We start from the raw sequence: 57,671 nt of genomic DNA on the forward strand, positions 1-57,671 counted from the left end.
AAGATGAATGCCGCTGTATTCTCAGTGATCGCCTGTTTTAATGCCTCAAGATCGCCGTATGGAATTGTCTTGATTCCAGGAAGAAGCGGTCCAAATCCCCGTTGGTATTCTGCTTCCGTTGACATTGAGACGGCTGTCATCGTCCGACCATGGAAGTTTCCTTCACAAACGATGATTTCAGCATCACCTGGGATTTGTTTGACTTCATATGCCCAGCGTCGTGCTGCTTTTACTGCTGTCTCAACAGCTTCCGCACCTGTATTCATCGGTAATACCATGTCTTTACCCGTCAGTTGTGCTACTTTTTCATAGAAAAAGCCCAGTTGATCATTGTGGAAGGCGCGTGACGTCAACGTGATCTTATCCGCCTGTCGTTTTAGAGCCTCGATGATTTTCGGATGACGATGCCCTTGGTTGACAGCTGAGTAAGCGCTCAACATATCCATATAACGACGTCCTTCCGGATCCGTTACGAAGACACCCTCTGCTTCTGAAATGACGATCGGGAGTGGATGGTAGTTATGTGCTCCGAACTGTTCTGTCTGTTGAATGATTTTCTCTGTTTGATTCATCGAGATTCCCCCTTATAGCTCTTTAGAAAACGCTTTCAAAATCATTATAGCAGATTTTCTTGTATAATCTTCATCTAAAAAATGTATAACCTAGAGGATTACGATGCGTAAGAATTGAATATATTGGGAAAAGACAAGACAAGTGAACCGTCATCTCTTTTCATCATAAAGGAGCGTGCGCACGTAATGGATCGTTCGACCATTGATTCCTATGAAGTCGTCATTCAAGAATTCCCTTTACCCGCTTTCATCCTGAATACTGATTTGACCATCCGTTCTTGGAATGAACTAGCCGAAAGCCAGTGGGGCTGGACACAACAAGAAGTCGTGGATCAGACTGTTCCACTTCTTGAACAGGAAGACATGGCATTCAGTCATCAGATTTGGCGTGCCTTCTTGGAACGCCGTCAATCGGTCCAATTACCGAATGCCTCCTTATTGCATAAGACGGGCACTTCTGTAACATCAACTCTCCTTCTGTCTCCTTTACTTGATGATACAGGAACCGTTATTGCCGCTTTTGCTTGCTGTATCCCTTCAGCTGAGCAACAAACGAACATGAAACCACTCTTCCAAGGATTGATGGATTTGCGCTATGCATTCGATCAGATTGCTTCTGTCGCTGTCTTCGATGCACGAGGAACGATCACGTACGCGAATGATCAACTCATCGATGTGACAGGATATTGTTCTGAGATGCTTCTCAACCAACCATGGTCGCTCATCTTAGACCCATCCAGTCCCGTCGTTTCGGAGATTCGTGCACAACTTCGTGAACGAAAAGCCTGGTCTGGTCGCCTTAGCCTCACTTCGCAAACGGGCGAACGAAAACATCTCCAAGCGACATTGATTCCAATTTATGATGCGAACGGCGTTCGTTTTCAGCACCTGTTCATCGGCAACGACATCACGGAAACAACTGCGCTTGAAGAAGAACTTGATTTTTTAGTGCATCATCATGAGATGACGCATTTATTGAATAAACGTGGATTTTTACGCGAAGGAGAATCCTTATTCCGCTCTGCTGGATCACATGATCCCGTTGCACTCATTTTGTTCGATATCGATCGTTTCAAAGTCATCAACGATTCGTTTGGAACACATGTCGGCGATCAACTTCTTCAAGCAATGGCAACGCGTCTTTTGCAACATACGACAGATGTACTTGCTTTTCATCCGACGAGTGATCTGTTTGGTGTCTTGTTACCTGCACCGTCGAGCAATCTACTTTTTCAGTATGCTCGAAAGTTACAACAAGCACTGCAGCGTCCTTATTACATTAACGGTCATTCACTCATCGTTTCTTGTACATTCGGGATCACCGTCTATCCGTCGGAAGCAAAAACACTGGAAGATTTATACCGCCGCTCTGAAACTGCTCTATATGCAGGAAAATCAATTGGTACCGGAACGATTCAGTACTTAACACACGAGATGGACACACAGTTCACACGGAAAATCCAACTCGAACGTTCCCTCTTCACGGCACTCGAAGATCAATCCCTATATCTTGCTTATCAACCAGTCATTGAAATTCAGACACAAGCCGTTAAAGGCTTCGAAGCGTTATTACGCTGGAATCACACGGCACTCGGGAGTATTCCACCAGATGAATTCATCCCACTCGCTGAAGAAGCTTCACTGATCACACCAATCAACAACTGGGTCATCATTGAAGCATGTGAACAGCTCGCGAAGTGGCAACAGACGATTAATCCTGAACTGACGATGGCAATCAATATTTCACCGCATCAGTTCCAAAGTGACTCTTTTATTCGAACGTTGCAACATATCGTAACGGAGCGACTCGTTTCACCATCTTCCGTTACGCTGGAGATGACAGAGAATATTGCGATTTTACAGACGCAACGAACGGTCGAACGTATGCACCTCATCAAGTCGTTCGGCTTCCGTTTATCGATCGATGATTTCGGTACCGGTTATTCTTCTTTACAGTATCTCAGTGCTTTTCCAATCGACGAATTAAAAATTGATAAAGTATTCATTGATGGTCTGGCGAAAAATGACCATGCCTTGCTGGATTCCATCATTCAACTTGGTCACAACTTAGAGTTGAATCTTGTCGCTGAAGGTGTTGAGACAGAACACGCGTTAGATTATCTAAAAACAACATCGTGTCAGCATATGCAAGGGTTTATTTTCTCTGAACCTCTATCTGTACAGGATATCGAAAAACGATTCTTAGCACCTTAATCAAAAAAGAAGTCACGGTGGATAACAATCACCGTGACTTCTTTTGCATATCATTTCTTACAACTGAATTTCTCCTACAACCATTCCGTAAACGGCTACTCCTGCTAAGACAACGAGGATCATACTAGCAATCCACTCATAACGTGACATGCCCGTCCGTTGCTGTTCTCGCTCTGCTAACGCGTACGCGAGAATCCCTGGAGCATAGACTAATGCCGCGATGACGATGTACCAGATACCCGACGCATAGACGAGCCAAATCGAATACGCTGATGCGATGACAGAGAAAAGTAACATTTTCTGATTGCGTTCTTCGCGCGATGTCCGAATGCTATACAACGCTGATAATAGGTACGGTAATAACGCACAAATCCCGGCGATACTCGATAAGACAAGATAGGTTTGCGCTGAGAAAAGCGCGATTCCTGCGACGACTTGTGTCGCGATCTGTGTAATCAACAGCGCACCGACTGGAGCTCCTTTTCGATTCGTTTTTGCGAATGCTTTCGGAAACGCACCGTCTTTCGCCACAAGATACGATATTTCTGATGCGAGAATCGTCCATCCGAGAAGTGCGCCAGATAGTGAAATAATCAAACCGATCATGATGATCGTCGCACCGATTGGTCCAATCGCTGCTTCTAATACATACGCCATCGTCGGTTCTTTTAATCCAGCTAGTTGTTCTTGACTAAGCACTCCGAGTGATAGAACAGAAATCAAGATATAGATGACTAACACTCCAACGAGTCCTGTTACCGTCGCTTTTCCGACATCACTTCGATTTTTAGCACGACTCGACAAGACGACTGCCCCTTCAATACCAACGAACGCCCAAAGCGTGACGAGCATCGTTCCTTTTACCTGATCGAAGATCGAACCGAGTTCTGTTCCCTTTCCCCAAATATCTAAATTAAACGTTTTGATATTAAAGGCAATTCCTACTAAAAGGATGAAAATCAAAATCGGAACGAGCTTTGCAATCGTCGTAATCAAATTGACGAGTGTCGCTTCCTTGATTCCGCTTGAGACGAGCCAGAACAATCCCCAAATGACGACCACACTCATCAAAAGGAGGAATATTCGATTTTCTGCTGCGAAAATCGGGAAGAAATAACTAATCGCATTAAACACGAGCGTGATATTCGCAACCGTTCCAATCCACGCCGATACCCAGTATCCCCACGCACTGTTAAAGCCGACAAAACGTCCAAATCCTTCACGCGCATAGGCATAAATGCCGCCTTCGAGCTCTGGTTTACTATTGGCGAGATGCTGGAATACTAACGCGAGCATGATCATTCCGATCCCCGTTATACTCCATCCGATGAGGATAGGTCCTGCACTTGCACTTTGGGCCATTGCACCAGGGAGGTTAAAAGCTCCTCCACCGACCATGGACCCGATGACCATTGCCGCGAGCGCAAAGAAGCCGATTTTTTGCTGATTCATGATGAGACACTTCCTTTTTCCGTATATCTATTACATCTTACGTATATTCATTCGAAAGACACAAAAGTCATTATAACAAATCACCTTCTAAAGTAAAGAAAGGATTTGAGACGAATGAACTGGATTCATGTATTTCAGCTCGAAGACCTTCTAAAACTCCTATTGGCTGCTACACTTGGAATTTTCATCGGATTCGAGCGTGAAATTAAAAATAAACCGGTCGGTATACGCACTAGCCTCGTAATTACCCTCATCAGCTGTCTTTTAACCATTGTCTCTATAAAATCCGTCCTGCTCTATCACGATATGGCGACTCATGTCCAGATGGATCCGATGCGCCTTGTCGCGCAAATCATTACCGGAATCGGATTCATCGGAGCTGGTGTCATCTTACGACGACCACATGATATCGTCAGCGGACTAACAACTGCCGCCATTATATGGAGTGCAAGTGGGATTGGGATTGCTGTCGGTGCCGGATTCATTTGGGAATCGATTTTTCTCGTTCTCTTTCTCTTTTTCCTATTAGAAGGTCTGACTTGGGTGATGCGTCACATCAACAATAGTCGATTTGAAGCGAACGTCCTCGTCGCACATTTACTTCTTCCCGCCGATCTTGATCCATCCGACATCATCTTCGCCCTTGAACAAAAAGGTGTTCGGATTACGAATATACGCATGCGAGGAAATCCAATTCGATTAACATTACGGATGTATTCCCCTCATTCGCTGACCCTATTCCTACTTTATGACTATTTAAAATCACTTGGAATTAAGGATATAGACCTTGATCAGTAAGAATTATCTGAAAATTTATGTTGCATTTTTAATCACTTTCACTTAAATTAACAATATGTTCACATTTTTCTGAAATATTTAAAACTAACTCTCGGGGGGTCATCGTTCCATGAATAAACCATCGAAAATTGCTTTTGCTGGACTATCCAGCATTGCACTACTTGCTGTCGCTGCATGCGGGCAAGGAAATGATGAGAATGCAAGCGGCTCGGATTCGAAAAATAAGAAAAAGGAAGTCACGCTCGTTTCGACGACAGATGTACCTCAGCTCGATCCGACGAAAACGACGGACTCGACTTCCATCATTGTTACGAACAACGTCTTTGAAGGACTCTATCGTCTTGACGGCGATAATAAGCCAACACCTGGAATCGCAGAAAGTGTCGAAGTATCAGACGATAAAAAAACATACACGTTCAAATTGCGTAAAGATGCGAAATGGTCAGATGGATCAGCTGTCACAGCAGATGATTTCATTTATGCTTGGAAACGTGCACTTGATCCAAAGACAGCAGCAGAATACGCGTACATTTTACAAGATTTGAAAAACGCCAATAAAATCATGGCTGGAGACGCTGAACTCGATGAACTCGGTGTCAAGAAAGTCGATGACCAAACACTTGAAGTACAACTCGAAGCTCCTGCTCCTTACTTCCTTGGCTTAACGAGTTTCCCAACGTACTTACCATTAAAGCAATCATTCGTCGAAGATAAAGGCGATAAGTTTGCGACAAGTGTTGATACAATGGTCTTCAACGGACCTTTCGTACTCGATAAGTGGCAAGCGAACGCTGGGTGGACATATAAGAAAAATCCGGATTACTGGGATAAAGCAAGCGTCAAGATGGATCAAATTAACGTTAAAGTCGTCAAAGAGATTTCGACTGGCGTCAACCTCTTTGAATCAAAAGAAGTCGATTTTGCACCGATTACATCGGAGTTCGTCTCACAGTACGAAAAATCAGAGGATTACAAGACTCGTCCAGATGCTCGGATCAACTTCCTTCGCTTTAACCAAAAGAATAAAGCATTGAAAAACAAAAACATTCGTAAAGCACTTGCACTCGGTTTTGAGAAGCAAGGGATTACCGATGTCATCCTAAACGATGGATCAAAACCAGCGAACTTTATCGTTGCGAAGGATTTCACATTTACACCAGATGGCGAAGACTTCCGTACGAAGTATCCGGATCTTCAAAGCTACGATGCAGATGCAGCGAAAAAAGCTTGGGATGCTGGTTTGAAGGAACTTGGTGTCAAAACAGTTGAACTCAGCATGCTCTCACGGGATGAAGATGCTTTCAAGAAAGTCTCTGAGTACTTAAAAGGTGACCTAGAGAAACATCTTCCTGGTTTGACGATCAATATCAAACAACAACCATTCAAAAACTTCCTCGATCTCGAATCGAAGGGTGATTATGACATCTCTGCAGCTGGATGGGGACCTGACTATCAGGATCCAATGACGTTCCTCGACATGTGGTTGACAGGCGGAAGCTTCAACCGGATGGAATACTCGAACAAAAAGTTCGATGATCTCATCAAAGGAGCGAAACAACAAGCCGATGAAGCGAAGCGTTGGTCTGATATGCAAGAAGCTGAAAAAATCTTGCTAACAGATGACTACGCGATTGCGCCGATCTACCAAAAAGGTGAAGCTTACTTGCAACGGACAAACATTGATAAATTATACCGTCACCCATTCGGTGCCGATATGAGCTTTAAATGGATGGAATTAAAATAACCCTTTAGAATATTGATGAACAAGTAGCGGATCTCGTTCCCTACTTGTTTTTTTATTTTCCAACGCGGTTCTCAGAAAACAACAAAGACCCCTTCTGACGGAGCCATCGGGGGTCTTTACTGTGCGATTTGTTTATAAAAAGCAATCTCTTCATCCTGTCCTTCCTCAACTGCTCGGAAGAATTCAGCGAAGTAAGCATAAAGAACGGTGCGTTCCTCATACGTTGGTCGAGCTTGACGAATGACGGAGAATGCAAGATTTCGCAACTGACGTTTTGTTCGTCGATGTGTTGGTAACGCATGGAACTGACGCGTAAATGAACGATAGACATCCGCAATCAAAGCTTCGTGCCCTTCAAAATATGTCTTATCCATAATGATGATCTCCTTTCTAACCTTGTTGTCCTACTGTTTTCTACGAACCTTTTAGATAAAAGTTTCATAGAAAGTGAGATTTCTCACAAATGATATAGACCTTACTATAACAAGCTTTCCAAAATGATTCAACATCCAAACTATTAAGTTTCATCAAGGAATTTTAGCCGTTTTGTAAAGTTCCTTTCTTTGATTTTAGATCATCTATTCCTAACACAAAACGGTCTGAGTCCCGGAAAGAGACTCAGACTCGCGACGGACATCAGTCTGCTTGTACTGAAATATGCTGGAAGTGTTTCACATCGAATAATCCACTGTCGGTCAGCTTTAATTCCGGAATGACCGGTAAGCAAAGGAATGACATCGTCAAATAGGGATTAAAGGAACGATCCGCCTCTAATACATCGAGGGCATCATTCAATGCTTCGAGTGTATCTCCAACTTCTTGGAAGGGACGATTCGTCATCAGTCCAGCGATTTCAAGCGGTAACTCAGCAAGTACCTCTTGCCCATTGACGGCAATGACTCCCCCACCCGCTTGGACGAGACGTTCCGCAGCGAGTTGCATCTCTTCGTCTGATGCGCCAACGATGACGAGGTTGTGCGAATCATGGGCAACAGTCGCCGCAATCGCTCCGCGTTTCATCTTGAAACCTTTGACGATCCCGGCTGCCGAGAAGGATGTGCCGTGATGCCGTTCAATGACAGCAATCTTTAAGAGATCCTGCTCCGGTACAGGCACGAAATGTCCGTCTTGAAGCGGAACGTCGAGAACCAGATGTTCCGTGACGATGCTTTTCGGAATGACTCCGATCACATGCGCCCGTGATGATTCAAGTGGAAGGGCAAATACTTCTGGTGTAATCGGTTTTGTATTCAATGCACCTCGTAACGATTCTGGAACATGCGCGCGTCGTACTGTTCGGGTCGTTTTTCCTGCTCGTGCGACACACTCACCTTTAATATAAACCTCGTCAATCACGACGTTATCAGCATCGGATAACAAGACGAAGTCCGCCCGGCGTCCCGGCACGATAGCTCCACGATCGTCCAGACGATAGGCATTCGTCGCATGCAACGATGCCATCGCATACGCTGTTTCGCGTTTAATTCCATGACGAATCGCATAGCGGATATTATAGTCGATCGTACCTTCGCGTAATGTATCATCCAAATGTTTATCGTCCGTACAGAAGAGGAAACGGCTCGCGTTGCTTTCCGTCACAGCATCGAGTACTTCCTTCAAGTTTCGGGCAGCTGATCCTTCCCGCACTTCGACATACAGACCACGACGCGCTCGGGCAAGCGCATCTTCTTTACTGACAGATTCATGATCCGTTCGAATTCCGGCGACACCATAAATGTTAATTTCGCGTGGTCCAAGTCCCGCAGCATGACCATCGACCAGTTTTCCTGCGTCTTCGATCTGTTTAATTTTTTGGAGCATATCGCGATCGGCTCGTTCGACCGCTGGATAATCCATGACTTCTCCCAAACCATGGACACCAGGATGATTGACGAATGGTGCAAGTGCCGCCGCATCAAGTGATGCTCCCGCGTGTTCAAACGAAGTCGCCGGTACGCAGCTCGGTAACATCATACGGACATCAAGCGCGAGACCTTCAGCATCGTCTAGCATAAAGGATAATCCTTCTGCTCCTTTGACATTCGCAATCTCATGCGGATCGGCGATAATCGTCGTGACACCTAACGGTAGAATCGCTTGCTCATACTCACTTGGCGGCACCATCGATGATTCAATATGGACATGGGCATCGACGAAACTTGGTGCGATGAAAAGTCTTTCTCCCGAACGATTCTCGATTCCGTCATACCCCTCTCCGACAGCAGCAATATAACCTGAATCAATCGCTACATCTGCTGTATATGTCTCACGTGTCATGACATCAATGACTGAAATATTCTGATAGACGACGGCTGCTTTCTCTTTTTTGGCAGCAATCGCGATCAATCGTTCACGCACTGTTTGTTCCATCCTGTCTCCTCCTGTTGTAAGCGTATTTTTACCATCTTACAATTAGTTTGGAAGCTGTTGCAATTTATTTTTTGTAACGTCAAGATGAAAGAGTATCGATTTAATGTCTGAGGGGGAAAAACGCATGAAATATCGTGTCGGTTCACTTGTTCCAAACATCGATCCATCCGTTTATTTAGCGGACGGATCTAAAGTCATCGGAGAGGTCACGATCGGAAAAGACTCATCTGTCTGGTTCAATACGGTCATACGCGGAGATGAAGGTCCGATTCACATCGGGGAACGCGTCAACATCCAAGACGGTTCGATGATTCATCAGTATGAAGGGTATCCGACTATCATTGAAGATGAAGTGACGATTGGTCATATGGCGATGATTCACGGCGGAATCATTCGAAAAGGAGCGTTAATCGGAATGTCGGCGACGATCCTCGATGAAGCCGAAATCGGAGAAGGAGCATTCGTTGCTGCCGGAAGCCTTGTTCCGCCAAAAATGAAGGTACCTGCCGGCGCGATGGTCATGGGTGTTCCTGCAAAAATCGTCCGGGATATCAGTGACCATGATCGATTCATCATGGAACGAACAGTCCGAAAATACGTGAAACGAGGTCAGCAGTATGCTGACAGTTTTGAAGCTATCACAGAGGATATGACAAGTTTGTGAGAACGTTTACAAAGTTCACAGGTTCTTAATACCTCCCCTCTTCCGTCTTTACAATTCTTTCGTACACTAGAGGTGTAAGAGATGAATCAAGACACAGAGAGGGGATTTTATATGATTCCAGTATACGAAGAACGCATCATGTCTGATTTGTTTTCATCTACGAATAACCCAAGTTACGGTTTGCCGACGTTACCCGAATCGGAAACGGATTGGTTGACAGTCGAGATTCAAACACGTATCGTTAAAGATGCCGAGCACCGCCTTGGAACATTAAACCGAGAGGAAGAACGTGTATGATTCAGCAACGCACTGTTCGCGCTTGGCTCGCTAGTCGCATCAAAAAATAATTTAATCACTTGATTACGTATTTTCCAAAACGATATAGCGCGTCAGCGCGCATACCAAAAGAGCCGAAGCGGATTCCCGCCTCGGCTCTATCTGTTTATTTTGAAATTAATCCTTCTTCGATCAAGAAATCACGCGCGACTTTTTCAGGGCGCTGTTTCTCGACATCTGCTTTGTAATTCAATTCTTGCATCTTCTCATCCGTAATTTTATCTTTTAACGTGTTGAGGACTTTTTTCAGCTCCGGATGTTCTTCAAGTGTTTCTTGACGAACAAGCGGTACCGCATAGTATGGTGGGAAGAACTTTTTATCGTCTTCTAGCACTGTTAAATCGAATTTTTGTAACAAACCATCTGTTGAGAAGCTATCGATGACGTTCGTTCGACCATTTGTCAGTGCTGTATAACGGAGTCCTCCATCGACTGGTTGTACATCTTGGAATTTCATATCTGGATACTTTTTCTTCAAACCAAGATAACCATCTTCCCGGTTCGCGAATTCGATTGTTGATCCGAGAATCAAACGATCACTGACTTTTGACATATCTGATACCGTCTTCAAGTCATATTTTTCGATATCTTCTTTCGTCATGGCAAGGGCATACGTATTGTTGAAACCGATTGGATCCAGGACGTCGACCTGACTTTTTTCCGGAATCATCTTCCCGACTTTTGCATAGACCGTTTCCGGATCCGTCTCGACGTCTTGCTTGAGCACGTCGATCAACAAAGTACCTGTGTACTCGACATACGCGTCGATTTCCCCTTTTTCAAGCGCCCCGTAAGCGACTTTCGTCCCTCCGAGGTTTAATTGACGTTCGACTTCTAAATCCGTTTTATCTTCGATTAAATCCGCTAACATATTTCCGAGAATCAATTGTTCTGTAAAGTTCTTCGATCCGATGACGATCTTATCGTCCTTAAGGAAAGAGTAAGCGACCGATCCACCAATTAATATGAAAACGATACTTGCGATCGCGATCTTGCGTCCAGCTGGCATCGCCTTGCGACGCTTCCGTGCCTTATTCTTGATTCGACCATCTGCAAGAGGAATCCCATTTGGCGCCACGGAGTATTCAATCCGACTGACGACGAAGTCGATGACAAGAGCTAAAATACCGGCTGGAATTGCTCCGGCGAGAATCTGGTTATTATCAACTGTTTGAATACCCGAGAAGACGAGGTAACCAAGACCACCGGCACCGATGAATGCTGAGATCGTCATCAAACCAACAGCTGTAACGGCTGAAATTCGAATCCCTGCCATCATGATCGGCAAGGCAAGTGGAATCTGAACCTTACTGAGGATTTGTCGATCCGTTAAACCAATTCCTTTAGCTGCTTCGAGCGTGTCCCCTGGAATGCTCGACAGACCCGTGTACGTATTTTTAACGATTGGCAAGAGTGAATAAAGCACGACCATGATGATCGCTGGTGTCGACCCGATACCAATGAACGGAATCAAGAAACCGAGTAAAGCAAGACTCGGAACAGCTTGCACGACGCTCGTCAGCGCAAGGACAGGCTTCGCGAACTTTTGGTAACGGGTGATCAGAATCCCGATCGGAATCCCGAGAACGACCGCGATGACGACGGCAAAGACCGTCAGCTGTAAGTGCTCTAGCAATAAATCACCGATCTGATCGGTATTATTTTTTACATAATCAAAGAATCCGCTCATTGGACTTCCTCCTCATGAATGAATTGCTCACTCAAGACGGAAAGTAAGCTACTACGTGTGATCAACCCTCTGAGTTTTCCTGTTACATCCGTTACTGGTAGATAACCAGTCTCTTCCTGATTCATGACTTCAAGAACATCGAGTAATGAATCGTGTTCATTGACAGCGATGATTTCGCCCTCCATCACTTCTTCGATCCGTTGGCTCTTATCCGGAATCGTCTGGATGTTCTTCAACTTAATCAGCCCTTGTAAGACACGGTCACGATCGGTGATCAACAGGCTGTCGACTTTGCGTCCACGCATGATTTCAATTCCCTGCAACAACGTCCGTTTGCCACTGATTGAAACTGGGTCCTCGATCATGATATCTTCTGCCTTGATGAATTCTGGACTACTCCAGATTTTATTTTTTCCGATGAACGATTCGACATATTCATCTTTTGGATGACGCAAGATTTCTTCTGGAGTATCGAACTGGACGATTTCCCCATCACGCATGATACATATCCGATCCGCTAACTTGATCGCTTCATCCATATCATGGGTGACGAAAACGATCGTCTTCTTCACTTCTTCTTGCAAGTTAAAAAGTTCTTCCTGTAGATCGTTACGGGTAACGGGATCGAGTGCACTGAACGGCTCATCCATCAAAATGACATCAGGATCATTCATTAAAGCTCGTGCGAAACCGACACGCTGTTGTTGTCCACCACTGAGTTCGCTCGGATAACGATCGATGAATTGCTTTGGATCAAGCCCGACCATCGTCAACAATTGTTCTGTCCGTTGATCCATTTCATCGTGATCTTTCCCCTCAAGCCCCGCAATCAATTGAATGTTTTCCCGGACCGTCATGTGGGGGAACAAGCCGGTTTGCTGGATGACATATCCCATATGACGTCTTAATTCAATCGTATCCGTCTTCATGATGTCCTTCCCGTTGACTAAAATCGTACCTGAAGAAGGTTCAATCAATCGATTGATCATCTTAAGTGATGTCGTCTTCCCACAACCACTTGGTCCGATGAAGACAACGAGTTCACCCTTTTGAATCTCGAGCGATAAGCCTTTCAAGACGACATTGTCCTTAAACTGCTTACCGACGTTTTTGAATTCGATCATTCCTTCTCACTCCTTTTTACTATTTCCATATATTATGGTTTCCCAAAAAGATTACGGTTTAAACAAATTTTCTGTAATTTAGTTTTATTTCTTTGCAAAACGGGAATTTCTTAGTTCTTTTTTTAAAATAAAGGGAATACCTTAATAAAGAGTACTTGTAAAGCATGTTTTTGATGAAGGAGGTACTAGACGATGAACATCAAGAAACCTACCATCATGATGATCGGATTACTTCTCCTTAGTCCACTTTCGATTCCTTCACAGGTTAATGCAGCGAGCTCTACGTTCGTTACGAAAGGAACGACGACGCAAAAAGTCGTCGCATTGACGTTTGATGACGGTTCAGATGGAACGAACATTGCCAAAATCTTAAGTATCTTAAAAAGTAACCAAGTGAAAGCGACTTTCTTTTTGACAGGCAGTGGTGCAACCAACCATCCCCAATCGATCAAAAACATCACAACCGCTTCTCCGACACATCAAATCGGCAATCACTCATATTCGCATCCGGATTTTACGACCTTAACAGCAAGCCAGATGACGAGTGAATTATCCCGAACAGAATCTCTCATCCGGTCCTTGACCGGAAAAACGACGAAACCAATTTTCCGAGCGCCGTTTGGTGCAAGTAATAGCAACGTGTTGAGTGCCGTTGGGGCGGCAGGTTACACGAAAACGATTCAATGGAATATTGATACGACGGATTGGAAAGGCATCTCTTCAACAGCCATCTTGGATCGTGTATTACCAAAAGTCGTTCCCGGATCGATTATTCTGATGCATACCGGTGCTGGTGCGAAAGGAACACCGACCGCCTTGCCGACGATGATTTCGAAACTCAAAGCCAAAGGCTATTCGTTCGTCACGATTTCAGAACTCCTCCGCTCACCAACTCCAACCGGTACGACGTATACCGTCAAAGCTGGCGATACACTCTATTCGATCGCCCGTAAATACAATGTCTCGGTCTCTGCCCTCGCGAGTGCGAATAACATCACGAACTGGAATCTGTTGAACGTCGGTCAAGTCTTGAAAATTCCAACAACGACTTATACGGTTAAAGCCGGTGATACACTTTACTCGATTGCGACACGATATGGTGTCACCGTCACAGCATTGATGCAGGCAAACAACATTACGAATCCGAACCTCTTGCTCGTTGGACAAGTCTTAAAAATTCCAAAATGAATATGCTGATCGCAACACAAAAAAACGATCCCTCTCTATTCAAGAGAAGAATCGCTTTAGATCGTATGCATGAAACCGGCGCGATAGCGTCGGTTTTTTTGTACTCTAGTTTGACCCCGCACCTCTTACGACTCTGATCGGACCCCATTGATTCCAAGATCACACTGAATCAAATCCGCATACGTTTGTCGACGGACGACTTCACGGGATTCCCCGTCCCGGACGAAGACAAGTGCCGGACGTAAGAACTGGTTGTAGTTGCTTGCCATCGAAAAGTTATACGCTCCTGTCCCAAAGACAGCAAGTGTATCGCCACCGTTCGGTGTAACCAACTGTGCTTTTTCAGCGACAAGATCCCCTGATTCACAAGCTGCTCCAACGACCGTCACTTCGGTCGTTTCGCCACTCATCCGGTTAGCGATGACCGTTTCATACACCGCACCGTAAAGTGCTGGGCGAATGTTATCTGTCATTCCGCCATCGACCGAAAGATATGTTCGGACGCCTTCGATTTCTTTGATTGCCCCGACCGTATACAGTGTCGTTCCTGCATTCGCAACGACCCAGCGCCCTGGCTCGATCCCGATGCGCGGACGTTCGATGCCGAGTCGCTCCGTTTCCGTCTCGATGACATCCATGACGCGTGCAATCGTCGCTTCAAAATCAAGCGGATGATCGTCCTGTGTATAGGCAATACCGAAGCCACCACCAACATTAACTTCGCTGACTGTAAAGCCATGATGCGCACGAATCGTTTCGACGAAGCCCATCATCGTCCGAGCCGTCTGTTCGAACAGTGACGGATCTTGGATTTGCGAACCGACATGACAATGGATGCCGAGTAACGACAGATGTTCCGATGCTAAAATCGCTTCGATTGCGTCCAAGTAATCTGACGCATGCGTCGAGAAACCGAATTTCGTATCGACACCACCTGTCTGAATTTTCGCATGCGCTCCCCCGATGACTTGTGGCACGATCCGGATCAGGACATGAACCGTTTGACCGGCTTGTGCCGCAATCGATTCCAGTTGTGCAATCTCTGCAAAGTGATCGATGACAATCCGTCCGACTCCTTCCTCAACGGCATACTGAAGATCAGCCGTTGATTTATTCGAACCATGGAAATAGATTCGTTCTGCCGGAACCCCGGATTGACGGGCGATGAAGAGTTCCCCGCCTGTGACGACATCGATTCCAAGACCATGACGAACGACTTGTTCATATACGGCACTGACCGTCAGTGCTTTAGAAGCGAAGGAAGCATACGTGTTCGGATACTTATCAAGGAAGTGTTCCCGGACGGTCGCTAATCGATCCGTCAGCTCCCGCTCTGCCATCACATACAACGGTGTTCCGTACTGTGTTGCAAGATCGGTCGCTGCGACACCATCGATGTGCAACGTATTGTTTTCTTCTGTCAGGTATTGACTTCCATACATAATAAGTTCCTCCTTATAGATACTGATGCGTCAAACGCCACGACCGGGCACACATCTGCTCTGAATTGTTCGCTGCTCCTGTCCGAGTAATATCGTCAATTTCAACGCCATCCCCGTATAGCACGACCTCATCTCCGACCTCAACCGTCCCATCGACAGCGACGAACGTATGACTCATGAATAATTTATTGATGACCGGATAAGGTTTTTCTTTAATATGAACAGGCAACGCGGCACGCCCACGGACGACACCGTCTCCATAGCCGACGGGTAAAATAGCAATCCGCATCGGTTCTGTACTCGTAAAGTTCGTCCCGTACCCAACGTGTTCACCCGGTCCGATTTCGCGAATTTCAACGACCTCCGTCGTCATCCGTAGCGAAGGAACGAGCCAGTCCATCTTTTCAATCGGTGAATAGCCGAATAAGAAGATGCCAGGGCGGACATAATTACAAAATGCGAGACGCGGATCGTGTTTGACGATCGTCGCACTGTTTTCCGAGTGCATATACGTAAACGTATGGCGCTTTCGTAACACATCGGCAATAGCGATGAAACGTTCGACTTGTCCATCGTGATCCGCATCCGGCTCATCGGCAAGCGGAAAGTGTGTATATAAACCTGTTAAAGCGAGCGAATCTGCTTGCGCAAGCGCAAGAACAGCTTCCGCCTCTTGAAGCGAACTGACACCAAAACGATTCATCCCGACGTTGATCTTCAAATGTAACTCGATTCCTTGCAGCTGTTTACTGTTTAGGGCGAGCCATTCTAGCGATGAGACACCGAGTGCAATTCCGAAACGTCGTGCTGTTTCAAAATCCTCCGTCGGATTCATCACCAGTACATAACTGTCTGGAAAATTCGTTTTGATTTCAATGGCTTCATACAACTCGGCGACAGCAAAGTGATGCACATCAGATGCCATCAGCGTCTCGACCATCTCGAGCATACCTAAGTTATACGCATTGTTCTTGACCACGGCAAAAATACGTTTACGTGACCGAGCGAAGACCGATGCGACGTTCTGTCGCACCGCCTTCCGATCGATCGTGACGAGTGTACGCGTCGTCATTCTGCGACAGCGGGTGTCACATACGTCAACCAATCCGCATATTGCGGCAATTGACCTGTGACGGCTTGACGGTAAAGATCGAGCAACTCATCTGCGACGTTCCGTGTTCCGCCGTTGATCGAGATATGATCGATTTCACCGACACTCGTGATTTCAGCAGCTGTTCCTGTTAAGAAGATCTCATCTGCGACATATAACTCATCGCGTCCGATGTGACGTTCGATGACAGGATAGCCTTGATCTTGTGCCAAACGGATGATGACTTGGCGTGTGATACCGTCGAGTACTGAACAATCAAGTGACGGTGTATGAATCGTTCCGTTTTTAAGAAGGAAAAGATTCGCAACACTCGCTTCACTGACGTTTCCGTTCATGTCGAGCGCGATGGCTTCATCAAATCCATCACGGATCGCTTCACCTTTTAAGAGTTGTGAGTTCATATAGTTCGCAGCCGCTTTCGCTTGCATCGGCATCATCGTTGATGAGACGCGGCGGTATGATGCGACTTTGGCACGGATGCCAGCACCTTTATCGAAGTATTCCCCAAGCTCCCAGCAAGAGATGCCGACATGAACCGTCGTATCTTTCGCCATCAATGCTTGCCATGGCGTACCGAGGAACACGAATGGACGGATATAACACGATTCAAATCCGTTTTTCGCAACTAAATCGATCGTTGCTTGAACAAGTTCGTCGACAGTATACGGAATCGTGACGTGGTAATACGCACAACTGCGGAAGAGACGCTCGATATGTTCCTTCAATTGGAAAATCGCCGGTCCGTCCGGTGTCGCGTATGCACGAATTCCTTCAAAGAATCCACTACCATAGTGAATCGCATGTGACATGACGCTTGTGTTCGCATCTTTCGGATCATGAAAGACTCCATCTAACCAAATTGCTTCTCCATACTGTGTATCCACTGCCATGTGTTTTCCTCCTCTTCGACGTCAATCAGAGTGAACGTAAATCATCCACCAATTGCGTCTTCTCTTCTGTTTTCGCATCTTTCTGTTTGATGACACGTGCAGGTGTTCCGGCAACGACGCTTCCAGCAGGTACGTCTTCTGTGACGACACTACCAGCAGCGACGACGGCATCTTTGCCGACTTTGACGCCTTCAAGGATGACTGCATTTGCACCGATCAAGACACCGTCTTCAATGATGACAGGTGTTTTTGAAGGTGGTTCGAGGACACCCGCGACCACGGCACCTGCGCCGACATGAACGTTCTTCCCGATCGTCCCACGTGCACCGACGACAGCGTTCATATCAATCATTGTACCATCTCCGATTGATGCACCGATATTGATGATCGCACCCATCATGACGACTGCGTTATCGCCGATGACGACATGATCACGAATCCATGAACCTGGCTCGATACGCGCATTCAAGTGACGTGTATCAAGCATTGGTACTGCACTGTTGCGACGGTCATACTCCACGTGAACATCCGTGATGCGATCTGAATACTTTTCTAAGAAAGTAGCCGCAAGTCCTGCATCCGCGAAGAAAATCTTTGATTCATCTGATCCGAACGCTGTAGCGCCTTCGATCGTCAAGCCCGCCAAATCGCCGTTGACGTAAAGTTTTACCGGTGTTTGTTTTTTAGCATCTTTAATGAATTTAGCAATTTCGTAAGCATCAGTGAGTAACATGTGAATCCTCCTGTGTGTAGAGCGTCTCTAATGTATAGAGTCCCGCTGTTTTTTGAATGAGTGCCTCAGCTGCTTTGATCGCACCAGAAGCAAATACTTTTTTCGATAGCGCTGTATGTTTGATTTCAATCAATTCGTCGACACCTGCGAATAAGACTTCGTGTTCTCCGAAGATTGTTCCACCGCGCATCGCGTGCATCCCGATCTCGTTCGTCTCTCGCTTTTGCCGCGTCTGTGACCGGTCATATACCGGTGTGACGTCACGTGCCGTCTGAATCGTTTGCAATAACAACTCAGCCGTTCCGCTTGGCGCATCGACTTTTTGGTTATGATGTTTCTCGAGCAATTCGATGTCATACGCTCCTGCTAGTGGCACAAGTGTCTTCAGCAGTTGCTGCACCATCGCGATGCCGTACGACATATTGTACGACTGGAAAATTGGAATTTCTTTTGCGGCGTCCTTGATCGATGCCAGTTCCGCCTCCGAAAAACCAGTCGTCGCGATGACAAGTGGTGTTTTTGTCGCCAGTCCATATGCGAGCAGATCCGGTAGCAAACTCGGATGCGAGAAGTCGATGATCGCATCGACCGTTTCTGACATCTCCGTTAGCTCGGCATATGAAGCGATCGTATCGGATGACTTCGTCCGGTCAACGATCGCTACGACACTTTGTGGTGCGAGTTCGACGACGTATTGTCCTGTCGCCCCATAACCGTGTAACGCGAGTTTCATCGAACCACCCCTTTGTAAGCCCGCATCGTTTCGAGTAAGTGGGCGTGCCCCGCTTCCGATTGACGGACGAGCGGCAAGCGTGGCGCACCGACAGCAAAGCCGAGTTCTTCAAGCGATGCTTTAACTGGAATCGGATTGACATCACTGAACAAGGCACCGATGACCGGTAACAAGTCTGCCTGAATCCGGCGTGCCGTGACGAGATCTTGCGCTAGTAACGCCTCAGCAAGTGCTTGTGTCTCTGCTGGGTACGGGTTCGAAAGAACTGAGATGACGCCTTGTGCGCCCCATGCCATGTACGGCAGGATTTGATCATCATTTCCACAGAAGACCGCGAAGTCTTCCGGAATCGCCGCCATCAGTTCACCCATGAAGCTGACATCTCCACTCGCTTCCTTAAAGGCTTGGATTCGTGGATGACGTGCTAACGTCACTGCTGTTTCGACTGCGATCGCAACTCCTGTCCGCGACGGAACGTTGTACAGCATGATTGGTAATTCGGTTGCATCAGCGACCGCCGTGAAATGTGCGACGAGACCCGCTTGCGATGTTTTATTGTAGTACGGTGTGACGAGCATCGCTGCGTCCGCACCGAGGCGCTCTGCGAGTAACGTCTTCTCGATTGTTGCTGCCGTGTTGTTCGAACCCGTTCCGGCAATGACTGGTACTCGTCCTGCCGTGATTTGAACGGCAGTCGTCAGTAGTTGTTCGAATTCCGTGTTCGTCAGTGTCGATCCTTCTCCTGTCGTTCCTCCGACGACAAGCGCCTGAATTCCTGCTGCGAGTTGTTGCTCGATCAAGCGTTCGAATACGTGTAGATCCAACTCGCCTGCTTCATTAAATGGTGTGACGAGCGCTGTACCTGCTCCTTTGAACATGAAGAACTCCTCCTTTTTTATGAATGAATCGACTGTTCGATGGCTTGGCGTGCGACTTGTACGGCATTCGAGGCGGCACCTTTTCGAATGTTGTCGGCTACACACCAGAGATGGAACGTATTCGCGAGACTATCATCTTGTCGAATTCGTCCGACATAGACATCGTCCGTCCCACTCGCGTCAAGTGGCATCGGATAACGCGTATTCGCGACATCATCGATGAGGACGACGCCCGGTGCGTTTTCAAGTGCTTCACGGATCGCTGCAACCGTCGTCGGTTGTGTAAACGTGACGTTGATTGCAACCGAGTGAGAATTCGTGACTGGAACCCGGACACATGTAGCACTGACAGGTAATGCTGGAAGATTGAAGATTTTCCGTGTTTCATCAATCATCTTCTGCTCTTCTTTCGTATAGCCGTTCTCAAGGAATACATCGATATGCGGCAAGATGTTATCGTGAATCGGATGCGGATAATTGACGGGCTCTTCTCCGCGTGCTCCACGTGCCAGATCCTCGATTCCTTTTTGACCAGAACCAGATACGGCCTGATACGTCGTATAGTTGATCCGTTCGAATCCCAGTGACTGGAGCGGTGCTAAAGCGACGACGGATTGAATGGTCGAACAGTTCGGATTTGCGATCAAGCGGTCCGTCGCTTGAATCGCTTGCGGATTGACTTCTGGCACGACGAGCGGAATCGTCTCCTGCATCCGGAAAGCACTTGAATTATCAACGACGAGTGTTCCGTTTTCAGCTAGTAACGGGGCATATTGCTCACTGATCGTTCCGCCTGCTGCGAACAACGCGACATCGATCCCGTCTTCTGTGATATTTGGCGTCAGCGCTTGGATCGTAATATCTTCTCCCTTGAACTGTACCGTGTTCCCTGCTGAACGAGCAGAAGCGTAAGCGGACAGGCGGCTGACCGGGAAGTCCAGTTCTGCTAGGACTTGTAACATTTTTTGACCGACGGCGCCGGTTGCTCCAATGACGGCTACATGATACATCCTGTTTTCCTCCTTATAACTCGAACGCGTTTGCAATCGCTGCAACCGTCCGTTCAATGTCTGCTTGTGCAATCGTGTACGAGATGCTGATTTCTGATGTCGTGACTTGATAGAACGGGATGTTCTCTGCTCGGAAGATTGCGAACAACTTCGAAGCGACACCTGTTGCATCCCGCATCCCGATTCCGACGACAGATAATTTTGCGTGTTGATTGTGGCGGTCGACCTTGACTGTCGTGAAGCGATCCATGATGTCTTTCAATGCTTCATCGAGGAACTCTTCCTCATCGAGTGGACATGAGAACGATAAGAAAATGTCACTGTCGAACGTCGTTTGACTGATCATGTCGATGTTGACGTGGCGATTGGATAACAGTTCGAAGATATCGGCTACTGCTGCATTCGTTTGCGGTACGTGTTTGATTGATACCGTCAAGACGTTCTTCGTCACACTGACACTCGTCACCGCTTTTTGTTCCATTGTTTCCGTCGCTTCCATGATCCATGTTCCCCTTTTCGATTCAAGTGTTTTCCCGACGAAGATGTGTACGCCGTATTTTTTTCCTAGTTCGACACTCCGCATTTCCATGACCTTCGACCCGAGGGCGCTCATCTCCATCATCTCATCATATGAGATGTGCGGAATCGGTTGAGCAGCAGCATGGATTCGTGGATCAGCCGTATAGACACCGTCGACATCCGTGTAGATTTCACACCGTTTATCAAGGACTGCCGCAAGGGCAACAGCCGTTGTATCCGATCCACCACGTCCGAGCGTCGTGACATCACCGAGTTCGTTGACACCTTGGAATCCAGCGACGATGACGACATCGTATGTTTCGAGTTTTTGTCGTAATAGATTTCCATCAATCTGTTTGATCTTACTTTTCGTATGCAATCCCATCGTACTGATTCCCGCTTGAGCGCCTGTTTGCGATAACGCTTTGACGCCGAGTGAGTTGAGGGCGATGCTGAGTAATGAAATCGTCTGTTCTTCTCCGATGGCAAGCAGACGATCGAGTTCTCGGCGCTCGGGGCGATCTGTGATGGCTTGCGCCTGAGCAATCAAAGAATCTGTCATCTTGCCCATCGCTGAAACGACGACGACAAGTTTTTCACCTTCGGCTGCGCGACTCTTCAAATAATTCGCAATAGACTGAATCTGTTCGACAGTCGCAACCGAGCTTCCACCAAATTTAAGTACAGTTGTCACAATCCTATCTCCTTTGTCCCGATACAGAAAAAAAACGACGGGCCGGTAGGAGCGTTCCTACGGCCCGTCGTTATCACGATCGGACAAACGAAGACAAAGTCATTCGTTCTTTTACGTAAGATAGCGCTCCGAAACATCGGTTTCGGCAGTACAACGGATCTTAACCGTTGTACCAGCAAATGAGAAGAAGCATCTTCTCGTTCACTTCGGCGGACTTCCCCTTTCACATCATTCGGCATGCTTGCCTTCAAGAATGATACTACTCATGTCATCCGCGCCTCTATCTGTCGGTTGTTAGTTACAGTTATAGCAGACATCTTTTGTTAAATCCAGTCATTTGACTGATTTTTTTCAAAATCCGTCAATTCGCAAGATGCTGTTTCGCGAGTTCGAGTTGCTCCGACACGGCAGCAAACCCTGTTCCGCCGTAGCTTGTCCGGCGTGCCACTGCTTGAACCGGATCGAGGAGCGGATAGACGTCTTCCGTGATATCCGGATGGAAGGTTTGATACGTCTCGAGATTCAAATCCTTCAGGAAACAACCGTTCTGCACACAGTAAAGGACGGCTTTGCCGACGATTTCGTGCGCTTCCCGGAATGGTATGCCTTTCGTCACAAGGTAGTCGGCGAGTTCCGTTGCATTCGAGAAGTCTTGCATTGTCGCCTTCTTGAGCGCTTCGGTCTTAAACGTCGCAGATTCAATCATTCCAGTGAAGATTTGAACGGATTGGAGAACGGTATCTACTGTATCGAAGACCCCTTCCTTATCCTCTTGCATGTCTTTATTGTAAGCGAGTGGTAATGCCTTCATCGTCGTCAAGAAGCCCATCAGGTTACCGTAGACGCGCCCCGTTTTTCCACGAATCAACTCAGCGAAATCAGGATTTTTCTTTTGTGGCATCATGCTCGATCCTGTTGAGAAGGCATCGGATAACTCGATAAAGCTAAATTCTTGCGACGCCCAGATGATGATTTCTTCACAAAAGCGCGAGAGATGCATCATGACGGTCGAAGCGATCCCGAGGTATTCGATGACGAAATCACGGTCCGAGACAGCATCAAGACTGTTTGGATAGACCGACTCAAAACCGAGCAACTCAGCAGACCGGAAACGATTGATCGGGAATGTCGTCCCCGCGAGCGCACCTGCCCCGAGCGGTGATTTCCGAATTCGTTTTTGATTATCCGTCAACCGTTCGACATCACGTTCGAACATCCAGAAATAAGCGAGCAAGTGATGCGCAAGCGAGATCGGTTGTGCCCGTTGCAAATGCGTATACCCTGGCATGACCGTCTCGATATGTTGCTCCGCTTGTTCCGTGATGACCAACTGGAGCTCGCGTAATGCTGTCGTCAACGCCTCAACATGTTGTTCCATCCATAGATGTAAATCCGTTGCGACCTGGTCATTTCGACTCCGTGCCGTATGCAGTTTTCCTGCAACCGGACCAATCTGTTCTGTCAATAAACGCTCGAGGTTCATATGAATGTCCTCATCCGCTAACGTATAGGAATGGTCTGCTAACGTCGTTTCCAGTTGCTTCAGTCCTTGCTCGATTTGTGTCCACTCGTCTTGAGCAAGAATCCCTTGTTCAAATAGCATCTGCGCGTGTGCGAGACTGCCTTTTAAATCGACGCTCGCTAATTTTTGATCGAACGTGATCGATGCTCCGAAGGCTTCCGCTTGAGCGGAAGCACTTTCCGTAAAACGTCCACCCCAGAGTTTGGTCATTTCGTGACACCCGCCTGACGATGTACGCTCGCATGCGTCGAAACGGCAAGTCCGTGTAATTTGATGAAGCCTTTTGCTGCTTCATGATCGAATGCGTCTTCTTTCGTGTACGTCGCAAGTTTCTCATCGTAGAGCGAGACAGCGGACTGACGACCTGTCACAGTTGCATTTCCTTTGAACAGTTTAACGCGAACTTCTCCTGTGACGTCCTGTTGTGTCGCTGTCAAGAATGCTTTCAAGCCTTTCGTCAATGGTGCATGGAAGAGACCGTTATAGATCGTTTCTGCGTATTGTTTGCTGAGTAGTGGTTTGAAATGCGCGACGTCCTTCGTCAATGTAATCGTCTCGAGTGCAGCGTGCGCTTTGAGTAACACCGTTGCGCCTGGGCACTCATAGACTTCCCGCGATTTGATACCGACGAGACGGTTCTCGACGTGGTCAATCCGTCCGACCCCATGTGCACCAGCGATGATGTTCAGTTCCGTGATCAGTTTCGCCAGTGGATACGTCGTTCCGTTGATCGAGACCGGAACACCTGCTTCAAAGCCAATGATGACTTCTTCTGCCTGATCCGGAGCGTCTTCTGGCGCTACTGTCAACGCATAAGCGTCTTGCGGTGGCTCTGTCCAAGGGTTTTCTAGGACGCCACATTCGTTACTCCGTCCCCAAAGGTTCATGTCGATTGAGTATGGGCTGTCGAGGTTGATCGGAATCGGCACATTGTTTTCTTTCGCATAGGCGATTTCTTCTTCCCGTGACCATTTCCATTCCCGGACCGGTGCGATGACTTCGAGTGATGGATCAAGTGCTGCGACTGAAACTTCGAACCGGACTTGGTCGTTCCCTTTTCCGGTACATCCGTGAGCGACTGCCGTCGCACCGTGCTGATGCGCGACTTCGACAAGCTTTTCTGCGATCAACGGACGCGAAAGCGCTGAAATCAACGGATAGGCATTTTCGTAATGCGCGCCATATTGAAGTGCCGGTAAAACGAAGTCTTGTGCGAATTCTTCTTTAACATCGAGGACGATCGATTCGATCGCACCGACGAGGAGTGCTTTTTCTTTAATGATGGATAAATCTTTTCCTTCTCCGACATCCATGCATAAGGCAATGACGTCATAGTCCTTGCTCAACCACTTGATGGCTACCGATGTATCAAGTCCCCCAGAGTACGCTAAGATCAATTTTTGTTTCGACATGTATAATTCCCTCCTAGTTTTAAATTCATCTGTCTGTATAAAAATTCATTATGAATTATATATATACATAGAAAACAAAAAAAAGAAACCCTTTTTGCAGGATTTCTTTCAAAATAACTTACATTTTTTTCTCCATCGTCCGGTGTGGGATGCCCGCATCATCGAATTCATCGGAGACGATCGTATAACCGAGTCCTTGATAAAACGGGATCGCTTGGACTTGTGCGCCGAGTGTTAGCAATTGCTTCCCTTCGCGACGTGCGACTCGTTCCATCGCCTGCATCAACTCGCCACCGTATCCTTTTCCTCGCGCTGTCGCTAGCGTCGCGACACGCTCTACCTTCATCCGTTGGTCGTCATATGGACGGGTACGCCCCGTTGCGACCGGTCGACTCTGCTCATCGAGGACAAGCAGATGAATTGCTGTTTCATCATGTGTATCATATTCAAGATGGCGTGGTACGCCTTGTTCCTCGACGAAGACACGCTCCCGGATCATCCGGACGGCTTGATGTTGTTCTGCTGTACGTACTTGAATGACTGTCATGACTGATATTCCTCCCGTAATCGATCGACATATGCCATCGCATCATCCCGATTCGTAAATTGTGCCTGTGCCTGAACCGCATTTCCTCCGCCTCGCCCATTAAATATTTTGACATGTGCTTTAGCGAACTTCCCGAGATGGGGTTCACCTGGACTACTCATCAGTAACTTGTTCGTCGTCGCATTCCAGACGACGCCGACGCGTCCCGCTTCTTGAATCGCTTTAGCAAGTTGCTCGGATATTTTGATTTCTTCATCCAGATGTTCGAACACAAGAATGCCTTCTTGTTGTTCTAAAGCATGAGCGAGTGTGAACGTCGCAAGTTGTTCCTGGGCGTGTTCGACCTGTTTCGTTAAGCGTTTCTGCTCTTCTTGTAACGCTTGGACGGCTTCTAGCATTTGAACGGGTTTGACTGATAAAGCTTGCGCTGCTTCCCGTAAAGCTCGTCGTTCTGCCTGTAGGAGTTGATATGCCCGTTCCTTTGCGACATAAGAAAGACGAATATTTCCACGAATTCGTTCGACTCCAGTAAAGAGAATCGACTCGAGCTGTGCCGTCGAATCGAGATGCGTTCCACCACAGGCACTATAATCGAGTGTACCGATTTGAACGACGCGAATTCGTCCTTCGACTTGTGGTGTTTTTCGTAATGGTAAGCGTAGCGCTTCCGCCTCGTCATACTCGGTCGCTGTGATTGGTAATCCTTGTTCAATCACCTGGCGTAATCGTCGATCCAGCTGTTCTTGTTGTAGAGTTGTCCATTCAGGTGTCTCGATATCAAGCGTCGAGACCTCACTTCCCGTCCGAAAACTAAGTGTCTTGATATTTGATTCATCTTGTAGGATTGCAGAGATGACATGTTGTGCCGTATGCTGCGCCGCATGATCGATCCGGACTGCGTCATCTACGATCCCGGTGACGTCACCTGTGAGCGGCGTCGCCAGTTGGTGCCAGACGACACCGTCTTCGATTTGGACGTCAAGGACCGGTTGGTCGTTCAATGTTCCACGGTCCGCCGGCTGTCCACCGCTCTCCGGATAGAAGTAACTTTTCTCTAAAGCAACCCAATAGCCGTCTACTTGTTTTGTTGCGCGAATGGATGTCTGAAAGGTTCGGACATCGGATTCTATTTGTTCGGGGCGCATGCCTCGACCACCTTTCTCTGTCAGTTTCACTCTGTATTATGCCATATTTCATCCAGAATCGTTTGTCGGCTTGCCTTTTTCCTAGTACACTAGACGAAAGACTACCGATCGCGAAGGGACGAAATGCCGTGATTCAGCATATCAATAAAAATTCACCACTCCCCATCTACTATCAAATCGAAGCTGCCTTAAAACAACAAATCGAAAGCGGTGTTCTTCAACCTGGCGATCTAATTCCGTCCGAGCGCGAATTTGCGGAAGCGCATCAAATTAGCCGAATGACGGTCCGGCAAGCCATTTCAAACTTGGTCAACGCCGGTTACTTGATTCGTCAAAAAGGACGAGGAACATTCGTCGCGAATAAAAAAATCGTCATGCAACTGTCTGGCTTGACGAGTTTCTCAGAAGAGATGGAACATCTTGGACTAGAACCGACGAGTGCGCTTCTCTCCTATCAAATCATCGACGCGTCGATGACGATCGCAAACAAGCTCCGGATTCGCGAAGGGGCATCCGTGTATGAATTGAAACGTTTACGAATCGCAGATGAGCAAGCGCTTGCCCTTGAGACCGTCTATATCCCGGAACAGCTCTTACCTGGACTCGATCAAGACGTCGCGACCGCATCGCTCTATGCATTTGCAGAAGCGAGCGGATTAAATCTTGGACGTGCGAGTCAAACGTTCGAATCACGTCTTGCAACAAAGGAAGAGGCGGGTCATCTTGGTCTATCGACCGCTTCGCCTGTCTTATCCGTCGAGCAACTGACGTATCTCGCGACGGAGCAACCGTTTGAATACGTCATCTCCGCTTACCGCGGCGACCGCTATACCTTCACCGTCGAAATGGAACGCCAACGCTAAAAATCCCCTTGTATCGTCGTACAGTGACGATACAAGGGGATTTTCCAACGCTTATTGTTGAGTTTCTGTATTGGGAATTGACTCTTCTGTCGTACTTTGTGCCGGGTCTGTCTCTTCCTTGATCGGTTCGACTTCTTGACCTTGCATCGCTTTCGCTAAATTACTTTTCACTTGCTCCAATTGATTCGGATCGAGATGGTATTCCCATTTCCCGCTAATACCGATGTAGCCTTCTCCAGCGAGTTGGTACTCCGTCGTATTACGTAGCGCTGCTGTGAAATCTGCTAAGCGTGTATAATCGTTCGGACCTAAGTTCGTTTCGACGTTATCACCGACAGCATCCAAAATATCACGGTATGCACTGAGGGAACGGAAACTTGCCGCTTCTTTGGCGACCGCCTGAATGACTTGCATCTGTTTTTGACCGCGTCCGATATCACCGAGCGGATCATCATGACGGTTCCGGACGTAAGCAAGTGCTTGCTCTCCTGTTAAATGTTGCATCCCTTTATCAACAGTGACAGTACCGGCTTTACGTTTTGAATCTTGCTCTTTGAACGCATATCGTACATCGATGTCTACGCCGTCCAATGCATCGATCAATTGAACAAATCCTTGGAAATTAACTTTAACAACGTGATCGATTTGAATACCGAGTAGGTTTTCTGTCGTTTCACGTGCTAATTTAATCCCATTATAGGAATTCGATTGATCCATCGAACCGAAGTAATGGGCATGGGTGATTTTATCTTGCTCAACACCTGTCTTACCATAAGGTACATCGTATTTCGAATAATCGATGTTCACGAGTGAATCACGCGGAATACTCGTCAACACTAATTGTTCCGTTTTTTTATTTAAGATTCCGACGATCATGACATCTGATCGCGCCGGTTCATTTCGTTCTTTACTTTTTTTCGTTTCATCCGTCCCAAGAATCAAGAACGATTCAGACGGAACATCATCATATTTAGAGCTCACCTTCGAGCCGGGAATGTTAATCTGCGTCTTTGCCAATGTTTCTTGCGTTTTAATAAAAACAGCTCCAGCATATCCAGAACCGATGATTGTGACAAGCAGGACGAGTGCAGCGATGACTTTCATGAACATCTTGCCAGCACTTGGCTGTCTCTTTCGTGCGGATCGCGTTTCCATCATGTAAACCCTCATTTTCATGTAAATTTTCCGTAAAGTTCGCTAATCTCCATTATCCGTACATTTAATGAAATGTCAATTTACGTTTCGATTAAAGAAATCGTATGGAATCGTTGCACTGAAAAAATCATGGACCCTTAGTGCGCTGTATCATGAGATTGAATGATCTTGGTATATGTCCTGTTGATGCCTTTCTATCAAAATAAAAAATCGCTTGAGACTAGGCTCAACAGAATCAAAAAAAGGAATAGAGTCAATCCAATGATTGTCTCTATCCCTTTTGATTCATCGCTCTTCCATCGTCATACTTTCATGAAATTCAGATAAGCCGCTCGTCCTGTACGTTTAGCGTCATCTGACAATAAAGATGCAGCTTCTTCGTCCAAAATCACCATGACATCAGCATGACGCTTGAGTATAGTCGCTGGACAATCCGTTGTTGCGACACCTTCCATCATGTCGCGAACCGCTTCTGCCTTTCGTTCACTAGAAGCAACGAGAAGGATTTTCTTCGCTTCCATGATCGTACCGATTCCCATCGTGATCGCCTTCGTCGGTACTTCTTCTAATCGATCAAAGAATCGTTGGTTCGCTTCTCGTGTCGACTCTGTCAATTCCGTTACGTGTGTCTTAGCATCGAACGGTGTACCTGGTTCATTGAAGGCGATGTGTCCATTCGCTCCGATTCCAAGTAATTGAATGTCGATTCCTCGATTGCGGACGAGCGCTTCATATCGTTCACTTTCGCGCACGGGATCTTCTGTGTCCCCGATTGGAACGAATGATTCCTTAAACGCGACATCTTTGAATAGATGCTCTTGCATGAACTTATGATAACTTTGTGGATGCTCTGGGCTGAGACCGACATATTCGTCTAGATTAACCGTCGTCACATGTCGACAATCGAGCGAATCCTTCCGCCATTCTTCATAGACGCCGACCGGTGAACTTCCCGTTGCCAGTCCTACCGTCAAACCTTCCGGGTGACGCTCAATTTCCTGTTTCAAAAATTGATAGGCCACCTGTGCTAATTCTTCTCCTTTTTCTACGATCATCCATTTCATGAGGTAGACTCCTTTCCGTTCGTGATCCGGTGTCGCGTACCACGATGAATCGTTTCTTGAATGTGTAGCGCTTCGTCGAGCAGGACGATGTCCGCATCCTTGCCGACCGAGAGGCTTCCCTTTTGAGTCAATTGAAGTTCTTTTGCCGCATTGACCGATGTCATGCGGACCGCTTCTTCGAGCGAACAGCCTGTATAGGCGATGATATTCCGTAAGGCGGCGTCCATCGTTAAGACACTTCCAGCTAAGCTACCGTTTTCAAGACGTGCCGCACCGTCTCGAACGAATACAGCCTGACCACCTAACTCATATTCACCATCAGCTAATCCTTTTGCACGCATCGCATCCGTGATGACGATCAGTCGATCTGCGCCTTTCATTCGGTAGGCGAAGTCGACCATTTCTGGCGCAATGTGAATCCCATCCGGAATGATCTCCGCATAGACGTCTGGTGTCAGGAGGCAATATCCGACCGTGCCTGGTTCCCGGTGATGAAGTGCCCGCATTTGATTGTAGAGGTGGGTACCATGCGTGACGTGACCGGCTTGGTTTTGGGCATACGTCGCGTCTGTATGTCCGGCTGACGGAATCGCACCCGTCAAGCGCACCGCTTCTTCGAACGCCCGTGCTCCCGGGCGTTCCGGAGCGTATGTGACGAGCTTGATCGTGTTCCCTGCTGCTTTTTGCCATTTCAAGAACTGCTCGACATCCGGTTCGACGATATGTTCGTGAGGCTGTGCACCCGCATAATCCGGATTGATGAATGGTCCTTCAAGATGAACGCCGACGATCGTTGTATCGTCTTGCGCTACGACTTCTCGGACCGTCTCAAGCGCGCGTGTGATATTTCCCCAGTCCTGAGTAATCGTCGTCGCTAAAAATGATGTCACACCTTCTTGTAACATCTGTCGGCTGAAATGACGCAACCTCTCGACATCTCCATCCATGACATCGACATCATATCCCCCATGAATATGCACATCGATCATTCCCGGAATGAGTGATTGATGCTGCGCATCGATCATCTCTTCTCCTGCGATTTCCTCGAATTTCGACATGGGTCCAATCGCCTCGATTGTTCGGTCAAAACGAATGAAGCCGTCTTCAATCGTCTGCTCTCCCGTGTAAATCCGAGCATTGATGATCACTGTCATCTGGCATCTTCCTTTCTCTATCCGTTCCATGACTTGCTTCCGTATCTAGTATAACGCGATTAATTCTAGTTGTATAGACCTTTGTACATTTAAACAAAATTATAAAAGGACGATCCCGCATATCCGTAGATATAGGGTCGCCCTTTGTATACCCGTCGATTGCCGACTTCATGCGTCAGTCGATCATGGTAATAAAATCCGGTCTTTCTTTCGAGAAATCAGACACGTTGCTTTTAAGATTGCCATCGGTAACGATTGACGCTTTCGGTAAGCAAGATATCGTCCTTCCCATTTTGGATCGTACTTTTCTTTGTATCGTCGTAGACCGGTGAAACTATACATGTAGCGAATATTATTGAAGACATCCGCTGCCACACGTTCTTGCCAGAAGGACGTCTCGTCCTCTCCGACGGACGAAAGCGGAGCCATTCCCATGTTGAACGTGTGGTAGCCTTCATCTTTCGCATACTCGAATAGTCGGATGAACATCGCATCCATGATTCCATTCGGTCCATCTGGTCGAAAACGCATCAAGTCAATCGATAGGACCCCTTCTTGGTAAGCAGGCATGAATGTCATGAACCCGATCAATCGTCCTTCCGCTTCACGCATGATGCCAATCGGCGCTCGATTTAAATAAGGTTCGTGGAAGTAACCGAGCGAAAAGCCTTTCTCGGACTTACCGCCTAACCATTCGTCGGAGACCTCTTGTAGTTCTGCTAATAGAGTTCCTGAAATAGGTGGCTCGACTACTTCGAACGTCATGCCCTCTCGTTCAAAGCGATTTTTAATCGACCGAAGTCCAGCTCGTTTTTTTCCTGATACAGTGAAAGATGGAATATCAACGATCGCTTCTTCACCAAGTTTGAAGAAGTTGAAGCCAAAATCATGATAGAGAGACATATTTTGCGCTTGAATTTGATAGATGTTCGGAATATATCCAAGATCTTCGACGCGACGTAAGAAAGACGCGATGACTTGTGAATGTTCCTTCGGATCTCCACTGGGGTCGCCAAGGACCATGATCCGATTACCGGTCTGACTGAACTGGATGAATGAACGTCCTGTTTCGGAGAAGAAGAAACGTTTATCACCTAGAAACGCGAGATGGCTCAAATAATTCCCACCCTGCTCACGCAATACCGATTCGATCTTTTCAGCATCGAATCGCTCACCGAGAACCGGTTGATTGAATGTGTTGAATAAGCGGATGAAGACGAGAACATACACGAGCGCAAAGATAGAGGCACTCGCTGCAAACATGAAAATTTCGTGTGCCGGATACACTTTTGTTCCATCTGCTGATCCGAGTGTATAGAAGGCGTATCCAAAAAAGACGAATCCTCCAATGTACAATAGACCAGCGAAGGCAACCCGGATGAAGCGTGTCGTCGTAATGAGCGTTCGTTCTCGGTGAAATGCTTTTCGCGACATCAGTAGCAAGACGAGAACGAGGATGACGGCAAGGAAAGAAATCAAGTTAAAACCACGAAGTGCCATTCCAATCAATGCGAAAAAAGATGCCCCGTACATCATATATAACGACCGTTTTGTTCGACGATACAGTGCTGTCGATAAGAGGACGAACAATAAGCCGCCCATCAAGAAGAAACTATTCGCGAGTAACAGCGCTTCATGCGGTAATTTCGATTCCAAATATTCATATTGCGTCGAGACAGGTGGTAAAATCGCCAATCCCCAGATCGTGATCCCGGCAACGAGTGTGATCAATGCGAGTGTGAAATGACGAATTTTACTGAGGAATCGCAGTTGTAAGCGCCAAATGACGCCCCCGACCTCCATCGATGGACCAACGATCGGTTTGTCTTCGATCATCTTGACGACCGGACCGCTGAACTCCCGAGCTGAGAAAATGACACCGATCAGGAACGGAATCAAGTAGTAGACAAGACGGTAGATCAATAATCCTGTCAAGACGATGCCTTCCTCGACACCCGCACGCTGCATGCCGATCAAAAACACTAAGTCAAACGAACCAAACCCACCCGGTACCATCGAGATCAAACCGGCTGTCGCAGCGATGATGAAAACACCGATGACTTTTGAGAAACTGACATCCGTTCCGAGCGCTGCCAAAATCAGATAGACGACAACGCCAGCACTGAACCATTCTGCGAGTGAGACGAGTGAATATAACGCAATCGATTTCGAATGGATGCTGCTATTGCCTCGTCGAAACGAGAACAGTAGATAGAGTGGAAAGAAGAATGCGACACCAATGATGACGGGCCACAGCCATTTTTTTAAATCGAGCACTTCAAACGCCGGAAAAACGTGCAGAAGCGATAAGGCAGATAAGATGGACAATCCACTGATCAACGTCGGTGCCATCCAGCCGATCGCCTTCAACAAACGACCACCTTCAACGAATGGTCGATAAAGAGCGGAGCGGATCGCCATCCCAGCGAGACCGCCGAATCCGATGATGCCGTTAAAGGAGTTCGCAATCCAGGATGCTCGGAAGATTAGTCCGATCGGTGCTTTCGCCTCCAATGAACGTAATAAGAAGAAGTCATAAAAGAACATCGTCGAGACTGCCGCAAGACCTGCGAGAATCAACAGGATGAATTGCCAAGATGGGACTTGACGAATCGCTTGAATCGATTCCTGTAGCGACAAACTACGCAATTCGTTTTGTCCTTGATAAAAAATGAATCCAATCAAGACGATCGGCAAGATGATCTTCGCAATCGTCATGATGCGTTGTTTTGAGAATTTCAAGCTGCCAGCCTCCTTGATTTACGGATTAAATGCATAAGACGAACAAGTAGTAGCGTTGCTCCGACCGCAAGACCGATGATCAATCCCCACCAGTAACCATCTGGCCCGAGCGTCGTATAGCGTTCGAGATAAAAACCTAATGGTAGTCCAATGACCCAGTAGGCAGCAATCGTCAACAAGAAGGTGACGTTGACATCCTTGAATCCACGTAATGCACCTTGCGTCGGTGCAGCAACGGCATCCGACAGTTGAAAGAAAATCGCTAAAATCATGAAGTGTGCGGCTGCTTCGATGACTTGAGGATCACGACTATATAAAGCGGCAAGTTCTTCATTCTTTAAGTACAACAAGATCCCGGAGAACAAGGAGACGGCAACACACATCGTCAATCCAATGACGACGTACTGGACAGCGTCCTTGATTCGTTTGGCACCGACCTCAAAACCGACTGTGATCGTCAAAGCGGACGCAGCAGATAATGGGATCATATAGACGAACGAAGCGAAGTTGATGGCCGCTTGATAGGCACCGATGATGACATCGCCGTACGCTCCGAGCAGCAACGTGACCGCCGAGAAAATACTGACTTCAGAAAAAATCGCTAGACCAATCGGAGCACCGAGTAGAATCAATTCCTTGATTCGCTTCATATCTGGACGGTAAAAGCGCCGCAGAATCCCAAGGCGTTGAAATAATTCTCCTTTGAAGACGACAGCGATGATCGCTAGACAGAGAATCCAGTACGTGATGGCAGTCGCAACTCCCGCGCCCACTCCACCAAGTTCCGGAAAACCGAAGTTTCCGAAGATGAATAGATAATTGAAAAGGACGTTAATGGGTAAAGAGATTAGTAGTAAGACCATCGTGATATTTGATTTACCTAATGAATCGACGAGTGTTCGTAAAACGAAGAAAACGAACATCGGTACGATCCCGAGTGCTAACATCACGAGATAATTTCGCGCGACTTCACGCGCCTCTGCTGATAACTCCATCCGTTCGAGAATCGGATTGACAGCAATAAGTCCGATGACTACGGTCAAACCAATGATCACAACAGCAACGTACAACGCCTGCATGACGATCCGTTTGACTTCCCGCTCGCGTTTCGCTCCCATCGCTTGGGAAACGAGCGGTGCGACGGCAAGTAGAATACCGGTCAGTCCTGTGTAGACGGGTGCCCAGAGACTTGCTCCGACACCGACTCCTGCTAAATCAGCAGAACCATATCGACCGGCCATGACCGTATCGAAAAAACTAATTAAGTAAAACGCGACTTGCGTTACGAGGATGGGAAAGAAAATTTTCATGAACTGCTTCATCTTTCCTGAGAACGTAACTGTTTCTAACATGTTTCCACCACATTTCAGGAGGAGTCCTCCTTAATTTTAAAACCTAGCACTCTTGAACTCTTACGAAAATAATCCGAGGAGGGATTCATCTCATGAACCATCGAGATACTGAAAAGCTGACTTTCGAACTGCTTGAGACATGGTCTACCTTCAATCATTATGCCAAAGAGGCTCAAACGTTTGAGAATCCGGAAGATGTCCATCAAGCGCGGATTCGGTTACGGAAACTGATCACATTCGCCCGATTGGTCGATTTGACGGAGGAACCCGTTTATTTGATTTGGAAGCGGCTGATGCATGCTTTCGGCGAAGTCCGTGACCTCGACGTACAACTCGAAGCGACCTCAAACAAAACAGAAATCGATCAGTTGTTCGCGAACCATGTCGCTCTGCAACTTCAAGGAAAACGTTCGACTTTAATCGAGACGATGCATCTCTTGATCTCCAATGAACTGGATCGATCCGTTCGTCGCTTTTTAGCTGGTCCGATGACAAAGCGCCTCAAGCGGATGTCAGAAAAAGAGCTGATTCAGGCCGCTGAGAAACGCTATGAGAAAAAACGTGAACAATTTGAAAAAGTGCAACGAAAGGATGGAACGAAGCGTGTCGAACGGATGCATGAATTACGGCTTGCTACAAAAGCATACCGTTATACGGTCGAGTACCTTCGTCCCTACACGCATCAACCGAAGTCTGCTGTTGATCGTCTAAAGACAACCCAGACACGACTCGGACACATCAATGATACGTATCAGCGATTAGAAAGATGGCGCTCTTTCGAGGTTCCATCTGCTTATCAAGAAGAGCGTTTGCGTCAGATCAAGCGGTTAGAGGACGAGCTACGTTCTGCGCTTGATCAGATTGAAATCGCTCATGGATGACGTTGAACGAGTAATTCCAGCATTTTTGTTCCGGCAATGGAGTTTCCTTTTGCGTCAAGCGATGGTCCAAAGACACCGATTCCGAGATCAGCCATATCGAAATCACTTCGACCGCAAGCAACGACTGCACCGGAAACACCACTTTTTCCTGGAAGCCCGACTTGGACGGAAAATTCTCCAGATGCATCGTACATGCCACACGTCGTCATGATCGCTCGAATGATTCGTGCGTTCCGACGTGAAATGACTTGGCGTCCTGATGGTGTTTTTCCAGATGTACTCAAAATTTTCCCCATCATGGCAAGTCCTTTACAGTTCGTCAAAATCGCACATTGTTTCGTATAGACGTCGATGATTTCTTCGACATTGCCTTCGATGACACCGTGATAGCGCATGAAGTACAACAATGCGCGATTTAAATCCGTCGTTTCGAATTCCGATTCAGCAACATCTGCGTCATATTTTACCATTTCTACTTCAATATCCAATAGCTTTGCGATGAATTGACGCAATTGAAGTAATTTATCGGCAGCATCCGTTCCCGGTAACATGCTCGTCACGGCTAGTGCTCCTGCATTGATCATTGGATTAAGCGGTTTTGTTGGAATCGTCTCTTCGAGTTTTGCGATCGAATTGAACGCATCGCCCGTCGGTTCCATCCCGACTTTTGAAAAGACATAATCTTCTCCGAATGTCTCGAGGACGAATGCGAGCGTGATGATCTTCGATACACTCTGTAGCGTAAACATCGTATCCGCATCACCTGCCGAAACGAACGTTCCGTCGGCATTACAGACGGCGATTCCGAGCTGTGTCGGATCAACCTTCGCAAGCTCTGGGATGTAACTGGCGACTTGTCCAAGCACCGTATACGGACGGCATTCTTCAATCAACTCCTCGAGTTGTGCTTGTGTAACATTCATGGCGTTCCCTCTTTCTCTTTTTTTCTAGCTTATCACGCATCTGACGGATACGGATATGGTTCTTCCGTAAACGCTAAAAGGAGTCGACTCGTTTCAGCCGAGTCGACTCCTTTTTCTAGCATCTGCTTCATCCGTGGACGACAAGTTCACCGTCTTCTACATCAATCGCAATCCGGGCACCATCTTGAATCGCCCCACTAATCAAGGCACGGGCAAGTTTCGTCTCAATCGTTCGTTGCATATAACGATTGATTGGACGCGCGCCGTATTGTGGTTCAAATGCTTCTTCGAAAATCAACGTCTTCGCAGCATCCGTGACATCAATCGTAATACCACGTCCAGATAAACGTGAACTCATTTTCTCGACCGCTTTGTCGATGATTCGTTCGATTTCCGTCCGGTGGAGTGGATGGAATAAAATCGTATCATCGATCCGGTTCAAGAACTCCGGTCGGAAGTGGCGCTTCAGTTCTTGGCGAACGGCTTCCTCTTCCGTTGCATCGATGACACCATCTTTTGCTGCTTCAAGCAGGATTGGCGCCCCGATGTTTGACGTCATGATGACGATCGTGTTCTTGAAGTCGACGACGCGTCCTTGCGCATCCGTCAATCGACCATCGTCGAGCAACTGAAGCAAGATATTGAAGACGTCTCCGTGCGCTTTTTCAATCTCATCGAACAACAGCACCGAATACGGGCTCCGTCGGACGGCTTCCGTCAATTGACCGCCTTCTTCATAACCGACGTATCCCGGAGGCGCACCGACGAGACGGGAGACATTGTGTTTTTCCATATACTCCGACATATCGATGCGGACGATGTGATCTTCACTATCGAACATCGCGGCTGCCAAGGCTTTTGCGAGTTCTGTCTTCCCGACCCCTGTCGGACCGAGGAACAAGAACGAGCCAATCGGACGGTTCGGATCCTTAATGCCTGCTCGCGCTCGAATGACAGCGTCCGCGACGAGACGGACTGCTTCGTCTTGACCGAAGACGCGATCATGAAGCGTATCTTCAAGATAAAGTAATTTTTCGCGTTCGCCCTGAGCAAGCCGCGTCACCGGAATACCGGTCCATTTCGAAACGATGTCGGATATCTCTTCTTCCGTCACCGCTTCTCGAACGAGTTCGTGTGAGACGTGTTCAGATGACTCTTCCGCGACTTTCAGACGTGCCTCAAGATCCGGAATTTGCCCGTACTTGATTTCCGATGCTCGGTTCAAGTCATAGCGCCCTTCCGCTTCTTGTAACGCCAGTTTCGCTTTCTCAAGATCCGCACGTAACTGCTGAACACTTTGCGAACTCTCTTTCTCCCGTTCCCATCGTGTCCGTAGCGCACTCTCGTCTTCTCGGACAGAACTGAGTTCTTGCTGTAAGACGGCGAGTCGTTTCCGGGATGCTTCATCCGTCTCTTTCTTTAACGCTGCTTCCTCGATTTCGAGCTGCATGACTCGACGGACGAGCGAATCGAGTTCAGCTGGCATCGACTCCATATCGGTCCGAATCATCGCACATGCTTCATCAACGAGATCAATCGCCTTATCCGGCATGAACCGATCCGTAATATACCGATCGGATAACATCGCCGCCGCGACGAGCGCATTGTCATGAATCCGTACACCGTGGTGAATCTCGAATCGTTCTTTTAGTCCACGCAGAATGGAGATCGTATCCTCGACATCTGGTTCCGCGACGAGGACTTGTTGGAAGCGACGTTCGAGCGCCGGGTCCTTTTCGATATACTTCCGGTACTCATCCAGCGTCGTCGCACCGATACAGTGCAATTCTCCTCGCGCAAGCATCGGCTTGAGCATGTTTCCGGCATCCATTGCGCCGTCCGTCTTCCCAGCACCGACAATCGTATGCAGCTCATCGATGAACAAGAGAATCTGTCCTTCGGCTTCCTTGACTTCATTCAAGACTGCTTGCAGTCGCTCTTCGAACTCACCACGGTATTTCGCACCAGCGACGAGCGCACTCATGTCTAAACTGAACAACTGCTTGTTCTTCAGACTCTCCGGTACATCTCCTCGGACGATCCGTTGCGCGAGTCCTTCAACGATTGCCGTTTTCCCGACGCCGGGTTCTCCAATCAAGACGGGATTGTTTTTTGTCTTCCGACTCAAAATCCGGATGACACGTCGAATCTCATCATCACGACCGATGACCGGGTCTGTTTTCCCAGACCGGAAATCCGCTACGAGATCACGTCCATATTTTTTCAGCACATCAAACGTCTCTTCAGGATTTTTCGTCGTGACCTTCCGATTGCCTCGCATACTGACGATCGCTTCCCGGAGTGTCTCTTCTGTGATGCCTTGACGACGTAGGTACTGAGCTGCTGGACTTGATTGTTTGATCAATGCTAGCAATAAGTGTTCGACGGAGACATAGTCATCCTGCATGAGGCGCGCTTCCGTCTCTGCTTCCGTCAACACGTTCAGCAACGAGCCCCCGATCCGAGGCGTCGTCGCCTGGGACAAGGCAGGAAGTTTACCAATCGCCTCGTCAATCGCAGCATTCAATGTCTCAATCCGTTGATTCAACTTTTCAAAGACAACTCGTGCAATTCCTTCTTCTTGAGCAAGTAAGGCGAGTAACAAATGCCATTCTGTGATTTCACTATGACGACGTTGTTTCGCGATCGCTTGGGCAGAGACGATTCCCTCGTGTGCCCGATCCGTTAAACGTTCAAAATCCATCCTTGATCACTCCTTCACTGCAAGTTGACGTTCCCACTCTTCATAAAAGGCACGGTCCATCTCAGGTAACTTGACTTCGAGTTGAACGAGTAACGCCCCACGATGACCATTCGCTTGACTGAGACCACGATTTGGAATCCGGAGTCGTGCTCCTGGTTTCGTGCCCGGTTTGACTTTCAGTTTGATTCGTTTCCCTTCAAGCGTATCTGCGACGACTTCGCCTCCAAGCACAAGCGTCGTCGGATGAACACGGACGGTTGAAATGACGTCTTGATCGACCCGTCGGAATTGATCGTCATCCTTCAAGTGAATCGTCACGTAAACATCTCCCGCGACACCTTGTCGGTTACGCATTGAACTTTTTCCACGTAAGCGGACTTTTTTACCGTCATAGACATCTTTCGGAAGCGTCAGCTGGATCGAACCCGTCGCAAGACGCACCGTGACTTTTTCGTTCGTACTAAGATGACTGAGTGGGACCGTCAATTCAAGCTCTTCATCGGTCGACACTTCTTCCTGACTAAAGAACGAACCGAACATGTCTTCAAATCCGAACGATTGTCCAGGTCGTGTCCGTCCACCACCTCCGAACTGTCGGAACAGATCTTCGTAATCTCCAGCGCCACCAGCTCCAGCACCTGCCATCTGATCGAAGTTACTGCCGTATCGATCATACTTCGCTCGTTTTTCCTCATCTCCAAGCACATCGAAGGCTTCTTGGATATCCTTGAAACGCTGGTCCGCACTCGCCTCTTTATTGACGTCTGGGTGATACTGCTTCGCCAATTTGCGGTACGCGCGCTTAATATCTTGATTCGATGCATCCTTTGCGATACCGAGTGTTTGGTAGTAGTCTTTTGCCATTCGAATTCACTTCCTTTTCCTATACTTCATTACCTTAATTATAAAAGTCGTATCTTAATTGGTCAAATATAGTCAAACTTTTTTCTGACATTCTGTTCTCTTTTCACTTTACGTCCTTGCGACAAACAAGTTTCACCGACTGAACCATGTTATACTGATAGCCAAACAGGAAATGAACGATGGGAGGATCTACAGATGGATGGTAAAACACGTAAAAATATCACGCCCGGTCTTAAAGTCAGCATCGTGTTGAAGCAAGATCAACGAACAGGTAAACGAACAGAAGGAATCGTCAAAGACCTTCTCACGAAATCTCCGCAACATCCGCACGGGATTAAAGTGCGCTTAGAAGACGGTCAAGTCGGTCGTGTTCAAGAAATTTTAGGATAAAAAGACAGCAATCGCTCGCCCTGATTCCTTTTCGGAGTCAAGACGAGCGATTTTTTTCATGCTTCAGTCGCTTGTTCTAAATACCGCCACGTCGCTTCGACGAGAATACGCGCTGCATCGAGCATCGCCGGCTCCTTAAAATCAAACTGCGGATGATGATGCGGTGGATACGAAGCATCTCCCGCTCCTGTAAAGAAGAACGCACCAGGTACGTGTTGCAAGTAATAAGCGAAGTCCTCGCCACCCATCGTCGGTTCAATCTCAAATACACGCTCGTCTCCTAAAACTTCTCGTGCGACAGATTCAATCAATGCGGTGGGTGCAGCATGGTTGATGACAGCTGGATAGCCTTTTTCGTACGCAAAGTGATACGTTGCTCCGACTGCCTCACAGATTCCTTTGATCGTCCGCTCCATCCGCTCAATGATCTCGTCCGCTGTCGCTTCATCAAACGTCCGGACCGTTCCTGTCAACATCGCTTGATCTGCAATGACATTAAACGTATTCCCAGCATGTAATGTTCCAACGGTCACGACTGCCGGTTCCAGTGGATTGAGTTGACGACTGACGATTGATTGTAATTCCTTAACGATCGTTGCCCCGAGTAAGACAGCATCAATCGTCTCATGTGGTTTCGCACCGTGTCCGCCTTTTCCATATAAGGTCAGCTCGAACTTATCAGCCGCTGCCATGATCGGACCGGTCCGAACACCGACATGTCCTAAATCGATTGTTGACCAAAGATGCGTTCCGAAGATGACATCGACCCCTTCGAGACAACCGTCCGCAATCATATCGCGTGCACCGCCCGGAACGACTTCTTCCGCATGTTGATGAATCAAGACGACGTTCCCCGGTAATGATTCCCGCTGTTGCATGAGCGTCTCTGCGACGGCCAGCAACGTCGCCGTATGACCATCGTGACCGCATGCATGCATCACACCCGGAACCGTTGACCGATACGCGACCTCTTTAGCGTCAGCAATCGGTAAGGCATCAAAGTCAGCACGTAACGCGACGGTCTTCCCCGGTTTTCCTCCACGAATATACCCGACGACACCACGTCCGCCGACCTCCGTCCTGACTTCGATTCCGAGCGCTTTTAAATGTCGCGCGATATAACGCGGGGTCTCGACTTCGTGAAACGACAACTCTGGGTGCTGATGTAAATAACGACGGCGCTCGACCATTTCTGGATACAACGCGTCTAGTCCGGCAGTTCGTTCTGACATATATGTATCCCCCTTATTTCTTTTGATGCAGTGTCTTAACGCTTTCTCGCGTGTATTGAAGACGTTCGAGCGTGTCTTCATAATGTCCCGCAGCATACGATAAGAACAAGACATCGATTGCAAATAGTTGGGCGAGACGCGAACTGAGCGCTGCACTACGAAGCGGCGCTTCCGGTGCGCGGGATGTCCAAAGCGCGATATCCGCGAGTTGGCTGATCCGATTGTCCCCGAAACGTGTCAGACTGATGACCCTCAGCCCTTGGATTTTCGCCAAACGGATCAACTCGACGACCTCTTCCGTTTCTCCGCTGTAGGAAATCGCAAAGAAGACATCTTCTTTACGTGCATTCGCTAAAATCGTTGCAAGTAGATGCTGGTCCGTTTCTTGAATCGCCAGTTTCCCGACACGCGTCCATTTTTGAGCAGCGTCTTCAGCTACGACATGCGATGCCCCAATCCCGTAAAAATAAATCGCGCGTGCCTGATCAATCACATCAATCGCATCCGCAATCCGTTCATCATTCAACTGCTTCGCAGTATCCTGTAACGCTTGAATGCTGTTACTAAGCGTTTTTTCAATCAAGTCGACAGGACGTTCATCCTTTTCGATATCGTGATACCCTTTTAAATCCGTCCGTGCTGTATCGGCAGAGATGCGCATCCGCAACTCCGGGTATCCCTTTAATCCGAGCGCGCGGCAAAAGCGGACGACTGCAGCGGCACTTGTATCTGATTCCTCTGCAAGTTGGTGAATCGTCATGCGCGCAATTTGGTTCATATGCGTCAAGACATAGTCTGCGACTTTTCGTGAGGATGATGGTAGTTCCTCTCGAACTGCACCGATTTGTGAATAGATACCGCCTTTCATCTAAATCTCCCCTTTATCCTCTTCTTTTTAAAAGAACTAACGATTCATCACTTACCGCGTCGTTCCTGTGTGTAGAACTGTTCTTCTTTCATTATGCTCTCTCCTACTAGCTTTCGTAAATCTAAAAAATGGGAAAGTGAAACAAAATACCATTCTTCTTCCATACCCTTCCTTTCTGATTCATATACTTCTCTCTTTCAGCATCCGTTACACAAAAAAAAGCGACATTCCGTCCATTGGAGGAATGTCGCTTCATAAAGTGAATCGAGAAATCAGCGAATCTTGACGATCGGTTTCTTTGTATCCGGATCGAGGAACAGCATCGCTTCCGTATCCCCGTTCAAGTTCGTCACAGTGATCGTCGTTGGAATGTTTCGATTATACTCCCAACGATTCTCAAGCAGATACGTCACGTACTGAACGAATGCGACGAGTTCTGCTTTTCCGTAAAATTGAACGGGAATCTTCATCTCAAGCTTTTTCAGTTCATCTTCTTGATAGAAGCCTTCCCCCATCATACCAGTGTAGTTCGGGAAGTAGTCTTCTAGACGGTCTTTGAATAAATCGAATTTCGCCGCATCATCCCGCACATCATTCGTCGCGCGTGCTGACGGGTAGTAGTAATAGCGCTCATTGTAGTTTTTCCAGTCGTTTGCACTGATTTGATTCCCGCGACCGATGAAGGCAGACGAGAGATAGTGACCGGAAACCGGTGAACCTTCTTTTTCCTGGAGGTAGAGAGCGACGTGAATCGGTGTCGTCTTCATCCCTTGTGTCTTACGCATCTTCTTGACTAAATCATTCGCCATCCGCTTTCCTTCAGCAACGACTTTCTTTTCATCAAGTTTAACGGTATAGGTCGGTCCATAGTTTTCATCTTGGAACACATACTCACTATTTAAGACAAGCGCAATCGACGTGCCACCGAGTTCGAGTTTCTTATCTTCTTCAAGCATGTAGTCTTGCTCTAAGATATGCGATAGAATCATAGGTGACTTTTGATTTTTTTCTTTATACGACTTACCAGACGTATAAGCTGGGTTCAGACCTTCTGGATCGCTGACCCCATCTCCTGCTTTTCCTTTTCGTAACAACCATTTCGCGATTTGGTCAGCTTCGAGTAACTGACCTTCTTGATAATAGTATTTTTCCGGATCAAAAAACTGTGTCGAGTGACGCATTAAACCCGTTTCGATTTCATCAAGCTCAAGACGTGAACTGACACGTTTTTGTGTCATTCCACGTGCAACACTTGGACGAAACGGCAAGACCGTCCGGTAGTACGAATCCGTCGTATCAATGGCTGGACTGACAACGGCTTGGACTTCCTTACCTTGTTCACTTTCAGTAATGACTTCTTTCGTATCGCTCGTTGGCGAAAGGTCGAACGAACAAGCACCTAAAAATAACGTGCTCGATAACGTCAACGCTACTGCTGTTTTATAGTTCATCTCTATTTGCACCCCATGTTTTTAAATCGTTCTCTTTATCATAACAGAATCGTTTTCCATCGGGGAAGGACAAGTTTTTCCCTGATTTTTAAAAAAGATGATGCGCCTTAGCGTATCCGAAAGGACTTTTTCTCATGACACGTCGTAAATTCATCGGTCTGCTTTTTTTACTCGCAGGCATCGCTCTGATCGCTTGGCCCTTCATCAGTGACTATCAGCGTGAACAAGAGGCAGCCAATTTAAAAGAACAATGGACAAAAAGTCTAAAGACCGTCGATGCAAAAGAGACGAAACAACCGCTCGCAAAATCAGGTGTTGGACTGCTATCGATTCCAAGCATAGATTTCGAGCAAGTCATCTTAGAAGGCTCGACGACAGCGGTCTTAGACCGTAGTATCGGTCATATTCCAGAAACCGGATCACCCGGAAAAGGCAATTATGCGCTCGCCGGACACCGAAGTTTCACGGAAGGGCTTCATTTCAATCGCCTGCCTGACGTCCAAAAAGGCGATACCGTCGTCGTCACGACAAAAACACATCGGTATACGTACCGCATCACATCCAGTCGTCTTGTCACACCGACGACATTGTCCGTCCTCGATCAATCTGTCGCTTCCCCAACCATCACATTAATCACCTGTGATCCACCAGAAACGGCAACGAATCGTCTCATCAAACAAGGTACTTTGATTCGGAGCGAGACGATTGCTTCGTGACAAGGATGAACACGAAAAAAGGAAGGCGGAATTCCGCCTTCCTTTTTATTTGATTGTTCTCATTCATTCTTCTCACGCTTCGTGTTTAGCTAGTTCTTCTAACAGACGTGCTTCATCCCAAATTTCGATACCAAGCGATTCAGCCTTCGTCAGCTTAGAACCTGCTTTTTCCCCTGCGACGAGTACGTCTGTCTTTTTACTGACGCTTCCTGTCACATCGGCACCGAGTGCTTCGAGTCGTTTACCAGCCTCTGACCGTTTTAAGCTCTCGAGCGTCCCCGTCAAGACGATCGTTTTGCCACCGAGTGGTGCATTCGTCTGATCAACCCGTTCCCCAAGGAAACGTTGATTAACGCCGAGTTGTTCCAAATCACGAATCAATGCCTTTGCTTCCGGATGTTCGAAGTACTTCACGATTGAATCTGCGATTTTCCCACCGATGCCATCGATTGCGACAATCTCATCGTAGCTTGCAGCTGCAATTCCTGCTAACGAATCAAAACGTTCCGCTAAAAGATATGCTGCTTTTTGACCGACGAGACGGATTCCGAGACCAAACAAGAGACGCTCGACCGAGTTCTGTTTCGAAGCTTCGATCGCCGCAAGTAATTTATCAACGGACGTCTCACCCATTCGATCAAACGTCAATAATTCCTCACGATCGAGTCGATATAAATCGGCAATCGTCCGGATTGCTTCATGGTCATACAATTGACGGACGACTTTTTCACCGAGACCGTCGATGTTCATCGCCTGACGCGAAACGAAGTGAATGATGCCTTCCATCAATTGCGCTGGACATTCCGGACTGACACAGCGGATGTCGACTTCACCTTCGAGACGGACAAGTTCCGATTGACAGGCCGGACAATGCGTTGGGAAAACGATCGGTGTTTCTTCCCCTGTCCGTTCTGCCGTGACGACTTGTACGACTGCCGGGATGACATCGCCCGCTTTTTTAATGATGACCGAGTCCTGAAGGCGGATATCTTTTTCAGCGATGAAGTCGGCGTTGTGTAGTGTCGCATATGTCACCGTCGATCCCGCGACGACGACCGGTGCAAAACGGGCACGAGGCGTGACTTTCCCGGTCCGACCGACACTGAAATCAACGTCTTCGACTGTCGTCATGACTTCTTCCGCCGCGAACTTATAGGCTGTCGCGAAGCGGGGACTTTTTGCTGTGAAGCCGAGCTCCTCCTGATCATCGTATCGATCGACTTTCAAGACGATTCCGTCGATCTCATATGGCAGGCTCGCGCGTGCTTCCGTCCAATGTGCGATGTAGGCAAGAATCTCTTCCACCGTCTCACACGTCTGCATATGTTGATTGGTCGGTAACCCAAGTGAAGCGAGTTGTGCCATCGCTTCGCTATGTGAACGGGCCGTCAACGTATTGACACCGACGCCATACACGAATAACGACAGATTACGCGACGCTGTGATCGACGAATCCAGCTGACGTAAGCTACCTGCTGCCGCGTTACGCGGATTCGCGAACAACGTCTCTTCCCGGCTAGCCCGGTCTTCATTTAAGCGTTCGAACGATTGTTTCGGCATGTAAGCCTCACCGCGGACTTCGACCGTCTCTTCCGCCTGCAGACGAAGCGGTAACGCTTTGATCGTCCGTAGATTCTGCGTGATGTTCTCGCCGACTGTTCCATCGCCACGCGTTGCCCCACGAACGAACCGACCGTCTTCGTATTTCAGCGAGATCGCAAGTCCATCGAATTTCAGTTCGGCGACATACGTCGTCGAACGTCCGAGCGACCGCTCAATCCGAGCGACCCATTCGCGAATTTCCGTCTCATCAAAGACGTTTCCGAGCGACAGCATCGGTAAATCATGCGTCACCTTCTCGAACGCTTCGAGCGGTGCTGCTCCGACGCGTTGCGTCGGAGAGTCCGGTGTGATCAGTTCTGGATGCTCTGTTTCTAACTCCGTCAGTTCACGAAGCAATTGATCGTACGTCGCATCCGGTACCGTTGGTTGATCCAGTACGTAGTATTCGTAGCTGTATCGGTTCAATGTTTGACGAATCTCATCTATACGCTGGCTTGCGTCCATCTGTGGACCTCCCGTCATACCTTTTTAATCGGTGCGAATTTCGCGAGCAATCGTTTGATTCCGACTGCTGGGAATGCGATATCGATTTCAAGATTATCCCCTTCACCACGAGTCTGGACGACTGTACCGAGTCCCCATTTCCCGTGCTCTGCCTTATCTCCGACCGACCAACCGAGCGTTTCCGCACCTGACGTCTTCATTGCTGTCGGTTTACTGATCGAGCGACCGATGACGGCCTTGCCTTGCGGGACAGGACGGTCTTCCCATGGGAGTGGCTTCGCTTTTTTACCAGTCCGCTCGATGACGACTTCCGGCAGCTCTGCTAGGAACCGTGATTCTTGGTTCGCGTTCGTCCGTCCATAAAGGGAGCGCATCCGCGCATGTGACAAGTAAAGGCGTTTCTCAGCACGTGTGATCCCGACATACGCGAGGCGACGTTCTTCTTCCATCTCGTCTTCATCTTGAAGCGAGCGGCTATGTGGGAACAATCCTTCCTCCATCCCAATCAAGAAGACAACAGGGAACTCGAGTCCTTTTGCCGAGTGAAGCGTCATCAACGTGACTTGTTCTTCCGGATCCGTCTCGTCGAGTGAATCAACATCGGCGACGAGTGTCAAATCAGTCAAGAAGGCGATGATCGTCCGGTCTTCTGGATCGGCTTTCGCCGTCTCCTTCTCAAAGTTTTGTGCAACGGTGATGAACTCGTTGATGTTCTCGAGACGACTCTGCGCTTCAAGTGTCTTATCTTCCTTCAGTACTTGGCGGTAGCCTGATTTCTCGAGCACTTCTTCGACTAGTTCCGAAAGGCTGATGAATTCTTGCATTTGGCTGAGTCCGAGAATCATCGTCCGGAAATCCGTCAGCTTCGCTGCTGTCTTTGGTGCGATACTCGACAATTCGATATCGCGAATCGCTTCCATCAATGACACACCTTGTAAGTCGGCGAAATCACGCAGCTTATCAATCGTCGTCGCACCAATCCCGCGTTTTGGTTCGTTGACGATCCGCGCGAATGACAGGTCTTCATCTGGATTCGAAATCAATCGGAGATAAGCAAGCACGTCCTTGATCTCTTTACGATCGTAGAACTTCGTGCCGCCGATCATTTTGTACGGAACGTTCGACTTAAGAAGCGTTTCCTCGATCGCACGCGATTGTGCATTCGTCCGGTACAGAATCGCGATATCGCTCAGTTTCATCCCGTAACGAATTGAGTTCCGAATCTCCTGGACGATATAAAAGGCTTCTTCCCGCTCATTCTCCGCCGTATGAACGATCAGCTTCTCGCCTTCATCATTATCCGTCCAAAGTTTCTTATCTTTGCGTGTCGAGTTGTTTTGGATGACATGGTTGGCTGCTTCCAAGATTCGTTTCGAAGAACGGTAGTTTTGCTCGAGTAAGATGACAGCTGCATTCGGATAGTCCTCTTCGAACGAGAGGATGTTCGCGATGTCAGCACCACGCCAGCGATAGATCGACTGATCCGAGTCTCCAACGACACAGAGATTCTGATGTCCCGATGCTAACAGGTTGACGAGATCATACTGGGCTTTGTTCGTATCTTGATACTCATCGACATGAATGTAACGGAATTTCTTCTGATAGTAAGCAAGGACATCCGGACTCTTCTTGAACAATTCCGTCGTTTTTCCGATCAAATCATCAAAGTCGAGCGCGTTGTTCCGGCGTAAGACCGCTTCATATCCTTTATAGATTTCAGCAACTGTCTTTTCATACGGGCTCGTCACGATCGAGGCGTAGAATTCAGCACTGCGTAATTCATTTTTCTGTGACGAGATGATCGTCAGCATCGAACGTGGATCCCATTTTTTCGGGTCCAAGTTTTGTTCCTTTAAGACGAGCTTGATCGCCGACTGCTGATCACTTGAATCAAGAATCGTGAAGTTACGATCGTATCCAAGCTGATCGATGTCGCGACGTAACATCCGGACGCACATCGAGTGGAAGGTCGAGACCCAAATATCGTTCGCGACACCACCGACCAAACGACCGATCCGGTCTCGCATTTCTCGCGCCGCCTTGTTCGTGAACGTAATCGCGAGGATGTTCCACGGTGCGACTTGTTTAGCCGCCATCAAATAAGCGACCCGATGTGTCAGGACGCGTGTCTTCCCGGAACCGGCTCCTGCCATGATCAGCAGTGGACCTTCCGTATGCTTGACTGCTCTTGCTTGCTCAGGGTTTAGTCCACTGACGAGCTGTTCACTCAAATTAAACATATCAATAGCCTCATTTCTTATATTCCGAACTTTTGTTCCTATATTTTATCGTGTCGCTGCGACGGTCGCAAGCGCTGCTTTTAAATCCTCATAAATGACGTTCCCGACGACGATCGTATCCGCATACTGTAGCATCTCACGCGCTCGCTCTTCGGAGTCGATTCCTCCACCGTAAAACAGGCGTGCCTGCTTCAAGACATCGCGAACGGCTGCGACTCGTTCCGGTTCCCCGTAAACGCCGCTGTATTCGAGATACACGACCGGTAGACGGAAGACGCTATCCGCTAACTGCGCATAAGCGACGGTCTCATCTAATGTTAGCGGTTTTGCTTGTGTCACATGCGCGACCTTCGCATCAGGATTCAGGACGATATACCCTTCCCCGACAAGATCAGCATGCGCCAGCATATGACCGACTTGTTCTAACGCCTCGACTTGTTTTTCGACGACGTACTCTAATGTACCCGCATTCAGGACCGTCGGTGTCAGATACGTATCAAATCCCATCGTTGCGGCTTCGAGTTCAGAAATCTCGAGTGCCACTGCGACTGGATACCGGCGCAAACGCATCAAGAGATCAAGCGTCGCATCGAGTGTGATGTCATCTGTTCCACCGACAAGAATCGCATCCGTTCCGGACGTCGCAATCGCCTGCAGGCTAGCATCATCAATTGGTTTTGCTGGATCTAGTTTAAAGACATGTCGCCATTCATTAAAAGGTAATAACACGGTTCGTCCCATCCTCTCTTTCTCATTCCACATTCAGTATAAAACAAAAAACCATCTCGCGCAGGGCGAGATGGTCAGACGTGTGTCCGTCGTTTCGTCAATAACGATGCGAGTAACAACGCAAAGACGGCATATACCGGCACGAACGCCCACGGTTCTGCCAAAAAGAAGCCGAGTACCGGAACGTCCAGTAACGGCGAATCCGGTGAACAGAGTGCTCGGCCGTTGACGAGCGCCAAAAACGGTAAGACAGGAACAGCAAAGATATAGGCGAAGTTGATCCAAAAGGCACGTTTCATAAAAGAGCCTCCTTATCCGATGATGACGGATTCCTTCGGATAGTTGTAGTTACGTTTCGGTTGGTTCGCTTTCAGGAGAAGAACGAACGAGATGACACCGATTCGACCGATGAACATCAACACGGACAACGTCCATTTTCCGATATCCGATAATTGATCCGTGATGCCGAGCGATAGACCGGTCGTTCCGAACGCTGAACAGGCTTCAAAAAACAGCACGAGGAACGGGGCATCTTCGACAAGCAATAAGACGATCAATCCGACCATCGTCACACCAGTCGAGACGACGATGACGACGAAGGCTTTCCAGATGTCTGACTGACCAATCTCACGACCGAAGATTTTGATCCCGTATTCGCCTCGGATGAAGGCGATGACACTCAAGACGGCGACGGCGAACGTCGTCGTTCGAATCCCCCCACCAACGGAAGACGGTGACGCTCCGATGAACATTAAGAGCGACAAGACGAAAATCGATGCCTGCGAGAAGGACGTGATGTCGACCGTCGTCAATCCCCCGTTTCGGGTCGTGACGGATTGGAACAAGGCGTCGACGAGCTTCTCATCGATCGGTAAACCTTTAAAGGATTGGTTCCATTCAAATAGCAGCAATGCTACCGTTCCGAACAGGACGAGAATGAAGAACGTTGACGCCGTCAATTTTGTAAATAGTGAAAAATGATACGGTTGACGAGTCGCTTGGCGTGTCGCCCGGTACGAGATGTAGCGTCTGACTTCGACGAGTACAGGAAACCCGATTGCGCCAAGCGTCAGCAACAAAATTTGCATGAACACGACGAATAAATCACCCCGAAATGGTAGTAACGATTCACCCGTGATATCAAAACCAGCATTCGTCGTCGCACTGACCGATCCGAACAGTCCTTGGAGCATCGCTTCTCCGAGTGTCGGAAAATATTTCGTGTAATATAGTCCGAGAATCAAAGCCCCGATCAATTCAATCGAGACGATGATCAAGATGACTTCGCGAATGTATTTGACGACCCCTTGCATCGTTGTCTGGTTCTGATCTCGGACGACAAGCTGGCGTTCCCGAAAGCCGATTCGTTTTCCGAGGATGACCCACATCGCGATATGAAGCGACATCAAGCCAATTCCGCTGACTTGTACTAAAATCATGATCATGAAGTAACCGAACGTCGTGAAGGTTTCTGAGACCGAGACCGTCGTCAAACCCGTGACACTGACACAACTGACCGCCATGAAGACGAGGTCCGTGAAGTCCCAGTCGTAATTTCCTTTCGTCGACCACGGCAGACCGAGCAGAATGATCCCGATGATGACCGCAACGAAGTAGATGATGACGAGTGACTGGATGGGCGTCAACTTTCGAATGAAATGTTGAATTCTTTGTTGTAACGCAAAATCCAATATGACACGCCCCCCTTCATAGAAGTAGCGGATAACATTAGTTATCCGCTACTTCTTGCTCGATAAGACCTAGGCGGGCAAGCGCTAGATCATAACCGCCCGAACCGTAGTTCAAGCAACGTTTGACACGCGAGATCGTTGCTGTTGAAGCACCGGTCGCCTTTTCGATTTTGTGATACGTATTGCCTTCACGTAATTGACGTGCGACTTCAAGACGTTGGGCGAGCGCCTGGATTTCGTTGACGGTCGCTAAGTCTTCGAACAACGTATAACAATCTTCTAATGAATCCATCTTCATGATGGCTGTAAATAACTGATCCAATTCTTTTCCACGCAATTTATCGAGTTGCATCTTGTGACTCCCTTTCCCATTCAATTGCTCTTTAATAGTTTAAAGCGCGACGTTTTAAAATTCAAGCATCATCGCAAAATCGCTGGGAAAAGGACTTTTTTCCGAAGGACTTCGTATATTCCCTGCGGCGTGATCCGCACATATGGCAAGTGAGTTGATGCTAGGAATAGCAACGTATAGACAGGATCTTCAAACGCATAACCGCGTTCGAACAAGGCTTCCCGTAGAGCGGTTTCCTGAACAATCAAATCTTCGAGTGGCAAGTCGGACGTCTGCCCCATCAAGGTCAACGGAACTTCAGCGATGACTTCTCCGTCCTCGACGAGAACGATTCCGCCGCCGAACGCTTTCATTCGATCAAACGCGACTTGCATGTCTCGTTTCGATTTACCGATCATCAAGATATCACCGCTAATCGAGTACGAACTGACGAGACCACCGACTTGTGTCGCAAAGTTTTTCAGAACGGTATTCAGTCGCCACTTCCCTTCCCGGTCGAGTAACATCAGGAAGGATTCATCACATCCTGTCGGTAGCACAGGCACACTTGTATCGTGTTCGACTTGATAGAGCTTCATGATGACGGAATTGACCATCTCAAGACCAACCGGCATGCTAAACGAAAAATCCTGTTCCGTTAAGGAAACCTGGACTTCCGAGCGTGGCATGAGCGCATAGACAGCATCAAGCGCTTCTGCCGGGTAACAGGGGATGTCGGCTTGACGGACCCATGTGCCGCGCGCAAGTACGGCGACAGGTGTCGGTGCATCTTTTGCCTCAAGGAAATTGAGATGCGCGATTCGTCCTGGTGCGATACTCCCGAGTAGATGATCGAGATTAAAATGACGCGCTGCATTGTACGACGCGATCCGGTACGCTTCTTCGACCGGGATGCCTGCCTCGAGCATCAATCGGATTGTCTCATCCATCATGCCTGCCTTATAAAAGGACGGCGTTGAACCATCTGTCGTCACTAGCACCTTATCGAACTGCGTCAACCCTGCTTCGACGAGACCTTTAAAGATATCCGGTAGATCTGGACGAATCGATGAATAACGAATTGTCGTCGTATAGCCAAGTTCAAGACGTGTCATCGCTTCTTCGACCGTCATCGCTTCGTGATCGCTCGTCACGCCATACAGCGCCATCTTCGTCAGCGTCTTCGCTGAAGCACCAGGGAAATGACCTTCGATCGGTTTTCCGAGTTTGATCGCATCCTGCATCCAATGGAGCAATTCATCGTCCCCTTGCGAGAGACGTGGCCATCCCGTCAACTCACCTGCTTGGATGACTTGTGGATGCTTGAGCCACGCTTGAATCCGGCGATTATCGATCGAGATACTGTCGGCATCAAGCTCGGTTTGTGCGTCGAGTCGTGCCCACCAGTACATCGAGGTCGGTAAGTCTGCTAGCGCCTCAACTTGAGCAAACGCTTGCTCCGTCGGCTCTAATAATAACAACATATTGTCGTTGACGAGCGTCGATGTTCCCCGCTCTGCTGCGAATTTTGCAAGACTCGCTGGATTGTAAAGTTGGAACGGATGGGCATGGGGTTCAATGTAACCGGGTACGATATATTGACCTGTCGCATCATGGTACGCATCGGCTTGTTCCGGCATCTCTGGACCGACATAGACGATCCGGTCGCCACTAATCCAGATGTTCGCCGTCCGCCATGCTTTGACACCATGATTCAGGTAAGTGGCATTCTGTATGACAAGTGTCGGTGCAAGCTTTCCGCTGATGACCGCTTGGTGTGTTCGTACTTCAGATTTCGTCCAAGGGGATCTTCCACAATTTTTTTTCACGAAAGCTCGACCTCCTTTGTTTTATTGAAAACGCTTTCTTATAGTTCTTATACTAAAATGTTGCTAAGTAAGTTTCAAGAAGTTTTGCCCCGTTCCGGATTCATTTGGTCAAAATAACACAAATTCGCCATGGAAGACAAATCTTTTCGTGCACTTCGCCAAGAAACAAAAAACCAGACGAGGCTCCTTCGAGCACGTCTGGTTCAGATATCATGATTCATGCGAGGCACGAAAGGCTTTTTGAGAGATATCAGTTCGGTAAAAGAATGGCTGATCCGTCACGTCTGGTAAGTTTGCATAGACCTGTTCAACAGCCTGCTCGATTGTCTCGGCACGACTGACACACACGAGGACACGTCCACCAGCTGAGACAAGTTGATTGTTTCGTTCTGCCGTTCCGGCATGAAAGACGAGAAGATCATCCCCGATCTGGTCAAGTGGAATCACTTGTCCCGTTTTTGGCGCTTCCGGATATCCTTCTGCTGCGACGACGACACCGACAGCTGCTTGATCCGTCCAAACGACTTCTGGTGTCTGTCCGTCCATCAGCGGCATGATGACATCAAGCAACGGCGTCTCTAAGCGCGGGAGAATGACTTCTGTCTCCGGATCACCGAACCGAGCATTGAACTCGATGACGAATGGTCCTTGTTTCGTTAGCATCAGACCGGCATAGAGGAAGCCGGTGAACGGAATCCCTTCGCTTGCCATCTGATCGACAAGCGGCTGAATGATGCGATCAACAGCTTCTGTCGTCAACGCCGCTTCGTCCCACTGAGGTAGCGGCGAATACGCGCCCATTCCTCCTGTGTTCGGACCTAAGTCACCGTCAAACGCCCGTTTATGATCTTGCGACAATACCATTGGAATGACCGTCTCTTCGTGAACGAATGCCATCAACGAACACTCTTCCCCGATCAGGCATTCTTCGATGACGACGCGGCTTTGTTGACCGTATTCCCCGGCAAACGTATCGTAGATTGCTGCAAGCGCTTGGTCCACAGTTTCTGCGACTGTGACTCCTTTTCCGGCAGCGAGTCCGTCGGCTTTGATGACGATCGGTGCACCCGCTTCGCGAACATACGCTTCTGCTTCTGCTGCTGAAGTAAAGACAGCGTGAGCAGCGGTCGGAATACCGGCACGCGCCATCAATTCTTTCGCGAACTGCTTACTTCCTTCGATCGCCGCCGCTTCCCGTGTCGGTCCGAAGATTTGCAGTCCCGCTGCCTGAAAGGCGTTAACGACTCCGAGAACGAGTGGTCCTTCTGGTCCGACGATCGTCCAATCGATCTGTTCGTCTTGTGCGAACGTCACGAGTTCATCGATGGCATCTTCGGCGATCGGAACACATGTGGCTTGTGTCATCCCGGCATTCCCAGGCGCAGCATACACTGTCTCGATCCGTTCATCCTGTGCCAGCTTCCAGACGAGCGCGTGTTCACGCCCTCCTTTACCAATCACCAATACCTTCATTCAAATCGCCTCCGCTTAGTGTTTGAAATGTCGAACGTTCGTAAAGACCATCGTAATGCCATGTTTGTTACACGCATCGATTGACTCTTGGTCGCGAATCGAGCCGCCTGGTTGGATAATTGCCGTAATGCCAGCTGCTGCTGCCGCTTCGACCGTATCGCCCATTGGGAAGAAGGCATCGGAAGCAAGGGACGCGCCAATTGCTTTTTCTCCGGCTTGCGTAATCGCGATGTTCGCTGAACCAACACGGTTCATCTGTCCTGCACCAACGCCGACCGTTACTTCGTCTTTCGCGAGAACGATCGCATTCGACTTGACGTGTTTGACGGCGCGCCATGCGAGTTTCAAGTCCTCCCATTCCGCTGCTGTCGGTTTGCGGTCTGTCACGACACGTGCTGCTGCATCATCGAGCGTCTCATCGTCACTGTCTTGGACGAGCATGCCGCCAGCGACTGCCGTATAACGGATCGCTTGGACACGTTTGACGTCGAGTTCAAGCAGACGGATGTTCTTTTTCGCTGACAACAAGGCGAATGCTTCTTCCGTGAAGGATGGTGCGATGATGATCTCAAGGAAGATGCCGCTTAATTGTTCTGCTGTCTCTAGGTCAACTTCACGGTTCAAGGCGACGATGCCACCGAAGATTGATACTGGATCTGCTGCATGTGCGCGGCGGAATGCCTCTCCAATCGTTGGACCGACGGCAACTCCACACGGGTTCATGTGTTTGACGACGACGGCTGCTGCTTCGCGGAACTCATCAAGGATTTCGAGTGCGGCGTTGGCATCTTGGATGTTGTTATACGACAACTCTTTACCGTGCAACTGTTTCGCTGAAGCGAGGGAAGCCCCACGGTAAATCGGTGTTTTATAAAAGGCTGCTTCTTGATGTGGATTTTCTCCGTATCGAAGGTCTTGGACTTTCTCAAGCGTGATCGTCAACTGATCGGGGAACTTCTCGCCTGTTTGCGTCAAGAAATAATCCGCAATCAACGCATCGTACGCCGCTGTATGCCGGAAGGCTTTCGCCGCAAGACGTTGACGTGTCTCAAACGTCGTACCGCCTTCACGAATCTCAGCAACGACCGTTTCGTAATCAGCTGGGTCGACGACGACCGTGACAGCCGCGTGGTTTTTCGCTGCTGAACGCAACATGCTTGGCCCACCGATATCGATGTTCTCGATCGCATCGGCATAGGCGACGTCTTCTTGTAGGACCGTCTGCTTGAACGGATACAGATTGACGACGACGAAATCAATCGGTTGAATCTGTTGCGCAGCCATCTGCTCACGATGGGATTCAAGATCACGACGACCGAGTAATCCACCATGAACCATTGGATGGAGCGTCTTGACACGCCCATCGAGCATTTCTGGGAATTGTGTGACTTCACTGATACCAATGACCGGAAGCCCAGCTTCCTCTAATGCTTGATGTGTTCCGCCTGTCGAGACGAGCTCGATCCCTGCTTCATGGAACGCTCGTCCTAATTCGACGATTCCTGTTTTATCCGACACACTAATTAACGCTCTCATACGTTTGCCTCCTCTTTCATCCACTCTTCGATGACTTGCGGATACAGTCTATGTTCGACACGCTGAATCGCTTGTTGCAATGTTTCACGCGTCATCTCTTCTGTAATCCGGACGGCTTCTTGGGCCATGATCGGTCCTGTGTCCATGCCTTCATCGACTATATGAATTGTAACACCTGTGATTTTAACTCCGCCACGAAATGCTTGTCCGATCGCATCTTTTCCCGGGAAGGCCGGCAGTAGCGACGGGTGGATGTTGACGATCCGCCCTGCGTATCGTCCGAGCAACTCTTCCCCAATCAATCGCATATAGCCGGCGAGAATGATCCGTTCAACGCCTTTTGCTTCAAGACGGGCAATGATTTCCCGCTCAAAACTCGGTTTATCCGGATAGTCCTTCGCCCGAAAGACGAAGACGTCACATCCGCGTCGTTTCGCCCGTTCAATGACTGCTGCGTCCGGTTGATCGCAGACGATCAGTTCAATCGAGGCATGTAACGTTCCTGCCTCGATTGCTTCAAAAAGTGCTTCGACATTACTACCGCTTCCCGATGCAAAACAGGCGATCTTCATGCGTCGACTCCTTGAATTCGAACACCTTCTTGATCGGTCACGTGACCAATCACGTA

At 48.2% G+C, this 57,671-nt stretch carries 50 protein-coding genes and 1 riboswitch (1 of these 51 cut by a window edge); of the genes, 10 read left to right on the forward strand and 40 right to left on the reverse strand.

Going from position 1 to position 57,671, the window contains the following annotated elements; translation table 11 throughout:
* A partial coding sequence (locus EXG77_RS13565; protein ID WP_035398921.1) for an aminotransferase class III-fold pyridoxal phosphate-dependent enzyme occupies nt 1–572 on the reverse strand: 572 nt, incomplete at its 3' end.
* A 186-nt stretch (nt 573–758) separates the two neighbouring features.
* On the opposite strand from EXG77_RS13565, the gene EXG77_RS13570 reads away from it, so the two are divergent.
* Nucleotides 759–2,786 (forward strand): EAL domain-containing protein, encoded by a 2,028-nt coding sequence (locus EXG77_RS13570; RefSeq protein WP_035398922.1) that lies wholly within the window; start codon nt 759–761, stop codon nt 2,784–2,786.
* A 57-nt stretch (nt 2,787–2,843) separates the two neighbouring features.
* On the opposite strand, the gene EXG77_RS13575 is transcribed toward EXG77_RS13570, so the two are convergent.
* Nucleotides 2,844–4,241: a basic amino acid/polyamine antiporter gene (locus tag EXG77_RS13575; protein WP_200864055.1), complete on the reverse strand. Its 1,398-nt coding sequence runs from the start codon at nt 4,239–4,241 to the stop codon at nt 2,844–2,846.
* Between the two features lie 111 nt (nt 4,242–4,352).
* On the opposite strand from EXG77_RS13575, the gene EXG77_RS13580 reads away from it, so the two are divergent.
* Both EXG77_RS13580 and EXG77_RS13585 read left to right on the forward strand, forming a co-directional pair.
* Nucleotides 4,353–5,036, forward strand: a complete 684-nt coding sequence (locus EXG77_RS13580; protein WP_023467135.1) for an MgtC/SapB family protein — start codon at nt 4,353–4,355, stop codon at nt 5,034–5,036.
* Between the two features lie 109 nt (nt 5,037–5,145).
* Nucleotides 5,146–6,780 (forward strand): peptide ABC transporter substrate-binding protein, encoded by a 1,635-nt coding sequence (locus tag EXG77_RS13585; RefSeq protein WP_023467134.1) that lies wholly within the window; start codon nt 5,146–5,148, stop codon nt 6,778–6,780.
* A gap of 116 nt (nt 6,781–6,896) precedes the next feature.
* On the opposite strand, the gene EXG77_RS13590 is transcribed toward EXG77_RS13585, so the two are convergent.
* Nucleotides 6,897–7,154, reverse strand: a complete 258-nt coding sequence (locus EXG77_RS13590; RefSeq protein WP_023467133.1) for a hypothetical protein — start codon at nt 7,152–7,154, stop codon at nt 6,897–6,899.
* A 262-nt stretch (nt 7,155–7,416) separates the two neighbouring features.
* Nucleotides 7,417–9,150: an adenine deaminase gene (ade, locus tag EXG77_RS13595; RefSeq protein WP_035398925.1), complete on the reverse strand. Its 1,734-nt coding sequence runs from the start codon at nt 9,148–9,150 to the stop codon at nt 7,417–7,419.
* Nucleotides 9,151–9,274: 124 nt separating this feature from the next.
* Between ade and EXG77_RS13600 the strand changes: the two genes are divergently transcribed.
* Together EXG77_RS13600 and EXG77_RS13605 are read left to right on the forward strand one after the other, a co-directional pair.
* Nucleotides 9,275–9,814 (forward strand): gamma carbonic anhydrase family protein, encoded by a 540-nt coding sequence (locus tag EXG77_RS13600; protein ID WP_023467131.1) that lies wholly within the window; start codon nt 9,275–9,277, stop codon nt 9,812–9,814.
* A gap of 111 nt (nt 9,815–9,925) precedes the next feature.
* Nucleotides 9,926–10,111 (forward strand): hypothetical protein, encoded by a 186-nt coding sequence (locus tag EXG77_RS13605; RefSeq protein ID WP_023467130.1) that lies wholly within the window; start codon nt 9,926–9,928, stop codon nt 10,109–10,111.
* A 145-nt stretch (nt 10,112–10,256) separates the two neighbouring features.
* On the opposite strand, the gene EXG77_RS13610 is transcribed toward EXG77_RS13605, so the two are convergent.
* Complete coding sequence (locus EXG77_RS13610; protein ID WP_023467129.1) at nt 10,257–11,840, reverse strand: glycine betaine ABC transporter substrate-binding protein; 1,584 nt, start codon at nt 11,838–11,840, stop codon at nt 10,257–10,259.
* Complete coding sequence (locus EXG77_RS13615; RefSeq protein ID WP_035398927.1) at nt 11,837–12,964, reverse strand: ABC transporter ATP-binding protein; 1,128 nt, start codon at nt 12,962–12,964, stop codon at nt 11,837–11,839. Before EXG77_RS13615 ends, EXG77_RS13610 begins: the two co-directional genes overlap by 4 nt.
* A gap of 192 nt (nt 12,965–13,156) precedes the next feature.
* Here EXG77_RS13615 and EXG77_RS13620 point away from each other — a divergent pair, with 192 nt between their 5' ends.
* Nucleotides 13,157–14,152 carry a LysM peptidoglycan-binding domain-containing protein gene (locus tag EXG77_RS13620; protein WP_035398929.1) on the forward strand — a complete coding sequence of 332 codons (996 nt, stop codon included), beginning with the start codon at nt 13,157–13,159 and terminating at the stop codon, nt 14,150–14,152.
* A 125-nt stretch (nt 14,153–14,277) separates the two neighbouring features.
* Here the strand turns inward: EXG77_RS13620 and lysA are convergent, their stop codons facing one another.
* The 12 genes from lysA to EXG77_RS13680 form a co-directional block, all read right to left on the reverse strand.
* On the reverse strand, nt 14,278–15,594 hold the full coding sequence (lysA, locus tag EXG77_RS13625) for a diaminopimelate decarboxylase (RefSeq protein ID WP_035398931.1): 1,317 nt from the start codon (nt 15,592–15,594) through the stop codon (nt 14,278–14,280).
* 13 nt (nt 15,595–15,607) lie between these two features.
* A complete protein-coding gene (gene alr, locus EXG77_RS13630) occupies nt 15,608–16,666 on the reverse strand; it encodes an alanine racemase (RefSeq protein ID WP_035398933.1) in 1,059 nt (352 codons plus the stop codon).
* Complete coding sequence (locus tag EXG77_RS13635; protein WP_035398934.1) at nt 16,663–17,595, reverse strand: branched-chain amino acid transaminase; 933 nt, start codon at nt 17,593–17,595, stop codon at nt 16,663–16,665. The genes alr and EXG77_RS13635 overlap by 4 nt, the downstream gene beginning before the upstream one ends.
* A 25-nt stretch (nt 17,596–17,620) precedes the next feature.
* Nucleotides 17,621–18,328 (reverse strand): 2,3,4,5-tetrahydropyridine-2,6-dicarboxylate N-acetyltransferase, encoded by a 708-nt coding sequence (gene dapD / locus EXG77_RS13640; protein WP_029340774.1) that lies wholly within the window; start codon nt 18,326–18,328, stop codon nt 17,621–17,623.
* Nucleotides 18,315–19,061 (reverse strand): 4-hydroxy-tetrahydrodipicolinate reductase, encoded by a 747-nt coding sequence (dapB, locus tag EXG77_RS13645; RefSeq protein WP_023467121.1) that lies wholly within the window; start codon nt 19,059–19,061, stop codon nt 18,315–18,317. Before dapB ends, dapD begins: the two co-directional genes overlap by 14 nt.
* Entirely contained in the window at nt 19,058–19,939 is an 882-nt protein-coding gene (gene dapA / locus EXG77_RS13650) for a 4-hydroxy-tetrahydrodipicolinate synthase (protein WP_023467119.1), read from the reverse strand. Before dapA ends, dapB begins: the two co-directional genes overlap by 4 nt.
* A 17-nt stretch (nt 19,940–19,956) precedes the next feature.
* A complete protein-coding gene (locus tag EXG77_RS13655; protein ID WP_023467117.1) occupies nt 19,957–20,949 on the reverse strand; it encodes an aspartate-semialdehyde dehydrogenase in 993 nt (330 codons plus the stop codon).
* A 13-nt stretch (nt 20,950–20,962) separates the two neighbouring features.
* The gene (locus EXG77_RS13660; RefSeq protein WP_023467116.1) at nt 20,963–22,162 is read right to left on the reverse strand and encodes an aspartate kinase; all 1,200 of its coding nucleotides are present in this window, start codon (nt 22,160–22,162) and stop codon (nt 20,963–20,965) included.
* Nucleotides 22,163–22,275: 113 nt separating this feature from the next.
* Nucleotides 22,276–22,453, reverse strand: a riboswitch (Lysine riboswitch).
* A gap of 70 nt (nt 22,454–22,523) precedes the next feature.
* Nucleotides 22,524–23,894 (reverse strand): argininosuccinate lyase, encoded by a 1,371-nt coding sequence (gene argH / locus EXG77_RS13665; protein WP_035398936.1) that lies wholly within the window; start codon nt 23,892–23,894, stop codon nt 22,524–22,526.
* Nucleotides 23,891–25,096 carry an argininosuccinate synthase gene (locus EXG77_RS13670; RefSeq protein WP_023467113.1) on the reverse strand — a complete coding sequence of 402 codons (1,206 nt, stop codon included), beginning with the start codon at nt 25,094–25,096 and terminating at the stop codon, nt 23,891–23,893. The genes argH and EXG77_RS13670 overlap by 4 nt, the downstream gene beginning before the upstream one ends.
* A gap of 118 nt (nt 25,097–25,214) precedes the next feature.
* Entirely contained in the window at nt 25,215–25,643 is a 429-nt protein-coding gene (locus EXG77_RS13675; RefSeq protein WP_023467111.1) for a GNAT family N-acetyltransferase, read from the reverse strand.
* A complete protein-coding gene (locus tag EXG77_RS13680) occupies nt 25,640–26,788 on the reverse strand; it encodes a DHHA1 domain-containing protein (protein WP_035398938.1) in 1,149 nt (382 codons plus the stop codon). Before EXG77_RS13680 ends, EXG77_RS13675 begins: the two co-directional genes overlap by 4 nt.
* A gap of 128 nt (nt 26,789–26,916) precedes the next feature.
* Here EXG77_RS13680 and phnF point away from each other — a divergent pair, with 128 nt between their 5' ends.
* On the forward strand, nt 26,917–27,651 hold the full coding sequence (gene phnF, locus EXG77_RS13685) for a phosphonate metabolism transcriptional regulator PhnF (RefSeq protein WP_023467107.1): 735 nt from the start codon (nt 26,917–26,919) through the stop codon (nt 27,649–27,651).
* Nucleotides 27,652–27,702: 51 nt separating this feature from the next.
* Here the strand turns inward: phnF and EXG77_RS13690 are convergent, their stop codons facing one another.
* From EXG77_RS13690 to EXG77_RS13710, 5 genes are all read right to left on the reverse strand, one after another.
* A complete protein-coding gene (locus tag EXG77_RS13690; protein WP_238987958.1) occupies nt 27,703–28,809 on the reverse strand; it encodes an LCP family protein in 1,107 nt (368 codons plus the stop codon).
* Nucleotides 28,810–29,108: 299 nt separating this feature from the next.
* On the reverse strand, nt 29,109–29,870 hold the full coding sequence (gene nagB / locus EXG77_RS13695) for a glucosamine-6-phosphate deaminase (RefSeq protein ID WP_035398940.1): 762 nt from the start codon (nt 29,868–29,870) through the stop codon (nt 29,109–29,111).
* Nucleotides 29,867–31,024: an N-acetylglucosamine-6-phosphate deacetylase gene (gene nagA / locus EXG77_RS13700; protein WP_035398942.1), complete on the reverse strand. Its 1,158-nt coding sequence runs from the start codon at nt 31,022–31,024 to the stop codon at nt 29,867–29,869. The genes nagB and nagA overlap by 4 nt, the downstream gene beginning before the upstream one ends.
* A 183-nt stretch (nt 31,025–31,207) precedes the next feature.
* Nucleotides 31,208–33,766, reverse strand: a complete 2,559-nt coding sequence (gene mprF / locus EXG77_RS13705; protein WP_035398944.1) for a bifunctional lysylphosphatidylglycerol flippase/synthetase MprF — start codon at nt 33,764–33,766, stop codon at nt 31,208–31,210.
* On the reverse strand, nt 33,763–35,118 hold the full coding sequence (locus tag EXG77_RS13710) for an MATE family efflux transporter (protein WP_023467101.1): 1,356 nt from the start codon (nt 35,116–35,118) through the stop codon (nt 33,763–33,765). The genes mprF and EXG77_RS13710 overlap by 4 nt, the downstream gene beginning before the upstream one ends.
* Before the next feature lie 92 nt (nt 35,119–35,210).
* Here EXG77_RS13710 and EXG77_RS13715 point away from each other — a divergent pair, with 92 nt between their 5' ends.
* A complete protein-coding gene (locus EXG77_RS13715; RefSeq protein ID WP_023467100.1) occupies nt 35,211–35,999 on the forward strand; it encodes a CHAD domain-containing protein in 789 nt (262 codons plus the stop codon).
* Here EXG77_RS13715 and glsA read toward each other — a convergent pair.
* The 3 genes from glsA to EXG77_RS13730 form a co-directional block, all read right to left on the reverse strand.
* Nucleotides 35,990–36,922 carry a glutaminase A gene (glsA, locus tag EXG77_RS13720; RefSeq protein ID WP_023467099.1) on the reverse strand — a complete coding sequence of 311 codons (933 nt, stop codon included), beginning with the start codon at nt 36,920–36,922 and terminating at the stop codon, nt 35,990–35,992. The two genes, EXG77_RS13715 and glsA, sit on opposite strands and share 10 nt — an antisense overlap.
* Nucleotides 36,923–37,049: 127 nt before the next feature.
* Nucleotides 37,050–39,626 (reverse strand): ATP-dependent chaperone ClpB, encoded by a 2,577-nt coding sequence (gene clpB / locus EXG77_RS13725; protein ID WP_035398945.1) that lies wholly within the window; start codon nt 39,624–39,626, stop codon nt 37,050–37,052.
* 6 nt (nt 39,627–39,632) lie between these two features.
* The gene (locus EXG77_RS13730) at nt 39,633–40,490 is read right to left on the reverse strand and encodes a DnaJ C-terminal domain-containing protein (RefSeq protein ID WP_035398947.1); all 858 of its coding nucleotides are present in this window, start codon (nt 40,488–40,490) and stop codon (nt 39,633–39,635) included.
* 195 nt (nt 40,491–40,685) lie between these two features.
* On the opposite strand from EXG77_RS13730, the gene EXG77_RS13735 reads away from it, so the two are divergent.
* A complete protein-coding gene (locus EXG77_RS13735) occupies nt 40,686–40,880 on the forward strand; it encodes a YwbE family protein (RefSeq protein WP_023467094.1) in 195 nt (64 codons plus the stop codon).
* Between the two features lie 56 nt (nt 40,881–40,936).
* On the opposite strand, the gene EXG77_RS13740 is transcribed toward EXG77_RS13735, so the two are convergent.
* From EXG77_RS13740 to EXG77_RS13750, 3 genes are all read right to left on the reverse strand, one after another.
* Entirely contained in the window at nt 40,937–42,112 is a 1,176-nt protein-coding gene (locus EXG77_RS13740; RefSeq protein WP_035398948.1) for a M20 family metallopeptidase, read from the reverse strand.
* A 13-nt stretch (nt 42,113–42,125) separates the two neighbouring features.
* Nucleotides 42,126–42,980, reverse strand: coding sequence for a MurR/RpiR family transcriptional regulator (locus tag EXG77_RS13745; RefSeq protein ID WP_023467090.1), 855 nt, complete (start codon nt 42,978–42,980; stop codon nt 42,126–42,128).
* A 272-nt stretch (nt 42,981–43,252) separates the two neighbouring features.
* A complete protein-coding gene (locus EXG77_RS13750; RefSeq protein ID WP_023467087.1) occupies nt 43,253–44,431 on the reverse strand; it encodes a CamS family sex pheromone protein in 1,179 nt (392 codons plus the stop codon).
* A 134-nt stretch (nt 44,432–44,565) separates the two neighbouring features.
* Here EXG77_RS13750 and EXG77_RS13755 point away from each other — a divergent pair, with 134 nt between their 5' ends.
* On the forward strand, nt 44,566–45,147 hold the full coding sequence (locus tag EXG77_RS13755) for a class D sortase (RefSeq protein WP_035398951.1): 582 nt from the start codon (nt 44,566–44,568) through the stop codon (nt 45,145–45,147).
* A gap of 72 nt (nt 45,148–45,219) precedes the next feature.
* Here the strand turns inward: EXG77_RS13755 and ligA are convergent, their stop codons facing one another.
* The 11 genes from ligA to purM form a co-directional block, all read right to left on the reverse strand.
* Nucleotides 45,220–47,214 (reverse strand): NAD-dependent DNA ligase LigA, encoded by a 1,995-nt coding sequence (ligA, locus tag EXG77_RS13760; protein ID WP_035398953.1) that lies wholly within the window; start codon nt 47,212–47,214, stop codon nt 45,220–45,222.
* A gap of 14 nt (nt 47,215–47,228) precedes the next feature.
* Complete coding sequence (gene pcrA, locus EXG77_RS13765) at nt 47,229–49,454, reverse strand: DNA helicase PcrA (protein WP_035398955.1); 2,226 nt, start codon at nt 49,452–49,454, stop codon at nt 47,229–47,231.
* Between the two features lie 45 nt (nt 49,455–49,499).
* The gene (locus tag EXG77_RS13770; protein WP_174316006.1) at nt 49,500–50,195 is read right to left on the reverse strand and encodes a heptaprenylglyceryl phosphate synthase; all 696 of its coding nucleotides are present in this window, start codon (nt 50,193–50,195) and stop codon (nt 49,500–49,502) included.
* A gap of 62 nt (nt 50,196–50,257) precedes the next feature.
* On the reverse strand, nt 50,258–50,482 hold the full coding sequence (locus tag EXG77_RS13775; RefSeq protein WP_035398958.1) for a hypothetical protein: 225 nt from the start codon (nt 50,480–50,482) through the stop codon (nt 50,258–50,260).
* A gap of 12 nt (nt 50,483–50,494) precedes the next feature.
* On the reverse strand, nt 50,495–51,874 hold the full coding sequence (locus EXG77_RS13780) for a TrkH family potassium uptake protein (RefSeq protein WP_035398960.1): 1,380 nt from the start codon (nt 51,872–51,874) through the stop codon (nt 50,495–50,497).
* Between the two features lie 37 nt (nt 51,875–51,911).
* Nucleotides 51,912–52,226, reverse strand: a complete 315-nt coding sequence (locus EXG77_RS13785; protein WP_023467078.1) for a YerC/YecD family TrpR-related protein — start codon at nt 52,224–52,226, stop codon at nt 51,912–51,914.
* A gap of 68 nt (nt 52,227–52,294) precedes the next feature.
* Nucleotides 52,295–54,034, reverse strand: coding sequence for an adenine deaminase C-terminal domain-containing protein (locus EXG77_RS13790; RefSeq protein ID WP_023467077.1), 1,740 nt, complete (start codon nt 54,032–54,034; stop codon nt 52,295–52,297).
* Between the two features lie 210 nt (nt 54,035–54,244).
* Complete coding sequence (gene purD, locus EXG77_RS13795) at nt 54,245–55,507, reverse strand: phosphoribosylamine--glycine ligase (protein ID WP_035398961.1); 1,263 nt, start codon at nt 55,505–55,507, stop codon at nt 54,245–54,247.
* Between the two features lie 15 nt (nt 55,508–55,522).
* Entirely contained in the window at nt 55,523–57,043 is a 1,521-nt protein-coding gene (purH, locus tag EXG77_RS13800; protein WP_035398962.1) for a bifunctional phosphoribosylaminoimidazolecarboxamide formyltransferase/IMP cyclohydrolase, read from the reverse strand.
* Nucleotides 57,040–57,615 (reverse strand): phosphoribosylglycinamide formyltransferase, encoded by a 576-nt coding sequence (purN, locus tag EXG77_RS13805; RefSeq protein ID WP_023467073.1) that lies wholly within the window; start codon nt 57,613–57,615, stop codon nt 57,040–57,042. Before purN ends, purH begins: the two co-directional genes overlap by 4 nt.
* Nucleotides 57,612–57,671 carry the 3' end of a phosphoribosylformylglycinamidine cyclo-ligase gene (gene purM, locus EXG77_RS13810; RefSeq protein ID WP_035398964.1) on the reverse strand. Its footprint extends 975 nt past the window's final position, so only the last 60 of its 1,035 coding nucleotides appear in the window; its start codon lies beyond the right edge, outside the window — the gene reads right to left on this strand; it ends in the stop codon at nt 57,612–57,614. The genes purN and purM overlap by 4 nt, the downstream gene beginning before the upstream one ends.

The sequence above is a fragment of the Exiguobacterium sp. OS-77 genome (assembly GCF_000414195.2).
Lineage (GTDB): Bacteria > Bacillota > Bacilli > Exiguobacteriales > Exiguobacteriaceae > Exiguobacterium_A > Exiguobacterium_A indicum.

What these genes read in the sequence shown, in the direction of transcription:
- dapB (WP_023467121.1), bottom strand. Translation starts at nt 19,061, where the DNA reads ATGAAACTCGCGTTACACGGTTATGGGGCGACAGGACAATACGTCGTC.
- nagB (WP_035398940.1), bottom strand. Translation starts at nt 29,870, where the DNA reads ATGAAATGGATGATCGTAGAAAAAGGAGAAGAATTAGCACAGGTGGCC.
- purD (WP_035398961.1), bottom strand. Translation starts at nt 55,507, where the DNA reads ATGAAGGTATTGGTGATTGGTAAAGGAGGGCGTGAACACGCGCTCGTC.
- EXG77_RS13605 (WP_023467130.1), top strand. Translation starts at nt 9,926, where the DNA reads ATGATTCCAGTATACGAAGAACGCATCATGTCTGATTTGTTTTCATCT.
- EXG77_RS13680 (WP_035398938.1), bottom strand. Translation starts at nt 26,788, where the DNA reads ATGCGCCCCGAACAAATAGAATCCGATGTCCGAACCTTTCAGACATCC.
- dapA (WP_023467119.1), bottom strand. Translation starts at nt 19,939, where the DNA reads ATGTTCAAAGGAGCAGGTACAGCGCTCGTCACACCATTTAATGAAGCA.
- EXG77_RS13615 (WP_035398927.1), bottom strand. Translation starts at nt 12,964, where the DNA reads ATGATCGAATTCAAAAACGTCGGTAAGCAGTTTAAGGACAATGTCGTC.
- EXG77_RS13620 (WP_035398929.1), top strand. Translation starts at nt 13,157, where the DNA reads ATGAACATCAAGAAACCTACCATCATGATGATCGGATTACTTCTCCTT.
- EXG77_RS13690 (WP_238987958.1), bottom strand. Translation starts at nt 28,809, where the DNA reads ATGATGGAAACGCGATCCGCACGAAAGAGACAGCCAAGTGCTGGCAAG.
- EXG77_RS13750 (WP_023467087.1), bottom strand. Translation starts at nt 44,431, where the DNA reads ATGAACTATAAAACAGCAGTAGCGTTGACGTTATCGAGCACGTTATTT.
- EXG77_RS13785 (WP_023467078.1), bottom strand. Translation starts at nt 52,226, where the DNA reads ATGCAACTCGATAAATTGCGTGGAAAAGAATTGGATCAGTTATTTACA.
- lysA (WP_035398931.1), bottom strand. Translation starts at nt 15,594, where the DNA reads ATGTATGGAAGTCAATACCTGACAGAAGAAAACAATACGTTGCACATC.
- EXG77_RS13600 (WP_023467131.1), top strand. Translation starts at nt 9,275, where the DNA reads ATGAAATATCGTGTCGGTTCACTTGTTCCAAACATCGATCCATCCGTT.
- EXG77_RS13570 (WP_035398922.1), top strand. Translation starts at nt 759, where the DNA reads ATGGATCGTTCGACCATTGATTCCTATGAAGTCGTCATTCAAGAATTC.
- alr (WP_035398933.1), bottom strand. Translation starts at nt 16,666, where the DNA reads ATGACGACGCGTACACTCGTCACGATCGATCGGAAGGCGGTGCGACAG.
- ligA (WP_035398953.1), bottom strand. Translation starts at nt 47,214, where the DNA reads ATGGACGCAAGCCAGCGTATAGATGAGATTCGTCAAACATTGAACCGA.
- EXG77_RS13745 (WP_023467090.1), bottom strand. Translation starts at nt 42,980, where the DNA reads ATGAAAGGCGGTATCTATTCACAAATCGGTGCAGTTCGAGAGGAACTA.
- purH (WP_035398962.1), bottom strand. Translation starts at nt 57,043, where the DNA reads ATGAGAGCGTTAATTAGTGTGTCGGATAAAACAGGAATCGTCGAATTA.
- EXG77_RS13740 (WP_035398948.1), bottom strand. Translation starts at nt 42,112, where the DNA reads ATGTCAGAACGAACTGCCGGACTAGACGCGTTGTATCCAGAAATGGTC.
- EXG77_RS13580 (WP_023467135.1), top strand. Translation starts at nt 4,353, where the DNA reads ATGAACTGGATTCATGTATTTCAGCTCGAAGACCTTCTAAAACTCCTA.
- EXG77_RS13715 (WP_023467100.1), top strand. Translation starts at nt 35,211, where the DNA reads ATGAACCATCGAGATACTGAAAAGCTGACTTTCGAACTGCTTGAGACA.
- EXG77_RS13755 (WP_035398951.1), top strand. Translation starts at nt 44,566, where the DNA reads ATGACACGTCGTAAATTCATCGGTCTGCTTTTTTTACTCGCAGGCATC.
- EXG77_RS13770 (WP_174316006.1), bottom strand. Translation starts at nt 50,195, where the DNA reads ATGGGACGAACCGTGTTATTACCTTTTAATGAATGGCGACATGTCTTT.
- EXG77_RS13585 (WP_023467134.1), top strand. Translation starts at nt 5,146, where the DNA reads ATGAATAAACCATCGAAAATTGCTTTTGCTGGACTATCCAGCATTGCA.
- glsA (WP_023467099.1), bottom strand. Translation starts at nt 36,922, where the DNA reads ATGAATGTTACACAAGCACAACTCGAGGAGTTGATTGAAGAATGCCGT.
- EXG77_RS13610 (WP_023467129.1), bottom strand. Translation starts at nt 11,840, where the DNA reads ATGAGCGGATTCTTTGATTATGTAAAAAATAATACCGATCAGATCGGT.
- EXG77_RS13675 (WP_023467111.1), bottom strand. Translation starts at nt 25,643, where the DNA reads ATGACAGTCATTCAAGTACGTACAGCAGAACAACATCAAGCCGTCCGG.
- EXG77_RS13710 (WP_023467101.1), bottom strand. Translation starts at nt 35,118, where the DNA reads ATGTTAGAAACAGTTACGTTCTCAGGAAAGATGAAGCAGTTCATGAAA.
- ade (WP_035398925.1), bottom strand. Translation starts at nt 9,150, where the DNA reads ATGGAACAAACAGTGCGTGAACGATTGATCGCGATTGCTGCCAAAAAA.
- clpB (WP_035398945.1), bottom strand. Translation starts at nt 39,626, where the DNA reads ATGGATTTTGAACGTTTAACGGATCGGGCACACGAGGGAATCGTCTCT.
- argH (WP_035398936.1), bottom strand. Translation starts at nt 23,894, where the DNA reads ATGACCAAACTCTGGGGTGGACGTTTTACGGAAAGTGCTTCCGCTCAA.
- EXG77_RS13670 (WP_023467113.1), bottom strand. Translation starts at nt 25,096, where the DNA reads ATGTCGAAACAAAAATTGATCTTAGCGTACTCTGGGGGACTTGATACA.
- dapD (WP_029340774.1), bottom strand. Translation starts at nt 18,328, where the DNA reads ATGTTACTCACTGATGCTTACGAAATTGCTAAATTCATTAAAGATGCT.
- EXG77_RS13730 (WP_035398947.1), bottom strand. Translation starts at nt 40,490, where the DNA reads ATGGCAAAAGACTACTACCAAACACTCGGTATCGCAAAGGATGCATCG.
- EXG77_RS13590 (WP_023467133.1), bottom strand. Translation starts at nt 7,154, where the DNA reads ATGGATAAGACATATTTTGAAGGGCACGAAGCTTTGATTGCGGATGTC.
- pcrA (WP_035398955.1), bottom strand. Translation starts at nt 49,454, where the DNA reads ATGTTTAATTTGAGTGAACAGCTCGTCAGTGGACTAAACCCTGAGCAA.
- EXG77_RS13635 (WP_035398934.1), bottom strand. Translation starts at nt 17,595, where the DNA reads ATGGCAGTGGATACACAGTATGGAGAAGCAATTTGGTTAGATGGAGTC.
- purN (WP_023467073.1), bottom strand. Translation starts at nt 57,615, where the DNA reads ATGAAGATCGCCTGTTTTGCATCGGGAAGCGGTAGTAATGTCGAAGCA.
- EXG77_RS13775 (WP_035398958.1), bottom strand. Translation starts at nt 50,482, where the DNA reads ATGAAACGTGCCTTTTGGATCAACTTCGCCTATATCTTTGCTGTTCCT.
- nagA (WP_035398942.1), bottom strand. Translation starts at nt 31,024, where the DNA reads ATGACAGTGATCATCAATGCTCGGATTTACACGGGAGAGCAGACGATT.
- EXG77_RS13735 (WP_023467094.1), top strand. Translation starts at nt 40,686, where the DNA reads ATGGATGGTAAAACACGTAAAAATATCACGCCCGGTCTTAAAGTCAGC.
- EXG77_RS13655 (WP_023467117.1), bottom strand. Translation starts at nt 20,949, where the DNA reads ATGTATCATGTAGCCGTCATTGGAGCAACCGGCGCCGTCGGTCAAAAA.